Genomic DNA, 53,028 nt, shown 5'->3' on the forward strand with positions numbered 1-53,028 from the left:
TCATAATTATTTACCGTTGGGTTCATAGAAGACATATAATCGTAAGATGCGGCATCATAAGATGAGTTTACCCATTCTGCAACGTTACCGGCCATATTGTACAATCCGTAACCATTAGGATCAAAAGATTTAGCTTCTACAGTATAAAGAGCCTGGTCTGCGGCATAGTCCCCTCTTAATGGCTTAAAGTTAGCCATAAAACAGCCACGATCATTTTTTGTATAAGGACCTCCCCAAGGATAAGTTCCACCTTCTAAACCTCCACGAGCAGCATATTCCCATTCTGCTTCAGTAGGTAATCGATAATGGGGTACATTGCTATCCCCTCTGGATTTACGAAAATCATTATTGTATTTTGTTCTCCACTGCGCGAAGGCCCTGGCTTGTTTCCAGGTCACTCCTACTACCGGGTAATCATCAAAAGCACTATGCCAAAAATAATCATTGTGCATAGGCTCATTGTAAGAGTAATTAAAATCTTTAATCCAAACAGCTGTATCTGGATATACTTCAACTACCTCGGTTTTCATATAATTACGACGTTCACCTTTTCCCTTTACCGCTGCTTCAACATCCATCCAACTGTACTTAAACTTTAGGTTTTTAACATCAATAGTTCTCGTACCGTTGTAAGCATCCTCCTGCGGAATATATAACTGATCCATCACTCTGGCATATGCCACATCCGGATAGTCTTCAGTATCCCAAATAATGTCTACGTCTTTATTAAGTTTACGGTTTTCATAAGCATCCATTTCACTGCCTGTCCCATAAGTTTCAAGCATATACTCTTGATATGGCGTTAAATTGGATTCGTCTGCATCTGCAAAGGCATACTCACCAATTCCACTTGCTCCCGGAGTTGCGCCTTCAAGCTCAGCTTCCATCGCCAGCATTACGCGCACCACAGAATCCTTAACGTAATTTACAAATTGTCGATATTCTGCATTGGTAATTTCGGTTTCATCCATATAGAATGAGTTGACTGTAACCGTTTTTGGTGGGGCATTTAGTTGTCCTGCTATATCATCATCAGATTTCCCCATTATAAATGACCCTCCAGGCACTAAAACCATCCCAAAAGGCTCTTCAGGGTTCCATCTTTTTCCTTTCGCACCTACGAGCTGTCCCCTGTCATTACTTCCACAACTGTAGATTAAAGCAAGAACAGCAACTAGCGAAACAATTTTCTTCATAATACTTTTTAGGTTAAGACATCTCAATTTAAGGCAGTAAACCTATCTAATTATTTTCTAAAAAACAATAGTTTTAAGAAAATTACAATATAACCAGGCCTAGCCAAAATCTATTAAACTTCGTTTTTTCTTTTTGCTTTATACCATCTTTCTGGAATAACCTGATTACAGGCTTCCAAATAATCCTCCTCACTACAAGGTAATAACGTACTCCTTTTTAATTTAGTATTGCGATTAGCTACGTAGGGAATTTCAATCCACCAACGACCGCTAAGCGGACTTTTAAAAAATACAAGTACATCATCATCAACAGGCACCTGATACTTAACAAACTCTTGCTTAGCCGCTACCGTGTTTTCATTATTTCTATAATTTACACCTTCAGCAAAATACCAAATCATCTGTGCTAAAAGCATATTAGATAATTCCCCTAGTGCCGAATTATATTCAAACACACCAAAAGAACTTACCTTATCACTAAGTCCTGCATATCGTGAAATGGCACAAATCTCTTTTCCGTTAAACCCGTTTGGTGATTTAAAAACCGAACTTCCTAAAGAGCCTGCTTCGATACTATTTATATCTATACTCACCAGATTCGCGGCTCTCATTATAGGTTCTATTAAAGAAATATCATTGCTAATCTCACCCAACCGATAAGCATCAAAAAACAGCCTATCCATCAATTCTATTTCTTCCTGAGAATTAAAATAGGTTTGATAACCTATATTGGAATAATTAAAAAGGTTATAAGGCTCATTCACTATAATCTTAGACACATAAGATTTATTGGAGATTACCTGTTCTGCATCACCAAGGTCGAAACGGGCATCTACATTAACAAGGTTCACCATCTCATCTAGAGTATCATAAGCGCGATATTGCGCATAAATAAGATCCTGAGATCCTCCAAGAATCACCGGGATCACCTCCATTTTAACCAATGCAGCTACTGTTTTTTCTACCGCAAAATAGGTGTCTTTTACAGTATCGCCTTGCTGTATATCTCCTAAATCTGCAATATTTAAATGCCAATTCCCCGGAAACAAACCATAAAAGGCTTTTCTAATTCCATCAAAATTCAGCAAACTATCTTCATAAGATTCAGCTAAGCGATTTTCACGAATTCCAATAATAGCGATTTGCACATCACTAAGATCAGGAATCCCATTTAATACCGAATTAAATTTTGCTTTTGCACCTATGCTATGCTGACTTAAATTTTTAGCATAAGCAATCAACTCTTCACTTACAGGACTTAAAAAATCCAATTCCATTCAGTTACTTTTTGGATGTTTTTTTAGTTGTTTTCTTTGTTGTTTTTTTAGCCGCAGTTTTCTTTTTGGTCGTTTTTTTAGCAGCTTTTTTCTTTGGTGCTTTCTTGGCGATTATATCTTTGGCCTCTTCTAAGGTAATTTTTGTGGCATCAACAGTTTTAGGCAATTCTACTTTAGTCTTACCTTTTATCACATTAGATCTTCCCCATCTGGCTTTTTCAACTCTAATACCTTCGTCTTCCCAATGGTGAATTATTTTTTCACGTTCTTTACGTTTCTTATCTTCAATAAGTTCTACAATATCTTCATCAGAAAGATTGTCGAAATCGTATTTTTTATTCACATTAATGAAAATACCGTTCCATTTTAGGTAAGGACCAAAACGCCCCACTCCTTTTTGAACCGGCTTATCTTCATATTCGTAAATTGGAGCGTCGGCTTTCTCTTTTTCTTTAATAAGTTCCATGGCCCGGTCAAAATCCACACTCATGGGATCTTCTCCTTTTTCTAAAGAGACATATTTTTTACCAAATCTTACATAAGGACCATAGCGGCCATTATTTACTTCAACTTTTTCTCCTTTATACTCACCGAGTTCCTTTGGAAGTTGAAAAAGATCCATCGCTTCCTCGTAAGTAATCGTATCTAAGGTTTGATCTGGACTTAAACTTGCAAATTTTGGCTTTTCATCATCCTCTACAGATCCTATCTGAACCATTGGCCCAAATTTTCCTAAGCGCACACTTACCGGCTTACCAGTCTCCGGATCTTCTCCTAAAATTCGTTCCCCTACTTCACGATCTGCGTTCTTGGCAACATCCTGAACATGTGGATGAAAATCAGTATAAAAATCCTTCATCATTTTTGTCCATTCCTCATTTCCTTCAGCAATATCATCAAAGCTTTGCTCTACTTTTGCGGTAAAGTTATAATCAAGGATATTTGAAAAATGATTAACTAAAAAGTCGTTTACTACTTTCCCTACTGCGGTTGGCACTAATTTACCTTTATCACTTCCCACGGTTTCTGTTAATTTCTTTTCAGATACTTTTCCGTTTTCCAGGGTAAATTGTGTGTATTCACGTTCTGTTCCATCCACAGAACCTTTTTCAATATAATTTCTATTCTGAATAGTAGAAATTGTAGGCGCGTAAGTCGACGGTCTACCAATTCCCAGTTCTTCTAATTTTTTAACTAATGAAGCCTCGGTATACCTGTATGGCGGACGTGTAAAACGCTCTGTAGCATTAATAAAGATATTCTGGAGTTGTTCATTAACCTTCATATCAGGTAACATTCCGTTTTGTTCTTCAGAATCTTCGTCGTCACTGCCTTCTAAATAAACTTTTAAAAATCCTTCAAATTTCAGCACTTCTCCATTAGCGGTAAATACTTTATCGTGCTTATTAGCTTCAATCTTAACATTGGTACGTTCTAATTGCGCTTCAGACATTTGCGAGGCGATAGCACGTTTCCAGATCAATTCGTATAAACGTTGTTCATCGCGATCTGCCCTTACGCTGTGACTGGCAAAGTTTGTTGGACGTATTGCTTCGTGAGCTTCTTGCGCTCCCTTTGTTTTACCTTTAAATTGTCTTGATTTTGCATATTCTTCACCATAAGCCTTTAAGATTTCGCGATGAGCACCTTTACGGGCATCATCAGAAAGATTTACACTATCGGTTCTCATATAAGTAATATGACCAGCTTCATAAAGACGTTGTGCTAAGGTCATGGTTTTACTTACTGAAAAATATAATTTTCTGGATGCCTCCTGTTGTAAGGTAGAAGTAGTAAACGGTGGAGCCGGAGATTTCTTAGCCGGTTTTTTTGTTAGATCGGCCACCTTAAAATCGGCTCCTAAATTATCTTTTAAAAAGGCCTCTGCCTCTTCCTTGGTATCAAAGTTCTTAGGCAATTTAGCCCTAAACGTTTTACCCTCGGCGTTAGCAAATTCAGCATCAATCCTATAAGAAGCTTCTGGAGTAAAATCTTCAATCTCACGCTCACGCTCTACGATCAGTCTAACCGAAACACTTTGCACCCTTCCGGCAGAAAGACCTCCTTTTACCTTTCTCCACAATACCGGAGAAAGCTCATATCCCACAAGCCGATCTAAAACACGTCTTGCTTGTTGGGCATTTACAAGGTTATAATTAATCCCTCTTGGGTTTTCGATAGCATTTAAAATGGCAGATTTTGTGATCTCGTGAAAAACAATCCTTTTAGTACGGTCGTCTTTTAGTTTAAGTTCTTCTGCCAGGTGCCAGGCAATAGCTTCTCCTTCGCGATCCTCATCACTCGCTAGCCATACTGTTTCTGCATCCTTTGCTAAACCTTTAAGTTTTCTAACAACATCTTTTTTATCCTTAGATACAATATACTTAGGAGAAAAATCCCCTTCGGTATCTACACCTAATTCTTTTGTTGGAAGGTCTGCGATGTGCCCAAAGCTAGAAGCCACCTTATAATCTTTCCCCAAAAACTTTTCAATCGTTTTTGCTTTGGCAGGAGACTCCACGATCACTAAATTTTTTGCCATAGTTTACATTTTTGTAAGTGCAAAAGTATATCAATTTTTTTTGAACCTGGTAAATGAAATATTAAATAGGTTTAAAAACAGAAGTATAATAGGCTATTATCCCCTTAATTTGAAAGCATTTTGCACTAAAATCACATGCCCGCAACATTGCGGGCATGCAAAAATAAACCAAACATAAATAACAATCGTAATTAAGAAACTTAATAGATTGATTTTATTATCTTTACACCAGATTACAACTAGTGTTTACCCCGATCGACAATAGTCATGATTAGGCAGAGTTATTTCATAGGTGTTATATTCTTTTATTGACATTGTCAATAATGATCGGGGTTTTAAAGTTATTTTCGTTTTTCGAACTTTTAATTATCTTCCTTTTTTCCCAGAAAATCTATAATTTTTATTTCTAAAAAAAACCGAATATCAGTTTGTTTACCGTCTTTTAGATACCCGGATTTAAAAAAGGTTGCGTAATTATTCTAAAAAAAATTACTGCCAGTTTGTCACAAGAAGCGTAAAGCTTATCTTTGCCACCTAATTACCTAAGCTTAGTATAGCATTATGGAGAAGATTATTGATGAAAAGCAGCAGGGAAACTCCCTGATTATGGAGCCAAAGACAGAAAATAAGCGAAAGCTTTTTATAGAATCTTATGGTTGCCAGATGAATTTTAGTGATAGTGAAATTGTAGCTTCTATACTTTCTAAGGAAGGTTACAATACTACCCAACAACTGGAGGAAGCTGATTTGGTTTTGGTAAATACCTGCTCGATCAGGGAAAAGGCAGAACAAACTGTTAGAAAACGTCTTGAGAAGTATAACGCTGTAAAACGTATAAACCCGAATATGAAAGTTGGGGTTTTAGGTTGTATGGCTGAACGTTTAAAAAGTAAGTTCCTAGAAGAAGAAAAAATCGTTGATCTTGTTGTTGGTCCTGATGCTTATAAAGACCTTCCTAACCTGATTAACGAAGTTGAAGAAGGTAGAAATGCGGTAAACGTTATTCTATCTAAAGAAGAAACTTATGGAGATATTTCACCTGTGCGCCTACAAACAAATGGTGTTTCTGCTTTTGTTTCGATCACTCGAGGATGCGATAACATGTGTACCTTTTGTGTAGTCCCTTTTACACGTGGTAGAGAGCGTAGCCGTGATCCACAAAGTATTATCGAAGAAGTAAACGATCTGGCAAGCAGAGGATATAAAGAAATCACCTTACTTGGGCAAAATGTAGATAGTTATCTTTGGTATGGAGGTGGCCTTAAAAAAGATTTTAAAGATGCTACGCCAATGCAAAAGGCTACAGCAACAAGTTTTGCAAGCCTTTTAAAAATGGTTGCTGAAGCCCAGCCAAAAATGAGAATTCGATTTTCTACCTCTAACCCACAGGATATGACTTTGGATGTAATTGAAGTGATGGCCGCTCACCGCAATATCTGTAATTACATTCATTTACCAGTACAAAGCGGTAGCGATAAGATGCTTAAAAAGATGAACCGCCTACATACTCGTGAAGAATACTTTACACTAATTGATAATATCAAAAAACTAATCCCGGATTGTGGAATTTCGCATGATATTATAACCGGCTTTCCAACCGAGACAGAAGAAGATCATAAGGATACACTTTCTTTGATGCAATATGTAAAATATGATTTCGGATTTATGTTTGCGTATTCTGAAAGACCTGGAACCATGGCCGCCAGAAAATTTGAAGATGATGTCCCCGAAGAGACCAAAAAAAGAAGACTTACTGAGATTGTAAATCTTCAGCAGGAACATAGTAAATATAGAACCCAGCAATTTATTGGAAAAACAGTTGAAGTTCTTATCGAAAAGTCATCTAAAAAATCTGATGCTCATTGGAGCGGTAGAAATACGCAAAACACGGTTGTAGTTTTTCCTAAAGAAAACTATGAGGTTGGTGATTTTGTAAATGTAAAAATTAACGACTGTACCAGTGCAACTTTGATAGGAGAGCCGATAGGATACAGTGAGAATAATTAAAAAAGTTTTGTTTCAATTTTAAGAACTATTCAATAACATTTAATACCGCATAACTTTAAATGGAATCAGTACAGGCCACCAAGCAACGTTTTGGAATTATAGGAGACGATCCAAAACTAAACAGGGCAATAGAAAAAGCAATACAGGTTTCCCCTACAGACATTTCGGTATTAGTAACCGGGGAAAGCGGTGTTGGGAAAGAAAGTATTCCTAAAATCGTACATTCATTATCACATCGCAAACATGGCAAATATATCGCCGTAAACTGCGGAGCTATTCCCGAGGGAACTATAGATAGCGAACTTTTTGGCCATGAGAAAGGCGCCTTTACCGGCGCAACCCAAACCCGTAGTGGTTATTTTGAAGTAGCCGACGGCGGAACCATTTTTCTTGATGAAGTAGGTGAATTGCCTCTCCCTACCCAGGTTAGACTTTTACGAGTTCTGGAAAACGGAGAATTTATTAAAGTAGGTTCATCCAAAGTTCAAAAAACAAACGTTCGGATTGTGGCGGCAACCAACATCAACATGTTCGAATCGATCAAAAAAGAAAAATTCAGGGAAGATCTTTATTATCGTTTAAGCACGGTCGAAATTCACTTACCGCCTTTAAGAGAACGTAAAGGTGATATTCATTTATTATTTAGAAAATTTGCTTCAGATTTTGCTCTAAAATATAAGATGCCAACCATCCGACTAGAAGATGATGCCGTACTTCTAATGCAAAAATATCACTGGGGGGGAAATATTCGTCAACTTAGGAATATTGCCGAACAAATTTCGGTTTTAGAGAAAGAACGCTCTATAAACGCCAAAGAATTAAAGGAGTATCTGCCAGATATGGGCAGCAATTTACCCGCGGTAATTTCAGATAAGAAAAAGGAGGCCGATTTTAGTAATGAACGAGAAATACTTTACAAGGTTCTTTTTGATATGAAAAATGACCTTAACGACCTGAAAAAACTTACCTTAAAATTAATGCAGGAAGGTAATTCTAAAGAAGTTAGGGATGAAAACGAAGGCCTTATCCAAAAAATTTACGGAAATGGAGATGAAGATGCTGAAGATTTTAACGTAGAGGATTTGGATGGTGATAATCTTGAAGTCCTGCAAATCCCGCAGCAGAGCAGCAGAGCTGAAAATGAACCACCAGAAAACCTTTCTGAAAAAGACAAATATCACTTCGCCGAAGAAATCCAGGAAGAAGAAACGCTTTCGCTGCAGGACAAAGAATTAGAACTGATTAAAAAATCGCTGGAACGCCATAACGGCAAACGTAAAGCAGCGGCTGAAGAATTGGGAATTAGCGAAAGAACCCTGTATCGCAAAATCAAACAATACAATTTGTAATTATAGAATTTCGTTTAAAAAAACAGAAATTCACGATCTATAACTATGAAGAAATTAGGCCTTATTTTATCGATTCTTAGTGTTTTAACGCTGTCTTCCTGTGGGATTTACTCCTTTACAGGAGCCAGCACGGGAGATGCTAAAAGTTTTCAGGTAAATAATTTCCAAAACACGGCAGATTTAATTGAACCAGGAATTGAAAGAACCTTTAAACTAAACTTACAGGATTTAATTCAGAATCAAACCAACCTTACGTTAACAAATAATAATGCCGACCTCATTTTTGAAGGTGAAATTATCGATTATTACATCGCCCCTATGACGGCGACTGCACAAAACACTGCCGCTCAAAACCGATTAACTATTGCCGTACAGGTTAGGTATTACAATACATTAGAGCCGGAAAAAGATTTCGACAGACGTTTTTCGTTTTATTATGATTATCCGGCAGGACAACAATTGGTAGGCCCCACGCTAAACACGGCGATCGAAGAAATTTACGACAGGATTACCCAGGATATTTTCAATGCTGCTTTAACCGACTGGTAAAATAAGTGATGGATTTAAAAAATTTCACATATTTATTAGAACACCCCGAGGAAGTTTCTCCTCAGGAAACCCGTGAGTTAGAAGATATTCTAATGAATGCACCTTACTTTCAGGCAGCGCGTGCAATTCGGTTAAAAGGCTTAAAAGATGCCGATAGCCCTTCTTATAATTCGGCTTTACGAAAAACTGCAGCATATACTACCGACCGTGAAATTCTTTTTGAATATATAAGCTCTGCCAATTTTAACCAAAATCGCATAGCTCACCAGATAAAAAAACAAGACGAAAAACTGAATAATCTTGAGGTTTATGAACCTATAGAAGTTTTGGGGAGAAAGAGTATGGCCATGGGTGAGGCCATACAAATGAAACAGGACGAATCTGAAAAAGTGATGGATCCTGAACTTTTTGAACGTTTTAAAAACAAAAACAAAGAAGAGGAGAAAGAATTACCAGAGGACCAATTAAAGATAGGACAACCTTTACAATTCAATAATGCTGAATCACATAGTTTTTCAGAATGGCTTAGATTAACTTCAGCAAAACCTCTTAAACAACCTGAACAGCAAAAACCTGCTGAAAAAGAAAAGGAAGCTCCTGAAGATATTCAGAAGAAATTTGACATTATAGACCGTTTTATTTCGAAGAACCCCAAAATAAAACCGGCTAAATCTTCGCCTAGAGCCAGTACCCCAGATCTTTCTAACCCAGCTCCTGAAGCTTTGATGACAGAGACTTTAGCACGTGTTTACCTTGAACAAAAAAATTATAAAAAGGCAATTCAGGCCTATAAAATTTTAATTTTGAAAAATCCCGAAAAAAGTGGTTTCTTTGCAGACCAAATTCGGGCAATCGAAAAATTACAGGAAAATAATACAGATAAAGAATGAGCACATTCACAATTTTTTTAGTTTTAATAGTTATCGTAGCATTTTTGCTAGTGGTAGTGATCATGGTGCAAAACCCTAAAGGTGGAGGTTTATCCTCTTCTCTTGGTGGTGGCGGTCAACAAATTGGTGGCGTACAGAAAACAAACGACTTTTTAGACAAAAGTACCTGGACACTGGCAACCGCTTTATTAGTACTTATCCTAATTAGTAATGTTTCTATAATGGATGGTAATAATGGTTTTGGAGATTCTAAAATCTTTGATGAAGACGAAGTAGAAAATGCTTTACCTGAAGCCACTCCAGCTCCAGCACAGCAAAATGAACAAACTCAAACTGCTCCTGCTGCAGATAGCGCTCAGTAAAAAAATAAACCCATTTATAATAAAATGCCAGCTTGTCACAAAGCTGGCATTTTTTATTTATTAATGTCAGCTTTTTTTGAGTGGCATAATTTTCGAAATATTCAACAACGAATATTTAAAATTAATTAATCAAAATAAATTTAAAGAAAATGGGACTAAACATTAAACCGCTTTCAGACAGAGTTCTTATCGAGCCTGTAGCAGCTGAAACCAAGACAGCTTCAGGTATCTACATTCCAGAGACTGCTAAAGAAAAACCTCAAAGAGGAAAAGTTGTGGCAGTTGGCAAAGGAACTAAAGATCATGAGATGACTGTTAGTGTTGGTGACACGGTTCTTTATGGCAAATATGCCGGTACCGAACTTAAACTAGAAGGTACAGATTATCTTATCATGAGAGAAGACGATATTCTAGCAATCGTATAATTTCTTTCTCAAATTCAATTTAATTAAAATTAACCAATTTTTAGCTGAATTTTTCGGCTACTAAAATTTATAATACAATGGCAAAAGATATAAAATTTGACATCGAAGCACGTGACGGTATTAAGCGCGGTGTAGATGCTTTAGCAAATGCAGTAAAAGTAACTTTAGGACCAAAAGGTCGTAACGTAATTATCAGTAAATCTTTTGGTGCTCCAACCGTAACTAAAGATGGTGTTTCTGTAGCTAAGGAAATCGAATTAGAGGACGAGCTGGAGAACATGGGAGCTCAAATGGTAAAAGAAGTGGCTTCAAAAACTAATGATCTTGCCGGTGACGGTACTACTACCGCAACTGTTCTTGCGCAGGCAATCGTTAAGGAAGGCCTTAAAAACGTTGCTGCCGGTGCAAACCCAATGGATCTTAAAAGAGGAATCGATAAAGCAGTTGAAGCTTTAACGAAAAATCTTTCTGAACAAACTCAGGAAGTTGGTGATTCTTCAGAAAAAATTAAGCAGGTTGCTTCTATTTCAGCAAATAACGATGAACTTATTGGAGAATTGATTGCTGAAGCTTTTGGTAAAGTAGGTAAAGAAGGTGTTATTACTGTTGAAGAAGCTAAAGGTACCGATACTTACGTAGACGTAGTAGAAGGAATGCAGTTTGACAGAGGTTATCTTTCTCCTTACTTTGTAACTAACAGTGAGAAAATGACTGCGGATCTGGAAAATCCTTATATCCTTCTTTTCGACAAGAAAATATCTACCATGAAGGATTTAATGCCAATTCTAGAGCCGGTAGCACAATCTGGAAAACCGCTTTTAATCATTGCTGAGGATGTAGACGGGGAAGCATTGGCTACTTTAGTAGTAAACAAATTAAGAGGTTCTCTTAAAATCGCGGCTGTTAAAGCTCCAGGGTTTGGAGATCGTAGAAAAGCAATGTTAGAAGATATCGCTATCCTTACCGGTGGTACTGTAATTTCTGAAGAAAGAGGATTCTCTTTAGAAAATGCAACTATTGATATGCTTGGTACTGCAGAGAAAGTAGCTATCGATAAAGATAACACTACCGTAGTTAATGGTTCTGGTGACGATAACGCTATTAAAGAGCGTGTAAACCAAATCAAAGCACAAATTGAAACTACCACTTCAGATTACGACAAAGAAAAGCTACAAGAGCGTCTCGCTAAATTAGCCGGTGGTGTTGCAGTACTTTATGTTGGTGCAGCTTCAGAAGTCGAAATGAAAGAAAAGAAAGATCGTGTGGATGATGCACTTCATGCAACCCGTGCGGCGGTAGAAGAAGGTATCGTAGCCGGTGGTGGTGTAGCTTTAGTAAGAGCAAAAGCTGTTCTGGAAGCTATCAGCACAGAAAATGCAGATGAAGCAACAGGAATACAAATTGTAGCTCGTGCTATCGAATCTCCACTTAGAACAATAGTTGAAAATGCAGGTGGTGAAGGATCTGTGGTAATAAACAAGGTTCTTGAAGGTGATAAAGACTTTGGTTATGATGCCAAGACTGACACTTATGTAGATATGATGAAAGCTGGTATTATCGATCCTAAGAAAGTTACTCGTGTAGCTTTAGAGAACGCAGCTTCTGTATCAGGAATGATCTTAACTACAGAATGTGCGTTAATCGACATCAAAGAAGATAATGGTGGCGGAGGAATGCCACAAGGAATGGGTGGCGGTATGCCAGGAATGATGTAATCATCACTCATTAAAAAACAAAGCTGTCTTATTCGTTTAAGGCAGCTTTTTTTATGCATAAATTGCAAAATACATATAAGAGAGACAATGCTTGAGGATCAGAAATCTCAAGATATGCTGCACAGAATTAAAAATAGAAAGATTGCTATTCAGGGAAAACTAAAATTTACCTGATATCTAAAAATAGGGAAACTATGTTAAAGCTTTTCAATGGTGATCATTTACAGTTACAGTGAAAGCGACATAACACACCCACTGAAATTAACGAGTTTCGTAAGGAAGAAATATTAGTATTTTTTAAGACTTTTTATTTAATGCAAAAAAGCACCTAAAAAGCCAGCCTTAAAATCACTCCAATCCATAATTATCTGAAAAACAACGATTGCCAGAATAATTAAAACTGCCGTTCTTAATTTTGCCTCTGGTTTTCCTTTCTGTTCCATATCCATATAAAAAACGTTTGGACTAGCTAAATTATAAAAAAATATTAATACTCACCAACAATTTGGCGTCCATGATAAGCACATGCACCGATACTTTTATGTATTTCGTCTAAATTTCCAATAGTTATCCTTCCGGCAGGCATGATTTCCAGCTTATTACCTGCGACAACTATCATCTTTTTTAAAATTGAAATTCCTTCTTTTGCAGTTGCTTTCCCTCCAGAACTAAGAATAGTTGATATCCCATTAATATGGGTTAATCCTTCAGTAGCTTTTAAAATATCAGGGGTCTCATCGATCGCTTTATGGATTACTATTTTTAACGGACTTGAATGTGCTGCCAGTGCAGCAATTCTTCCTAAATCCAATGTATTGTTTTCCTTTAAAATCCCAAAAACTACTCCCTCTACCCCTATCACTTTACAAAATTTGATATCCTGCATCATCTGATTAACTTCGGAAGCAGTATACACAAAATCGCCTCCGCGCGGACGAATCATTACTCTAATAGGAATTCTAAGTTGTTCTTTAGCTTTTCGTATAACATCCCTTTCCGGGGTAATACCATCCTGCGATAAATCTGCACATAGTTCTATTCGATCTGCGCCCTGTTCTTCAGCTTTTAAAGCTTCATCTAGAGATTCTACACAGGCTTCTTTTATGAAACTGATCATTTTTAAAGGATATAATTTAGTGTAAACCTAAGAAAATTAATCATTGTGTAAGTTGATCGCTAAAGATTCAGCGTAAATTATAGTCATCACGAACTTGTTTTAGGGCATTATGGAATATTTATCTACCTTACCTTAAAGCCTGGAAGTAATTATCTGGATGTAACGCTGGTTTAATAGACACACGTATAAATGATTCTCTAAAAGGTAAATTTTAAAGTTGCTAAAACTTGTGATGGCCGTAATCGATAACTACTTTGTATGTAATAATATTGATTGTTACTGGCGTTGATAAATTGATCGGTATTCAGGATATTTCGCCAACTAATGTTTAAATCCATTTTTGGCTTCTCAAAAGTAAACTGATAGCTCAGGTTCACAAAATAATTATCTCCATTTTCAGATAAAGAATTGCCATAATATTCACTACTTACACTTAAATACTGATTACCCTTAGGATAAAAATAAAGATCTATGGTATGTTGCTGCGTTTCGATTTGCTGAAAATCACGCTCTCCAAAACCCGAAGTATAAGTCGAAAAATTTCCCGAGTAATTCGCAATTAACCAACTGGAAACTTCTGCATCGATGCTCCCTCTCAGATTAAAACTCTGTGTATTCACCTCAGCCAACGTATTGTTTAAAAGTTGCTGGCGTTTTGATAAGTTATAGGAGGCGTTCAATTTAAATGTTGTTTTTAATTTTCTAAAATATTTACTACCGCCAGCTTTAAAGCTATGATTATCGAAGCTATTATCTTGCACCACCGCTTCTAAAATCCTTGTTCCATTTTCACCAATATTAGAACTGTACAACAAGTTATTTTCAGAATAACTATAGGAATAAGACGTATTTAAAAACAGTTGCTTTAAGGGATTTCGATAAGCTATCCCGCCGCTATAATATTGTCGTGTTTCTTCAGAAATTGGCGCGTTGTACCGATTTAAATTTCGATAATTATTCAATAAGAATCCATAATATAACTGCTGAAGTTCTCCAAAATCATAACTTAATCCTGCTGAAGCATTAGCATCCCAAAAGGCTGAAAGCTTTTTATTCACAGAAAATCTAGGCTCAAAAACCAATCGATCTAAACTTCTTTTTTCTTCAAAATTTCGGTCTTTAAGCTGAAAACTTTTAAATTGAAACGGCGTACTTAAATTTAAATTCCAGGTCTCATCCTTACTTTTAAACCTGAAAGAATTTTTAAAATAGACCGAAGATTCTACAAATTCGGTTCTGTTCTTAAAATCAGCATCTAAAACCTCTTCCCCATCTTCCAAAAAAATATCGGTATCTAATTGCTGATCTTGGATCGAAAACCCAAATTTGGGTGATATGGTAAATTTGCCAAGGGCCTTGGTAAACCCAGCCGAATTATCAGCATACATCTTCCTTGAAGAAACCTGTTGCTGAATTTCACCATAAGGATCACCATTATTAAAGATAGCTTCAAATTGTCCTGGTTGCACCAGTAGATCCTGATTAGTCTCTGTAAAACCGATATTAGAATTAAAAGTGATCAATTGTTTTCCAATAGTTCTAAGCAGGCGCAAATCGTTTTTTATTCCGAAAAAAGGATTGTCCAGCCTTTGTTTGATTTTTGCATCGGGGCGATCTATCAAACCACGATTTGTATTCCAGGAACCGTTAAACTCTAATTGATCTTTCAGGTAATTTTTATCGGTATTATTCTCTAAGGTAAGTTGTCCTTCTAACTGGCTTACAAAAATATTATTACTGGTATTTTCGATTACATCAATGGTATCTGTAGGTGTAAAATAACGTGTTTGTGTACTTCCATCCTGCTGCTGATAATCATTCAGATAAGAAATATTTAGTTTTAAATCTATATCTTCTTTAACTCGTTGCAAAATGTTTGCCGAACCTAAATGTACGTTATTATCCAACCAGCGTTCTGCCGAAAATGGGGGTGGTGAGACATTTTGAATTGACAGCCAATCTGTTTTATCGATATTATATTCATCTCCAAAAAAATTGATCGAAAAATTACGAATCTCGCCAGATACATCGCTTCCGGTATTATTACTTTGGTAGGTGACGATCGCCTGTCGCTTTTTAGTAAAGATCATTGGCGTCACCTTTGTTTGCCACAGCAAAGGCGCAGCACCCATCCCGGCGGTGGCCGTTCCGCTAACAGTAATATCCTTTTTAAGCTTTATATTTATCGAAGCGCGCTCTGAAAACTCAAGACTATCCAAAACTTTTACAGGCTGATGATTTTCCAAGATCTCGACTTTAGAAACTGCATCAGCCGAAAGATTATTATTGGCCAAATTATAGCGCCCTTCTAATAAATCCAAACCTTCGATATAATACTTCTGGATTGGCTCATCTTTATAATAGATTTGACCATTTGGTCGAATATCGATTCCCGGTAACTTCTTTAAAATATCAGCAATCACCCGGTCGTTTTTATCTTTAAAAGCGTCTACCGAAAAACTGAGCGTATCGCCACGTTGCTGTAAAATTTCAGATTTCACAATGACTTCTTTCAAGGCTTCTGAAGAAGGCAAAAGTTGCACTTCTAATTGCTGCGCTTTATTCTGAATAGTTTTTTCGAACGTAGCAAAACCAATGTAAGAAACTTTTAAAGACAAGGATTCACTATCACTTTTCACAGCTATCTTAAATTTACCATCGGAGTCTGAAATTCCATAAGCCAGGATCGAAGAAACCGAATCTTTACTGATCATTACCGTTGCACCACTAAGTTTTTCATTATTATCATCGAAAACCTGTCCGGTAATTTCAGTCTGAGAATAACCTGCAAAAACAACGAATATTGATAGTATTGTAAAGAGTATTTTTTTCATACTATTCCAGCTCTATAGGGTTATTTTCTTTCTCCAGCATTTCAGCAAAAGATTCGATGTATTTTTGGTGAACTTCTGGCGAAATAGTAATGTTTGGATTATTTACATAAGTAAAAGGATCCTTACGGTAACGAAGATTAGTTGCTTTTAACTCTGCCGGACTTGTTTTTATAAGCTGATTAAATTTGAGTTTAAAATCCTGTTTTGGCGATAGTTTTTTTAAACCGACAAACTCAAAATTCCATTCATTTTCTACGTCAGAAATCTCTAGAATTAATCCCGGCAAGCCATTAAATTTATAAGGCCCGTCTGAAATTGGAACATCTGGAGTAAACCAGGCCACATAATCTCTCCCAGCAAAGTTTGTAATGGCTTTTTGGACTTTATACCCCTTTATTTCTTTGGTCTCAGTTTCTATTTGCCAATTGAAGATATTCTTATCCTTTCCAAAATAAAATCGATCTGAAGCAATTTGATGAATATAAAACAACCTATCGCTTTTTATTTCTTTTAAAATTTGATAATGAAAATTAGTCAAGGCATTTTTGGATGTACTACCAGAGTTTCCCTTTACTTTTATTTCATCTGCAAAGTTTTGAGCTCTACTTATATAATACGAATAGTCTTTCCCCATATAAAGCATCATATATTCACTTTCTGGTTTAACAAGAGTAGAATCTAATTTAAAAGACAGCTTATATATTACTTCATAATCGAATTTTTCCTTTATAGTTCCCTGCGCTGAGATCCTAAAAGAGAAAAATATTAATATGAATAATAGTTTTAGTTTCATGATGAGTTTTGATTGATGAAAATGGTATTACTGGAGCTCAATAGGATTATTTCGTCTTTTATACTTTTTGGTTAGCTCCTTTCTTTGTTTAGCTTCATCTTCTTCGCTCCAACCAAATCTAATTCCTGCCTTCTGCATTGCTCCAATAGGATCACGATTATAATCGTTACGAACCTGGTCGAGTTCTTTTTGAGAAACTACTTTATAATCATCCAAATTCAATATTCTACTTACTGGTTTATCTAATTCCTGAAAAATTGTTAAGCTAAAATGATATTGATTTTGTAAATCTGAAATTTCTAAAATAAGTCCTGGCAAACCACTAAACTTATAAGGGCCATCAGAGAATGGTAGCTCTGGCGCGAACCAGGCGATGTAATCTCTACCGGCAAAAGCACCTGTAGCTTTTTGAACCTTAAAGCCCAATATTTCTTTAGTTTCTGACTGAATTTCCCAATCAATCTGGTTTAAATCCTGCTTATACTTAAAACTGTATTGAAAAATCTTTTCAGCTAAAACAAGTTCTCTATTCTGGTAATCTTTAAAGATCGTGTATTTAAAATCGGTCATTTGATTATACTGGTCCATCCTTACAACTTCAGGATTGGGCTTATTTTCTAAAGAATCTTTCATCGCCTGGCCTAAGCTGGAATATCTTGATCGCCTATCACCTAAATAAAGGACACTGACTTCAGACTTTAAAGAATTTTCATCAGTAGAATCTTCCTGATACTCTAGTTGATAGGTCGCTTTATAATTGAACTTTGCCTGGGATTGTTGCTGTGCTAAAATCTTAAATGAAAAGAAAAGCAATATTAGACCTATTTTGAATTTCATAATGATTTTCGATTAAAAAATTTATTTTGATTGAAGTTCAATTGGATTGTTACGATTTTTATGCGCTTCACTCAACTCTCTCTTAGCTTTAGCTTCATCATTCCATTCTATAGTGATGCCAGCATTATTCATTGCAGTAAGTGGATCTCTTTTATAATCATTACGAACCTGATCGAGATCTTGCTGAGAAACTTCTTTATAATCGTCCAAATTCAATGTTTTAGATACTAATTTTTCTAATTCCTGAAATGCTGAGAAAGTAAAGTGATAGTGATCCTGAAGATCTGAAATCTCCAAAATAAGTCCAGGCAAACCAGCAAATTTGTATGGCCCATCTGAAAATGGAAGCTCTGGCGAGAACCAGGCTTCATATTCTCTGCCGGCAAAAGAGCCTGAAGCTTTTTGAACTTTATATCCTAAAACTTCTTTAGTTTCCTGCTCTATTTCCCAGTTCATGAGATTTAAAGTCTGTTTATATTTCAGTTTATCCTTAAAAACTTTTTCGGCTAAAATAAGTTCGTTATCATTATGATTTTTGAAGATCTTATAGTGAAAATCGGTTTCTGGAGTTATACTTCTAATTCGATAAAACTCAGCCATACTTTTATTTGAAGGATCTAAAGTTTCGGTTAAAGAATCTTTAACTGCCTTACCCAAACTGGAATATCGAGACACGCCTTCTCCTAAATAAAGTACAACAGTCTCTGATTTTATTGAATTTTGATCGGTAGAATCTTCCTGATATTCGAGATTATAAGTCGCTTTATAGGAATATTGAATATCGGTTTTCTGGGCATAGAATATCACAGAAAAACACAGGAAAAAAGGCATCAGGATAGATTTCATAAAAGAAATTTTATCTAAGATGCCTTAAAAAAACTTAAGAAACAATAAATCAACTAGTTTTTTAGTAATAAAACTAGAAAAATAAGTTAATTTACCGGAATTAGCATTCGATCTGTATTCCAGCCTTCTATGGAAATTTGAAGATCGTTCACTTCATTTCCTGCCGCTTCCAAAATGATCTCCCGGGTTGCTCCAGGAACTATGGAGAAATAGTTATCGTCGTAGAAAGTTGGTAAGATGCGTTCGCCCGTTTCCGAATTTTCTAAAGAGATTCGGTTAAAGAAAGAAACTGTATTATTTTCAGGATTAGTGATTTTCAGCATAAATTTATTCTCAGCGACTTTTTCAATTTCGGCTTCAACCTTGGTTTTGGCTAAATTCTGTAAACCAGAATACGTTCCCGAACTGTCCGGAATCCAATAGAAATTTTCATCTAAAACTTCCTGATCCTTGTTTCTGATATCTAATTTTAAAAACAAACCCTTTTCCGCAGCTAGCGTATCGATTTGCTTTTTTAGCGACAATATTTTTTTAGCACTAGAGCCTTCTATATAAGAAAAGACCTGGGTTACCGGCTTTTCATTTCCTTCCATATCGTACAGTTTAATGCCTAACATTAAATCATATTCGGCTTTAAAACCATTATTTACCATATAAACATCGCTACTAACAGGATTATACATGATATGCAATGGCTTGCTTCCTTCTCTAAGTCCAAATAAACAGGCATTAGGATCTAGGTAGTAATCATACATCTGTCCGCGAAGTGCCGTCCAGGGATTCTGAGTTTTCCAGATGATCGAACCTGTATACCAATCCCACATATGTGCACTAAAACCTTCTATTAATGCACGATACTGATTGTAATTTACCAGCTGCGCCTTTTCAGCAAAATCAGCCATATCTTCTGGCGTTCCATAAGGTTCTAAAGAGTTTCCATAATCGATATATTTATGATAGGTCCAAACCGGGTCTTTTACGGCTTCAGTCCCATCATATTCTACGGGAACAGTATAATTTTCCTTGGGCAGAAAACGCTTCAAACTAACTTCATCCCCAGTACCTACAGAACCAACTTCAGAATTAAAAGGCCAGGTACGCTCTTCCCAAAAAGTCGAAATATTCTGAATGCCATACGGACCATCACCGTTCCCTCCTTTGAAATTATAAGACATCTCATCTGAATTGGAGTAATCGATAAACCAGCGTGTTCCATCTAACTCTGGCAAGATCGAATCTTTAATGGCAAACAAAATATCCTGCGGTGGCGTAATCTCGTTACCACCACACCAAATTGCCAAGGATGCGTGATTTCGCATTAATTTTACCGCATCTGCTGCAGATTCGATAAACAACTCGTGATCATCTGGGTATTGCCTGCGCGTCCACTGATCGTCTTTTTTCTTGGGATCTAACCATCTACCATTACAATCACCAGACATCCAAAAATCCTGAATCACTAGCATCCCATATTTATCACAGGCTTCATAAAATTCTGGTCGCTCTGGTAATGCTCCTCCCCAAATCCTAATAAGGTTTAGATTCATATCCCTATGAAAACGAATCTCGGCATCATAACGCTCTTTAGTGAAACGAAGCATCGCATCTGAGATGATCCAGTTTCCTCCCTTTATAAAAATAGGCTGCCCGTTAACAAATATCTGTTTACTGCGTGTATGCGAATTCCACTCGGTTTGGATTTCGCGGATTCCCACTTTTAGCTTTTCTTTATCTGAAGTTTTATTTTTTATACTGAATTCAACTTCGGCATCATATAAGTTTTGTGCGCCATAACCTGAAGGCCACCAAAGTTTTGGATCTTCAATTTCGAATTCTGGAAGTGCTACCAGCATTTCTGTATTCGCCGCCAGGCTTACTTCCTTTTCGATAATTTGATCTGCAATTTTAAAAGACAGTGTTCCTTCAACCGTTTTTGAAGTGGGATTTTCAACTTCGGCAGTAAAAGCAATTTTAGCTGGCTTCTGCTTTTCTCCCGGAAGTCGTTTTTCAGGTACTTTGGTCACCACATGCGGATTTTTAAGATTTACCGCACCTGTTTTTTCGATAATTACTTTATCCCAAATTCCGGTATTACGATCACGAATTGGCTGAATCCAATCCCAACCGGCAACGTATTGATGAGCAACACCACGTGCGATAGTTCCATCACCACCCTGGCCACCATTTGGATTGCCAACATGCGGTGCTGGGTAAACGATCACTGCAAGGCGATTTTGGCTATTTTTAGCAAGAAATTTTGTGATATTAAAACGCTTCCGAAGAAACATTCCTTTGTATTCTTCCTTGTTGACTTTCTTTCCGTTTAGAAAAATATCGACGCTATAATTTATCCCACGGAAATTTAACCAGACCTGCTCGCCTTTCTTTGCTTTCTCTTCGAAATCCTTTACAAACCAATAGGTATAAAAATCGCGGCCTACATCATAGATATCCGGAATTTCTTCGTTGTTCATCCCAAAAAATGGATCGGGAATTTCACCATTATTAAGTTGCGTGGTTAGGATTGTACCGGGTACAGTAGCATCTTTCCAATTATCTACAGCAAAAGATGTATTGGAGATCTCTTCTCCCCTGGCTGCTACTTCTTCCATAGAAATTGTTTTCCAACCCGAATTAAGCTCATAATTTTGCTGAGAAAATCCTGTAAATTGAATAAAACCTAATAAAAAATAGACGAGAATGTACTTTTTGCGCATAAGATTGACAATATTAAACATTGAAAATCTGTAATAAATACCAGCGTACAAATTTTTTTCGACAAACAACAGTCTCGAAGTGCTAAACGATTCTTAATAATTTAAGACAATAGTATTACATATTCTTAAAATAAAATCTAGTCTAGTTCTATGGGGTTATTCTTTTTTGCTAATCGCTCTCTATGTTTTTTGAGGTAATTCTTTTTATCATCACCTTCTAAACCTATCCGTATAACTTTACCACCTTCACCTACATAATTATTGATATAACTAATGGGGTCACTTTCATAGGTTGCGACTAAATCCATAAGTTCCTTCTTTTTAATTTCCTTATATTCCTCTGGAAAAATTTTATACGCTAAAGGAGTAGATAATTCTTCGAAACCGTTAAATTCAAAGACATATTCAGCATCGCTATCCTGTAACTCCAAAATTAATCCGGGTAATCCTGAAAATTTATAGGGTCCATCTGTAAGCGGAATTTCCGGAGTGAACCACGCCGTATAATCACGCCCTGCAAAACTTATAGTTGCTTTTTGTGCCTGATACCCTGAGATTTCCTTGGTCTCAGCTTGTATCTCCCAATTTAATTGATCCATAGGCTGCGAATAATATAGTTTATCACTTATCAGCTTAATTCCGTACCCCACTTTATTATCTGATTTATCTTTAAACACACGATAATTAAATTCGGTCTTCGCGGCCTCCGTTTTACTTTTCCATCGTTCAGATCCAATATCGGCAAGGTTTACGTTAACAGACATAGAGTCTTTTAAAGCTGCTCCTTTACTTAAAAACAGAGATGATTCATTATTAGCAAAAAGCCACATAGTTTCTGATTTACTGGACTCCAGATCGGTAGAATCCAGTTTAAAAGTAAGCGTGTAGGTCACCCGGTAATTTAGGTCATCTTGAGCCTGAACCTCAAAAAAATTGAAGACTAAAAAACTTAAAGCAACGATAATTTTATTATTCATAAGCATAGTTGATTGATTTCTATCACAATATCTAATATTAAATCTAACCATGCAATTTTTAAACTATTTTTTTAGTAATGAAACTAATTTAATAGTAATAAATAGGATTATCGTCTTGTTCAGAAAATATTTATCTTCCCACCGATAATAAATCAAAAATGAACAGTAGTCTTAAACGCATAATTTTAATTGCCGGTCCATTAATTTTTGCAATATTTCAATTTTTGCAGCCACCCGAAGGAATGACGCCTGAAGCTTTTCATGTATTAGCCATAACGATTTGGATGGCCATTTGGTGGGTTACTGAAATTATCCCTATTGCTGCAACTGCATTACTACCTATAGTGCTTTTTCCCTTAAGCGGAGCTTTAGAAATTGGACTCACTACTGCTTCTTACGGCCATAAATATGTATTTTTATACATGGGTGGTTTTTTTATCGCTGTAGCTATTGAAAAATGGAATTTACACCGCCGAATTGCCCTAAACATCATCAATTTAATTGGTACTAACATCAAGTTTATCATTCTTGGATTTATGGTGGCTACCGCATTTTTATCGATGTGGATCTCGAATACCGCAACCTCTGTAATGATGTTACCAATTGGCACCGCGATAATTTCTCAGCTAAAAGACAATCCCCAAACCAGTGAAAACGAAAATAAGACCTTTGGGAAAGCACTCATGTTAGCTATCGCTTACAGTGCTTCTATTGGAGGAATTGGAACCTTAATCGGCACACCTCCAAACCTTGTTTTCGCTGGGATCGTAGAAGAATTATATGGAATTGAAATTAGCTTTGTTAAATGGGCGCTTTTGGGAATGCCCATCTCCATTCTGCTTTTATTTTTTTGCTGGAAATATATTACCAGCATCGCCTTTACGTTTAAACAAAAGGAATTTCCCGGTGGAAAAACCGAAATTAAAAGATTACTTACCGAATTAGGTAAAATAAGCACACAGGAAAAACGTATTCTTGTCGTTTTTGTATTTACTGCAGTGTGTTGGATTACCCGTTCATTTTTTCTCGAAAAATTTTTACCGAATATAGATGATACAATTATTGCCATGACGGCAGGCATATTATTATTCTTAATTCCGTCTGGAAAAAACAAAGAGAAACAAAAACAGCTGTTAACTTGGGAAGAAGCTGTAAAAATTCCATGGGGAATTATATTGCTTTTTGGCGGCGGGATGGCACTAGCAAAGGCTTTTAGCGATACGGGATTAGCAAACTGGATTGGCGAGCAACTGGTAAATCTTGAAAATTTACCGTTATTTTTACTCATCCTGATCTTAGTAGCATCTGTAAACTTTTTGACTGAAGTGACTTCTAACCTCGCGACAACCGCCATGCTATTACCCATTCTGGCACCCATGGCGCTAGCACTACACCTGCATCCTTATTTTTTAATGGTTGCCGCTACTTTAGCTGCCAGCTGCGCTTTTATGCTCCCTGTTGCCACACCGCCTAATGCGGTGGTATTTGGATCTGGCTACTTAAAAATTGTCGATATGATGAAAACAGGCTTTTGGTTAAATATCTTATCTATTTTAATCATCAGCCTGATCATTTATTTTGCTTTACCATTCATCTGGGACTTTGATCCTTATACCATCCCGAAAATCTTTAAATAGTTAACTAGCACGCTTCAATCTAAAATATTTGATCTTTTCCCTGTCATAGGTATAGGTGATATAAATTTCACCATTTTCCGTCTGAATTATGGCAGGGTAGCTGTATTCTCCTTTTTCTTGATTTTCTAATTTTAATATATCCTGCCAATTTTCACCGTCTTTTGAATAGGCAAGATAAAGCTTACTTCTACCTTCCCACCAATTATCACCACTTGCCATAGGATTATAAACCATCAGGAATCCGCCGTTTATAAGACTTACAGCATCGATACCCGAATTGGGGTTTGCCAATTCAGATTTACTGAAATCACTCCAGGTTTCTCCATTATCTATACTGGTGCTTTCTAAAACTGCATCCTGATCGCTTCTGAAAAAAGCTTTTAAATTTCCGTTTTGAAGCTGAACGATACTAGGCTGAATAACTTTATATGCTGAATTCTCGTTGACCGGAACTTTTCTCCAGGTTTTACCGTAATCATCTGAAATTTCCATATGTGCCTTCCAAATTTCACCATCCTGAAGTTCTTCGCTGGACGGACTTACAATTCGGCCATTTTTAAGCTGAATTGGCTTATTTTTTATAGATCCAAGAATATCTTCAGGAAGCATTTTTTTCTCACTCCAGGTTTTCCCGTGATCTGTTGAAATTTTATAAGCACCCCACCAGGTTGAAGGAGAAGGGCCTATTTTATAGAATAAAAATAGTTTATTATTTGTTTTAAACAACACGGGATTCCAGGTAGGATAACTTAGTGTATCGCTTTGATAGCCAGTCGCTACTTTTTTAGGAGAGGACCAGCCGGATACTGTTTTTATACTGGTATAAATGCTAACATCGGGATGTCTTTCGTGCGTTCCGCCAAACCAGGCAGCGATTATATCACCGTTTTCCAACTCTTCAATAGTTGATGCATGAGCAGAAGGAAAACTAGCTTTCGTATAAATAAAACCAGAATCCAAAACTTTAAATTTCACGTTTTGCTGCGCACTTATCTTTAGACTAAAAAATACGACTAAAACAACAAATCTCGCTTTCATAATTCAGAAAAAGTAAACTTCCCCAGAACAATGGGGTATTATTATAACATTATTTTTTATTTCGAGGCATCCCGATAGCAGGACAGGAACGCAGTATTTCATCTCGATCATCGAGTAAAAAAAAGGAAGAGGTAAACTACTCCTCTTCCCTAACAATTGAAACAAACTTACACTTACTTAAAATTCAATTTTTATCTAAGCTTTTTTTTAAAAAAAAGCAGGCATATCTTAAACTCCATTTTAAAAAAAAGGAAGGAGGATGGCGGTCCTCCTTCCACTGTCAAACAAACTATTCACTTTAAGTGAACTTACATGAAGACTTATTGAGACAAGCTGTCCAAAATCGGTTTCTCTAAACCTGAAATTGTCGATTTTGGGTCTTCATTTAGCTGCTCTAAAATTGTAATCGTATTTCCTTTCTCTTTTAACCAGCATCCCGGCAAATAAAGTGTTTGCTGCGGACCAACTTTCCAATAACGACCAAGATGATGACCATTTACGAAAACTATTCCTTTACCCCACTTTTGCATATCCAAAAATGTATCTCCTATTTCTTCTAGATCAAAATTGCCTGAATACAATACCGGTAACCCATTTTTGATTTCCTGCTCATTGCTTAACGCTGGCGCACTATCAAATGGAGCTTTGTACATCTCCCAACCACCAGAAATCTCGTAATCGTTAATACTTACCGCTTTAATAATTCCCTTTTTATTTTTGGTCATTTTTGCTCCATAATTAATACGCCCCATGTTCTCAACCAGGATTTCTAAAGTTCCGTTAAAAGGAATTTTAATATCCATTTCGTATTCATTATACATACGGTTTAGTTTCCCTACATATTTACCGTTCACATAGATTGTGGCATAATCCCGCAACCCGGGAATTTGCAACTTCCCGGTAATGGGCTGTGTAAATTTTTTACGATACAACACATAACCATAGCCCTGATCAAGTGCTTCAAAACTCATCGGCGCATCAGCTATAACAGGTTTCGATGCTTTGATAACATCGAGTGCACTTTGCTTTTTATTTAGTTTAATTTCTGGAATGGATATCACCGGAATTTGTTTTGGAATTTCAGGAATATCATATGCCACATATTCCTTCATCAATTTTCTAATTGCCCTATATTTTGGCGTTGCCCATCCGGCTTCAGAAATTGGTGCATCATAATCATAACTGGTGATATCAGGTTGTATATCATGATCGTCGTTATAATTGGCGCCACTGGTAAACCCAAAATTGGTTCCGCCATGCACCATATAAAAGTTAAAATCTACATCGTTCTTAAGATATACTTCCGTTTGCTTGGCAATTGCTTCGGCACTAATCTTATTAAACGGTTCTGCCCAGTGATCCAGCCATCCAGGATAGAACTCAGCAACCATATAAGGACCTTCTCCGTTGTGATATTCATTTACCGCTTTTTTAAGGTTGGCAACATTATTCTCTCCGTTTGCGGTGGGTAATACCCCGTCTATCGCTCCTCCCTTAAACAACCATGTTCCATCTGAGGTGAAAAACGGACCGTCCAAACCAGAATCTTTGAGCATGTCAAAGATTTTTTGTTTGTAGGCTTTATGGTCTTCAGTAGAAATATCTTCTCGTTGTGCCACAAAAGACCCAAATTCATTTTCAGCCTGTACCATAATTACATTTCCTCCATTACTAGCCTGAAATGGTTTGACCTGAGTAGCAAACTCGTTAATATATGTACGACAGGAATCCAAAAAAGCCGGGTTATTTTGACGAATTTTAAGATCCGGGTTCTTTTGAAGCCACCACGGATAACCTCCAAATTCCCATTCGGCACACGCATAAGGTCCGGGGCGAAGAATTACGAACAGGCCTTCTTCTTTAGCCATTTTTATAAACTCCGGCAGATTTTTATTTCCTGAGGTCCAATCCCATTTTCCCGGTGCTGTATTATGGTAATTCCAAAAAACATAAGTATTCACAGCATTTAAACCTAAAGCTTTTATCATTTGCAGGCGATGCCGCCAATAAGCCTTTGGAATTCTAGCATAATGCATTTCTCCTGCATAAATGTGTATGGGCTCTCCTTTATACTTAAAATTACCATCTTCAATTTTAAAAACCTCATCTTGCGCCTGCGTCGTATTAACGGCAAGGCAAAAAAGAAGAATGAGTTTTGCTAAAAATCGCATCGACCTTAATAAATTTCAAGATTACTAATTACAGGGGTAGCTTTTGCTGCCTCAAACTCAATTTTAATCGCTGTCGTTTCTACGGAAGGAATTTCAAGTATTCTTTTGTAACCAATCGTAGTGCCTTCAGCAACTTGCTCCCATTCACCATCGATCATTGCTGCAATATGAAACTTTTCTACGCGTTGTCCTAATGCTATATTTTCCTGTAATAGTACAAAATTAACCGTTTTAGCAGAATCAAACATAATCTCTACGGAAGAGTCGATTATTCCCTCATCGGTCACCCAATAGGTATCGGCATTGTCATCAATTAAATTGGACGGAGCGTAAGCTTCTGACTTCCCTCTATAATTACTTGCCGAAATTTTTGCATTTTTGGTTAAATTTTCAGCAAAAACACTATCAATAATTTTTCGCATCCCTAACAAAGAAGCCACATCATTTTCATGAAACTGCCCTCTCTGATCTGGCGGAATATTAAGCAACAAAGTAGAACCTCTTCCTACGGATTGCAGATACGTCGTAAATAACTCTTCTGGCGACTTAACTAAAGAATCTTCTTCCTTATGATAAAACCAACCCGGGCGGATGGAAGTATTCACCTCAGCTGGAATCCAATCTGTACCATCTTCAGAGCCTGTTTGCAAAATATCCCCAATCCCTGGTTTCCCGGCATAAAGGGTATCTGGAGTTATGGTATTCCAGTTTGTTGTTCCTCCTACCCCATCTTCGTTACCTACCCAACGCAAATCTGGACCGGCATCACTAAAAAATAATACTGTAGGCTGCATTTCTTCCACCATTGCCAAAGTTGTTGGCCAGTCGTAATAATTTTGTTTATCGATCCTACGTTCCTCATTAGCGCCGCCATAATATCCATCACCACCATTGGCGCCGTCAAACCACATCTCGAAGATATCACCGTAGTTTGTAAACACTTCTTTTAATTGATTGCGGTAATATTCTACATAGGATGGCTCACCATAATCCTCACGATTACGATCCCATGGAGAGAGATAAATACCGAATTTTAGACCATGCGCTCTAGCCGATTCTGCAACCTCCTTTACTAAATCTCCCTTACCATCTTTATACGGTGAATTTGCGATATCATGTTCGGTATAATCTGAAGGGAAAAGCGCGAAACCATCATGATGCTTTGCCGTTAAGATCACTCCTTTAAAACCTGCTTTTTGCAATGTCTCCATCCATTGATCTACATCAAGGTCTGTTGGATTGAAAATTTCAGGAGATTCGTCTCCATATCCCCATTCCTTACCGGTAAACGTATTGGTTGTAAAATGAATAAATGCATTCATTTCCATATCATGCCAAGCCAGTTGTTCTTTACTTGGCGTTGGACCAATAGCCTGTGGTTCTTTTACTTCCTGTTTTTCCTGGCAGGCAAATAAAAGACTGGCCACACCAATAGTTGCAATAGTTTTATTTAGATTTTTAATCATATCTTTATTAATTTTCTATTGAAAATGCAATTCCTGAACTATTTTTTCTCGAACGAATTTCCTTCGGAAGGCTAATTTCTACTTTCCCATCTTTAAGTTTAAAATCAACTTTCTTTCCGGTTTCCAGTAACTTGATTTTAGCGTTTTCTGAAGGTAAATTTTTACTAAAACTTATAGTTTTTGGTAGAGATTCTCCATCTTCAAACATTGCTATAGCAAAAGTTTTCTTAGCATTTTGAGTAAAATAAATGTTCCCGTCCTGGTAATCATCAATGGCATACGTATCATAGATTGCTTCTCCATTTTTATTCAGCCACACACCTATTTCTTCTAATTTTGCTACTACTTCCAGTGGTAAAGTACCGTCTGGTTGGGGGCCTACCCCCAGAAGCATATTTCCGCCCTTAGCTACCACTTCTACAAGATTTTGGATAACTTTGGTAGATGATTTAAAAGGATCGTTAGGTACATAGCCCCAGTTGTTACCTAATGGCAAACAACTTTCCCATGGATTATCTAATTTGGTTTCAGGAATCTTACGCTCTGGTGTTTGGTAATTCTCATAAGGCCCATGAACTGTACGGTCTGCAAAAATAATCCCTGGTTGCTTCTCTCTTGCCATTGCGGCTATTTTAGGCATATCGATCTCCTGACTAAAATCCGGAATTGGTGCTCCCCAGGCTCTAACTTCATCGTTTACGGTTTCTTTTGGTCGCACCCAACCGCCGTCCAACCAAAGAATATCTACACTACCATAATCCGTCATTAACTCTTCTATCTGGTTATAAGTAAATTCTTTAAACTTGTTCCAACGCCAATCGTATTTCTCGATATCATAATTTGCGTTTCTATTAGGAGTAGCGTATTTATCCCACCAGAAATATTGCGAATGCCAATCGGGTTTAGAATAGTAAGCTCCAATCATAAAATCTTTTTTTCTAAAGGCTTCAAAAACATATTTTGCCACATTTGCCTTTGGATGATTTTGGAAAGGACCATTAGTGATCTTATAATCAGTTTGCTGGGTATCAAACATATTAAATCCATCGTGATGCTTGGTCGTAAAAACTACATACTTCATTCCGGCTGCTTCTGCAGCATCAGCCCAACTATCAGGATCAAAATTTACCGGATTAAAGATTTTATCTAAATTCCAGTACCATTTCTTATAATCATTATAGGCAATGGTGCTATCACGCTCTATCCAATCTTCAGAGCATAAGTTCCAGCTCTCCATAATTCCTGGCACAGCGTAAACGCCCCAGTGGATTAGCATTCCGAATTTTTGATCGCCCCATTTATCCAATTTCCCCAGAACCTTCGGATCTGAGGGAGCAATATATTCTTCAGAGCGACCATGTACACCGTGCTCGTCCTCTTCCTGTTTTTGCCCTTGCAGCGTCTGTACACTAACAAGAACTACCAGTACTAAAAATGATTTTAAGGTATTGAATTTCGACATTCGTGAGTTTATTTTTTATTTAGAAAGTATAATTGTTTCCGGAATTTTAAAAGTAGTTTCCAGTCGAATATCTTCAGACGAAGCACCGATCATCAACTTAAATTCTCCTGCCTCCACTTTTTGCTTCATTTCAGTATCAAATAGTGATAATTCCTTCGGAAGTAATTCGAATTGAACAGTTTTTGTTTCTCCTGCTTTTATAGAAACACGTTCAAATGCACGTAGCTGTTTTACCGGGCTAAGTACAGTACTCACCATATCAAGAATGTAAAGCTGAATGACTTCATCACCATCGACTTTACTTGTATTAGATACTTTTAAACTGATTTCTATTTTAGTATTTCTCCCTTTCCCGGAAGTTGCCACTTTTAAATCTGAATACTTAAATTCTGAATAGCTTAAACCATACCCAAATGGATATAATGGTTTAGCATCGGTCTCTACATAATCTCTTCTATTTGGAAACCAGTAATTATAATACACCGGAATTTGTCCTAAAGACTTTGGTACTGAAACGGGTAATCTGCCTGCCGGGTTAAAATCACCGAAAATTACATCGGCAATAGCACTACCTCCTTCCTGACCTGGATACCAGGCGTCCAAAATTACAGGAACATTTTCTGCTGGCCAGTTAAGTAATAATGGGCGACCTTTTATCAAAACTAAAACGGTTGGCGTACCAGTTGCTACAACTGCCTGAAGCAACTCTAACTGTTTCCCCATTAAGTTAAGGGTAGAACGATCATATCCTTCGCCGCTTTCCATATCACTTAACACCTGATCTTCTTTGGAGGAAATGGTAGCCGCTCCTGTTTCTAAATATTCGGTTTTAAAATCTCTTGCGCTCGAACCTCCTAAAACCACAATAGCCACCTCTGCATTTTTTGCAGCTTCTACTGCAGCCGGAATATTAGTTTGAGTAGTGTCGCGAACGGCAGTTCCTTTTACGTATTCGATATTGGCATTCGTCATTTTATGCTGAATACCTTCTAGCACGGTGATTATATTTTCTTCGGACTGCGGAGCGGTGTAATCTCCTAACTGATTATATTGCATATCTGCATTAGACCCAATTACCGCAATGTTATGTAATTCTTTATTTAATGGAAGTATATTGTCTTCATTCTTAAGCATTGTAATTGATTGGCGAGCAACTTCTCTAGCCAGCTCTATATGTTCTGAATTTCTAACAATTTTTTCAGCCTGTTTTTCATTGGCATAAGGATTTTCAAAAAGCCCTAATTTGAATTTCACAGTAAGAATTCGTCTTACGGCTTCATCGATTCGTTCTTCAGCAACTTTTCCGGCATTCACGGCAGCAATCAAGGCATCATCATAACCATTTCCTCCCAAATCCACATCTACACCGGCATTCATCGCCATAGCTGCGGCATCTTCTTCAGTATCTACAATATGATGATCTCCTAAAAGACCTTCAATACTTGCCAAATCTGAAATCACAAAACCTTTAAATCCCCATTTCTCCTTAAGAATATTTGTCAATAAATTTTTATGAGCCGTACTGGGAACACCATCAATCGAGCTATAAGCTGTCATTACCGACATCACTCCATTATCCACGGCTTCTTTTACCGGATACATATAATTTTGAAATAGATCACGTTGCCCTATGTGTACTGCAGCCCCATTATGTCCGCCTTCTGAAACTCCATAAGCCGCAAAATGTTTTAAAGTAGCAGCAACATGCTCATTAGACTTTAAATGACTCTCGTGGCTCCCCTGGAATCCTGTTACCATAGACTTTCCCATTTCAGCAATCAGGTAAGGATCTTCTCCAAAAGTTTCTTCTACTCGCGACCATCTGGGTTCTCTGGCAATATCGATAATTGGCCCATAAGCCGTATTACTTCCCTGTGCCCTAATTTCCCTGGCTATAACGTGAGCCATTTTTTTGATCAAATCGGGATTCCAGGTACTCGCCTGACCTATCGCAGTTGGAAATACCGTAGTCCCTACTGCCATATGCCCATGCATCGCCTCTTCTTCTAATAATAATGGAATTCCTAAACGACTATTTTCAATAGCGTATTTTTGTATTGCATTGGTAATCTTTGCTGCTTCTTTTGGATGTAAACCGGTTTCTAAAGTTTTTTGTGTCCAGGGATCGGCTCTTAACAATCCCCATAAACCACCAATATGCCTGTTTTTGATTTCTTCTTTATAAAGTTCACTTAAGCTCGCCTTACTTCCTGCTTCTTTATTATACATTTTCCAACCAAGTGGCGTGGTTAGCTGACCAATTTTTTCTTCAAGCGTCATTAAAGAAATCAAGTTTTCTACTCTCTCCTTTATGCTAAGTTCACTGTTTTTGTAAGGCGCATCTTTAAGATCCTGAGCACTCAGGAAATTTGAAATCAGTAAAAAACCAAGGCAAAACTTTTTCATCAATTTTAAATTTTAAAAGGAAAACTGGTTGGCTATTCACCAACCAGTTTTCACCTAACTAAACAGAAACAATCCAAAAGCTTGTTTTATTTTAAAAGTTAGCAGCACCAGTATCCCACCAAACTCTGGTTCCCCCATTGTCTGGACCTCCAAGAAGTTCAACACCGGTTTGTACGCCTTCATTATGTGTATTATACTCTACTGTAGGAAATGGTGTTCTTCTTACAAATTCCTCTGTACTAATTAACCCTCCACTGTAATTCACTACCACTGGAATCAATTTCGGGTATCCCGTTCTTCTAAATTCAGACCAGGCTTCCTGACCATTAGGAAATAAAGAAATCCATTTTTGAGTGATTATTTTTTCCAACTTAAGCTCGTTCGAAGCAGCTTCGTCCCAGGCTACAGTCACATCACTAGATCCAGAAAAGCTGTTTTCAGGATTTTTAGGATCTGTATAGTCTGCGAAAGTACTGGTAGCATCAGCTAAATATTCACTAGCTCCTGCAGCATCAAATTCATCAAAACTAAGTTGTACACCCTGAGCATAAAAATCCTCTGCCGAACCTCCCATGTTCCAACCTCTTAAAGCACCTTCTGCTCTTAAGAAAGCAACTTCTGAAGCGGTCATGATCTTAACATCTGTAGCGGAACCAAACATTGTTCCTATTGCTGAGAAATTTACGTAGGTATTTTTAGATGAGATCGCGATACCCTGTCTAATTCCTTTAAATTCTCCAGCTACTTCTTCATCTGTTGCTGGCTGAAAATAAATTGGTAAACGTGGATCATCGTACCCACCAAGAATAGATTCCATGGTAGCAGACATTCTTGTATCCTGCCAGCTATTACTAAACATCCAAAGTGGATGCATATTTCCTTGTAAAGACATCATTAGATTATCTTCATTACTTTCCATTACTCCGTATTGATTAGAGATAGCTTTTTCTGCCTCCCGTTGAGCAAGAGTAGGATTAGCTTTTACTATTCTCATGGCTAAACGCAATCTTAAAGAATTTGCAGCTCTAATCCATTGCGATACATCTCCATTTAGCGTTGATGTATCGAACTGAATAAACTCTGTATTATCAACATAAGCTTCTAAAGTAGCTACTGCCTGATCTAACTCTGCAAAAAACTGTGTATAAACCTGCTCCTGACTATCATAAGGCACAAAACTAGGAGAAGTATTATATTGGCTGTACATAATTGGCCCATAGTTATCGGTAACTTTATGCATTGCAAAAACCTTATGGATAAGTCCCCAAGCGAAAAAATGCGGATAATTTTCCTGTACGTTATTTGTCTCAAATCTTCCCACGTAAGACATAATATTGTTGTACTTAAGGTTCATCTGTCTATCGTACCATGAAAAGGCATAGGTCACATTATTTCTGTTAGAAACAAATGGAGTTGGAGGTACCAAAAATTGTGAGAAGGCATCCCCTGTAAGATTTTCTTCTACCTGTAAGCCTCCATCAATGGTCCTAACATATGCCTGCATAGCTCTTACAAAACCTCCAATGTTATTACCGTCTTGTTCTGCAGACTCGTCTGTGATACCGTAAGGATCGGTATTAATTTCCTCAAAATCATCGGTACAGTTTGTTACAGCAAAAAGTGCCGTAGCTGCTAATATTGTGTTAAATATTCTTTTCATCATCATCTTAAATTAGAAGTTAGCTGATAGGTTTAAACCAAAGTTTCTGGTAATCGGAGGACCAAAATTTGTCACCGCTTGAGTTCCATTTCCTGTACTAATTGCAAAATCAGGATCGGTTGGCGCATCATTGTAGAAGAAGAATAGATTATTTCCTACTAAAGAAACATTCAGGTTTTTCATAAAACTATCTTCATCAAAACTAAAGTTGTACCCTAGAGTAAATTGTCTTAACCTAATATTGGTAGCATCATAAACATATCGCTCTTTAATTCCGTTTCTACCTCCTACACCAGTATAATAATCTCTTGCATCAACAACGCCACTATATGGTGTGCCGTCATTTAAAACACCATCAACCTGAACACCTCCTGCATCTCTAGCGTTTGCAGTTGCTTCTGTAACACCTAAGGCATCAAGATAAGCTTCAGTTTGCGACACAAATTTTCCGCCAAATCTAGAATCAATCAAAAAGCTTAAACTAAAGTTATTAAAATTCATAGAGTTATTCCATCCCAACATAAAATCTGGGTTAGCATTGCCTACCAATTTCATGCCTTCTGTAGTATTTGCATTGACGGGAATTCCATCATCAGAAACTACGATATTTCCATTTTCGTCTCTGGTATATGCATTTACATAAATATCTCCTAAAGATCCTCCTTTTACGATATAAGTATCATATCCTTCTCCTCCGCCACCAACAATACTATTTCTCTGTCCGTTAAGCTCATCTGTTAATTCAAGTATCTCATTGTCATTATGTGTGAAGTTAAAAGTGGAATTCCAAGTAAAATCATCATTCTTAAAAATATCAGCTCCTAATGTTAGTTCTACACCGTAATTTCTTACATGACCTGCATTAACATAATATGTTTGCCAAACCGTTCCAAGAATCGCCTGTAGTGGTAAAAATTGATCTCTACTATCGATTTGATAATATGTCGCACTCAAATTAACCCTACTATTAAAAAACCTAAAATCGGCACCAAATTCCCAGTTATCCTGAATTTCTGGTTTTAATTCGGTAAATGGTTGTGTATTATTAAAGCTGATTTGATTAAATGCAGGTGAATTAATAGGATTGGTTCTGAATGCAGGAACCTCGTTGGCTACCTGAGCAAAAGAGGCTCTCACTTTGGTATAAGATATAAATTCAGGTAACTCGAATGCAGCACTAGGTAGGAATGTAATACCTGCTGAAGGATATAAATATGAAGAATTATCTGTGAAAGATAATGTTGATGCCCAATCATTTCTAGCAGAAACATCTAAGAATACCATATCCTTAAAACCTATAGAGGCATTAGCAAAAACTGATTGTTTAACTAATCTTGAGTTGAGCGACTGCGCATTAGTGAAAGCCTGTAGTTGTGTAATGTTTTGAATAGTAAATTCGTTTGGAGCATATAATCCAAAAGTATTACTATCTACAGATATTCCATCTCCAATAATTCTTTTTTGGTAAGCTGCTCCCACCAATCCATGGAAATCCCAATTTTCACCAAATTGCTGATCGTAGGTTAAGATCATATCGGTATACGCTTGCCAGCTCTCAACATTCTCATAAACGTAACGACCATTGTCACTTGATACTACAGGACTACTTCCCGCCATAACTTTTTGCTCATATATTTGACGAGTAAAATCATAACTTCCACGACCTGTTAGAGTAAGTGCATCAGAAATTTTATATTCTATAGATGCATTTCCTATAAAACGCTTTGTTCTTTCTGTATTTGGAGTATTATTTAAAATCCAGTAAGGGTTCATGTTCGCTTCACTATTACCTAAGATTGGCCAGTTTTGCGTCATAATATTTCTTTGTGGATCTAAAACCTGATAGTTAGTCGCATATTCATCAAAGTCTAATCCTCTTGGGAAAGTATATAAACCTAATAATGGATTGAAATAATATCCATTCAACATTTTGTTATCTACTCTTTGATCTGTTAACAAAACATTAGAAGATACCTTGACCTTATCATCAAAAAACTTAGATGTTTGTTTAAAAGTTAAGTTATTTTTATTAAACTCATTGGTTGGCATAGTTCCATTAGAATGAGTATTAGCATAAGAAAAATAAGTAGTTGTTTTATCGTTACCTCCACTTAAGGAAATAGCATTTTGCAAAGTAATACCTGTATCAAAAAAGTCGTCTACATAATTTTTATAATTACCTGGCTCTCCCCAGCTTGAATCTGCTCCTGGCTCACCTGTTGCTCCGTATCTAAATTGAAGATCAGGATAATCGTAAACTCTTTCCACCTGAGTTGTGGAACTAATATTTATTCTTGTTTTGCCTTCTTCGCCTTGTTTTGTAGTAATAAGAATTACACCATTTGCACCCTGGCTACCATAAAGTGCAGCAGCGTTAGCCCCTCTGAGCACTGTCACACTAGCAATATCCTCTGGATTAATATTAGATAAACCATCCCCACTATCTCTACCTCCATAAAAACCATTAGCATCTGATGTTTGATAGTTCGCCATAGGAATACCGTCAATTACAAATAAAGGCTGATTTGAAGAAGTAATATTTTTCGCACCTCTTAATTGAATTTTAGTGGAACTACCAGCTCCTGCTGTTCCCTGTCTAATCTGTACACCAGCAACTTTACCATTAAGCCCCTGAGCAAAGTTTACATTTTTGCCTTTTGTAACCTCTTCAGATCCTAAAGTTTGAGAAGCATAACTTAATGCTTTCGATTCTCTTTTGATCCCTAAAGCTGTTACCACAACTTCGTCGAGAGCTTCAGTATCTGTAGCCATTTCCACATTAACATCATCACTTGTGACAGGAATTTCCTGAGTAACATAACCAATCATTGAGAAAACCAATGTTGCATCTTCACCTACCTCTAAAGAAAAATTTCCATCAAAATCGGTTGATGTTCCATTAGAAGTACCTTTTTCCATAACAGTAACCCCTGGCAGAGGCATTTTTGTTTCTGCTTCTGTAATGGTTCCTTTCACTGTTTGCGATTGAGCAATAACCATTTGAGTTAGTCCCAAAACAAGCAAAAACGAAAAAATAATTTTTTTAATCATACTTGTGTTTAATTTTAGTTAGTACAGAAATCAATAGTTCATAACTACCAATTTTATCTTAAATGTTATAAATAAGTTAAGTTTCTTAAAATAAAATCGACGGACAACTGCTTTGAATAGACAAACAACTTCATAATAAATTTAATCATTAAGTACAATTTACTTATAATTTTAATTAAAGTTTAAATACTAATTCAATTTTTTTAATTTTAACTTATATATTATTCAATACTAAATCGATTTATCAAAATTTTAAATCCTGCCTAAATTTTAATGAAAACGTTTGAGGCTCTTCAAATACAAAATGTTAACTTTTTAAGTTTCACTTTTAATATTGAAAACTATAAAAACAGAAAACCAGAATGCCGAAACATTCTGGTTAAATCCACAAAACGAAATAATATTGAAGCTATTTAACCCAATCCATTATTTATTGATTCCAGATAAATTTTCCATTTTCTATAGACCAGTCATTACCAAAAAACCCGGTAAATTTCACTCCAGACAAACCTTGCTTTGGCATTTTTTCATCAAATATGATAACATCAGGATAAAAGGTTCCGTTTTCCAGATAATCATTAGCATAAGCTGCATGCATTCCCTTAATACCAGTTGCGGTAACGACTCCTATACTGTTAAAATCACTATTTGGTTTCGGATAGATAAAATAAGCTCCGTATTGGTTCCCTCTTAAGACTTTATCTCTAATTTGTATTTCATTATTGCTAACCTGTATAGGTGAGTTCTTAAGCAGCATTTTCCATGCTGCATTATTAGATTTATTACCGTAAATGATCACGTTTCGATCTTTAAAATCTGAAATTCTAAAATCTGTATCCTTTACAATTTGAATGCTTCCATTGGCACGATACCAAAATTTTTCAGCATCAAATTTTGCTCGGTTATAATACCAGTCGTTTTCTTGTTTATTTCCCCGGCTAGCATAAACGAATACCATGTTATGTCTAAACGCATCCTTAAATCCGCCATTACGTAAAGGACTTTTTTCTGATGCTGACGGTTTTTCCGAAATCTCCCATTTTTCCGATGATTTTTTCAAATATAGCATACCTGTAATCGGAATATCAAGCTCCTGACCGTCTATATTTATCACGCTAAAGGCTGAAGGCTCCATAGCTGTAACATTTATCGATAAAACCGAAATATTCAAAGTATTTAAATTGAAACCATTTTCTGTACGTTCGAAATCGAAATTACTGATCTCGAATGGTTCTTCTTGTTGAACTATTTTGATGAAGTGTGAACCTGCCGAAACGCCTGGGGAGCCAGTCGAAAAATTTATTTTATCAATTTCACTGTCATTTTTTATTTCCCTTCTATTAAAGAAATAAAAGATAGGAGGCCAGTCTACACTCTCATCACCAAACCAATGTTCCCCTCCAGGGTATTCATAATAGGCAAAGTCATTATGATACTTCCCTAACCTCTCCCGCATATCGCGTGCTAAAAAAGTAGGCACTACATTATCAGAATCGCCATGAAGAATATAAACTCCATAATGCAGGTAATTTCTCATCAATTTTAAGGTACGGCTAGGATTTCCCGCCCTACGGATCATGGAATCCACATCTTTTTCGGTTGCATCACTAATATTTCCAGAAATTTTTATTTTAAATTCCTCTTCGCTCATTCCAAACCTTTTCTGAAAATCCTCACTAGCCATGCGATTGATAAAACTCTGCCGGTAGCCTAAAAGATCAGGATAACCAGCGGCAGGTGCAATGGCCGCAAAACGGTCGGGATAGGTAGCTCCCAGATACCAAGTACCATGCCCGCCCATAGAGTGCCCGGTAAGGTAGGTATGTTTAGGATCGGTATGAAGCAATTCCTCCGCTCGATTTAAAACTTCCAGTGCATCCAGCCTGCCCCAGTCTTCCCAGGCAAAACCAAAGGGTCTTCGATTGGTAGGCGCAACAACATGCCCCCAATCTTTTTGCTTATAAGCATTGGCTTGATTTACAGCTTCTACAGATGCTCCATGAACAGACAAGAACATGGCTTGATTTTCTTTATCTTTCGTTAAAGATGGCGCCACGCTATAGTATTGAACGCTGTTATCAATATCGCTTAAAAAGGTGTTTTTATGATGATTGTATTTTGATTTTACCGCCAGCTCTATAGTAACAGTATCGATGATATTGTTTTGATGATCCTGCAGATAAAGTTTCGCCTGTACCATATCAGCATCTCCAAGATTGGAAGGTACCGGAATCTGGAAGGGTACTTTCCTTACATTTAATGGAGCAATATTTCCAAGAAAAGTTTCTTTTGAGGCATCGTTAATTTCTACCCTAATTTTGGCTCCTTTCAACCAGCCATCTTTAGCATTTATTATCCGGATTGCTCCCCATAATGGCGTACTTCCTTCTTTTAGCATATCTGGCAAAGTAAGATCCCTCATGGTAAACTCTACCGGTTTAAAACTTTCTAAAAGTCGTGCTCGTATACGTGGAAAACGTCCCCCGGAAAGCAAAAACTTATTTTCACCTTTTTTAAGCTTAATCGGTATAAGGCTCCATCCAAAATCATAATGCTCTCCCTCATGAGGCAATCCGTTTATAATGGCATTGGTATGCCCAGAAGCCTCGAAAAGCAATATTTTTTCTGAACTAGAATTATACTCTAAGTAAAGATAGCCATTGCGCTGTAGTCTACTATCATGAAATTCACTACTCCCATCAACCTTTACAAATTCCCATTTAATCTGTTCTCCATTAAAATGGTTAATTACCTGTTTTCCTTCAAAAATGTCCATACCGTTAGTAAGAGCATCCATAAAGACCGCATCATTTTTAACAGAGGCACTATTGAATGGAACACCAGAAAACGGCAAAATTAGGCCCTCTTCAAAAATGTAAACCACATCTCCTTCACTAACATCATTCACTTTCTCTTTTCCAAAATACTCTACAATATTGCCTTGTTTTTGTTGAGAAAAGAAAGTAAAAGAACTTAGTAATAGAAATATGCTGATAATTTTTTTTATCATCAAGCTTAAAATTTTTTAGACAAAAAAGGGGAGTGAACTCCCCTTTTTCTATAATGATACTGAATTAATTTATTGGCCCTTGTCCATAATCTGGATTATTTTCATCCCACCAGATTCGCTCCTGATTAAGGATAGAAGGATCATTGGTTCCCGTAGTAAACCCTTGTTCTTCATAAGCGCTTCTTAAATTTTGATAGTTTTGATTATCTGCGCTAGGAGCGTTAATCATAAACCTTCGTGGAATAATGAGTTCGCTACCACTTGCCAACAATTGATCCCATGGTAAATAGTCACTATTACGCTTTGGAATTCCAGAACGGCGTACGGTAGTCCAAACATCCCCAGGAGTACCTAAAAAGTTGATGTATTGCTGAATATAAACCTTTTCCAAAGCATTTGTAGAAAGATCATAAGCAGGTTTCATTAGTAAATTATCGATCTCACCCGGTTTCAGCATACTTGCGGCCTCTTGCGCCATATCAGCATCTGTGTATACAGGATCACTCTCATAATAAGGAAATCCATTATTATTAGCTAACTGATCTAATCTTCGTACGGATAATTCGACCCCCGAATTCAAATAATCCTGCGCTGATCCGGTAATATTCGCTCCCAATAATTTAAATTCCGCAAGATAAAAATAAGTCTCAGCAGATGAGCCTAAAATAACTTCAAGAGGAGGATAATTATTTCTAATTTCTAATACTCGACCTCCAGGTCTTGTGGGATAGGTAAAAGGATACCCTGTTCTTACTACCCTCTCATTAAAACTTGAAGTAGAGGAATACGCTCTTTCTACACCATCAAGGCTAATCCTATTGGTTACACCCTGATTAAAATAATATTGATTAGCACTATTAATTGTAGCTTCTGGAGCCAGGGGTACTCCAAAATATCTTACCCAGGGCTCGCCGGGACCAGACCATCCGGAAAAGTCTCCAGAATTATCAAATTCTACGTACTGCTCTACATAAGGCGGAAGTTGTTGACCAGCATCTATAAAGGCCTGTACTACTTCACCGTTAAAAGAATTTTTTTCAAAAACCACCCGAAGCCTAGGATCACGGTTATCTACCATAAAATCAATAAGGTTTATACCTCCAATTCCGGGTTGCGTGGTTTCTCCCGTTCCAAAATAATTTATCCCCCGTCTATAAATGAAATCATCATCTAAGGAGGCCATATAACCCGCTGGGGAATTTACGACCTCTTCTACTATTGAAATAGCCTTCGTACGATTTGCATTTACGAGTCTGGCAGCAATTTTAAGCTTTAACAGGTTACAGAATTTTGCCCATTTATGATAATCCCCTCCGTATATAATATCCTGATTTCCTATATCGAATTGATTAGCTGCAAGTAATCCTTGTATTGCCATATCCAGTTCTTCTAGCCATATATCGAAAAGTTGCTCTTGAGTGTCAAAAGCAGGCGTTATTAATGGTGGACTGGTATAGGGTGCAAGACCCGCCTCAGAATAAATTACTGAACCGTAAAAGTCTGAATATTGCATTACCGGAAGAATTTGTATGGGATAGGTCATTGCGCGCATAGCCTGCATTTCTTCCTGTTCTTCCTGCGGCATCGCATCTATCCTTGCACGAACGTCTCTCATGTTGGGAATAATAAAGTTATAAATATGCTGAAACCCTCCGGCACTTCCCATTTCTACAAGTCCTTCAGTATTTCCCCCACCCGAGGAGCCAGTAATTACCTGAGACCATGGGTAAGCATAATCAAATGCATCATAAAACCATGAAGTATAGTCATTCCCATACATTTGTTCGATTCCTTTGGTAATCGAAAATCTTAACTCAGCATCCTGGCTAATAGAAGGATCACTATTTAGATCTGCAAAGTCTTCCCTATCACAACTACTTGCTAAAATTGCAAATAAGAAAAAAATAGATATTTTAAATTTATTTTTCATCTTAATATTATTAAAAGTCTATAGAAACTGTTAAAGTATAGCTTGCCTGATAAGGGGCAAAAGCTCTTTCTCTAAAAGAGTCTGAACTTGTTGTACCCCTGAAACTTTCAGGATTAATGTCATTGGGCATAGAATTATACAAGTATCCCAAATTTCGACCATTTAAACCAACATATAAATTCTTGGCATTTAATCGCTCACTTAAACTTTTAGGTAAATTATATCCTATACTTATATTTCTGAAGGCCACATATTTTAACTCTTTAAACCAGTCACTGTTCACTACACCATTGCCCCAAGAATTACGAAAGTAATGATAAAAACCGGCATGTGTTGGTTCTACTAATCCTTGATCATATGCTTCCTGAAAGGTCATTCCGCCTACATTTACCGAGTTTCCGTTAGGAGCAGTAACCATTTGACCTGGTTGAAAAACACCTTCTGGAATAACACCATCAGTATATTGTTGTCCCTGTGTATCTGCATACTGTGATGTCCATGAAACTCCACCAAAATCAGTATCTCTACCTCTTAAAGAAGCATCTAGATATCCATAGGCTGTCCCATAACGACTTGAGTAAGATCCCATATGCCCCCCTATTCTCGCATCTAATAAAAACGAAAGTGATAATCCTTTGTAAGTAAACTCATTACTCCATGATCCTTCAAAATCTGGTTGAATTTTACCGACTCTTTCTGGCTCACCACTTCTTATAAACAAAGCTCCACGTCTGGAATCGCTATAATTTAAAAGCGGCATTCCGTTTCTTGGATCATCTATTGGATCTCCATTTTCATTGGTAGATTGCCAGGTTTTCGCTTTACTATCAGACATTAACACACCATATTCTCCTCCTTCAAAAGCTACTGATCCTATTCTAAAATTACCGTAAGCTATATCTCCGCCAAGGACTTTAAATTCACCATAGTCTTCATGTAGGTCTCTTACTTTTGTTGTATTTCTCCAATAGTTAAAAGTTGATAACCATTTGAAATTATTTGTTTTAACCGGCACTACATTCAAGGTTACTTCTAAACCATAATTGCTTAAGCTACCTATATTGGTTAATAAATTACCATATCCACTTTCTCTTGGAATAGGAATAGAACCAATCTGATTGTTGATGGTTTCATCATAATAAGCAACATCCAGACCTATTCTATTATTAAAAAATCTTATATCGGCACCAACCTCGAAAGAATTTTTACGTTCTGGTTCAATACTACGGTCTACTGAAGTTGTATTTACAGTATTAGTATTTACAAAACCACCACCAGGCATTTCATAAGAATCTATACTGTAACCTCGGTTAATAGAGAACGGATCGGTATCACTACCCACCTGTGCCCAGGACGCCCTTAACTTACCGAAAGTCACCCAATTAGGTAAGTCAAATGTCTGATCAAAAATCCAGGATGAGGAAACAGAAGGATAAAAATAAGAATAATTACCGGTTCCATCTGAATAAACGAGTGCTGATGACCAGTCATTTCTACCTGTAATGTCCAAAAATAACTGATCCTTATAATCAAAACTGGATAAGAAATAAAGTGAATTAATTTGCTTTGTAGCGGAAACTGCCGCTGTTCCTATTGGATTTCTTCTGGAATTTTGAATAAAGTATCTTCCAGGTACAATTAATCCTCCATCAGTTCTCACATTACTATAGGAACGTTCCTGATCCCATAATTCTCCACCTAATAGTACATTCACACCAATATCCTCTGTAATATTCCGATCCATATTCAATGTTATTTTACCATTACGCGTTAGGTCGCGGGAATGATTTAATGTATACCCACCACCTTCATTTGCATATCCAGACCCAAGACTCTTGCTTTCATAACGAGTACCATAATAGTTCATATTCCCTTCTACAGAGAGGGTCATCCAATCAGTAATATCTGCCGAAAGGCTCACTATAGGGCGTACTACTGTTTCTTTCTGCACGTCATCACCGGTAAAAAAACCAAACCATAATCCACTACCAGGTGCAAAAGCAAATTCATCGCCATAATTTGTACTTGGCAATCCTCCATGTGGAGCCTGCCAGTACTTACGCTCCTGATATTTTTCAGTATTATAAATTCTTTCAAAAGTGCCTTCAAAATAAGACTGAGAAAAATCGTTCCTGGCATTTTTCGCTTTGGATTGTGTAAAGGAAACAGATCCGTTTGCTCTTAACCACGGAGCCAGATTATAAGCTGCGCGAAAAGATAAGGTATTTCTATCGAAACTATTATTTGGAAGAATACCGGTTCTCTCGGAATATGAATCAGATAAATAAAAATTACCTTTTTCGTTACCTCCCTGCAATGCGACGTATGTATTATGGTTCCATCCTGTTTCATAGGCATCCTTCATGTTATCGTTTTGAGCGCGATAGGGTATCATTGTACCGTCATAATCTTCGATAGGTCGTCCGTCAAATCTTGGACCAAAACTTAAACCGCCTCCAGGATGGTTGATCAAGGTAGGATTCCCCTCGCTATTATAATAAAACTGAGGAGAAAACCGATAATAACTACCATCTTCTTTTTGCTCGCCGTAGCTTACATATCCCGGAAGAGTACCAGGACCAAATTCGTTTTGAAGACCTGGTTGTTTAAATACATAATCTACACCTACACTCTGCCTAACGCTTACACCTAAACCTTTTGTTCCTTCTCCACTCTTTGTTTCAATAAGAATCACTCCATTAATCCCTCTTGAACCATATAGTGCGGTTGCAGCAGCCCCTTTTAGCACCGAGATACTTTTATAGTCGTCTGGATTAAGGTTTTTTAGAATATTACCGTAATCGTTCGAGCTGGCAGACCAATCTGCACTTTCATTAGAGGTATTGTTGTCCAGAATAACACCGTCAATTACAAAAATTGGTTGGTTATTACTGGAGCTTAATGAGGAAACACCTCTAATTTGAATCTTGGAATTACCAAATAAGCCCCCATCAGAGGTACCTATGCTCACACCGGCAACTTTCCCCTGAAGCCCCCTAACGGGATTGATTGTATTGGTTTGTACCAATTCCTCCCCAGCCACTTCACTCATAGCATACCCTAGCTGTTTGGTTTCTCTTTTGATACCAAGTGCTGTTACCATAACTTCCTGTAAGGCTTCACTGCTTACGCTTAACTGAATGTTTAAATTACCTGAGGCAGGAACTTCTTGCGACTCATAGCCAATCATCGAGAATACCAGGATAGCATCCCCAGTAACACGTATAGCAAACTCGCCCTCAAAATCAGTTGAAGTACCATTTGTAGTACCTTTTTCCAAAACCGTAACGCCCGGTAACGGCATTCCTGTTTCTGCTTCGGTTACAGTACCTTCAAGAACCTGTTGTTGCGAATAAGCGCAAAGTGCACCTACCATTAACAGAAATAATAGAGTAATTTTTTTTACCATATTCCATATTTATTGAGTTAATTAATGTTAATAGATTGTTGTAACTATTAAACTTATCTTAAAAGTCTATATAATGTTAAAGAAAATAAAAAAAAATCGACGGACAACACTCCTCGATAGCTAAACAACCACAACAAGAAACCGTTTTCGTACACTAATAAAACATGAAACTCCCTTAAATAAAAATGATTAGTTAAGAAAATAAGCTATGTATTAAAGAAACTTTATTTTTTTAGGAAAGTTAATTTTACTTAAATCAAATAATGGTTTTGTGAACTTTGCACCATCTACTTCAATCTTAAGTTTTCCTTTAGAAATTGAATCCTTTACGATAATCAGTTCTGGATTCTCATAATAGTCCTGATTAAGGTGTAATATAATTTTATTGAATGTAGGAACCACAAATGTATATACTGGTTCTGCCGGAGTAATTGGATAAATCCCCATCATCGAATAAATCACCCAGGCACTCATGGTACCAGTATCATCATTACCGGGAATTCCATCAGGTGCATTTTTATAATAGGTAGCGATTAACTCATGTATTTTTTCTGAAGCCTTATATTCTTTACCCGGAATAAAATTATAAAGATAACCGTAAGCAAAGTCAGGTTCATTAGCCATATCAAACTGATCCTTTTCGAAAAGCTCATCTAAACGAGCTTCGAATTTCTTATTTCCACCCATCAATTTTTTAAGTCCTTGGATATCGTGTGGAACCATAAATAAATATTGCCAGGCATTTCCTTCAATATAGCCAGGATTGTGAGCAAAATTAGCTCCGGCTAAGGGATCAAATTCAGCAAACCAGCTACCATCACTGTTTTTTGGCTGAATAAATTTTGTCTCCGGATTATACAATTTCTTATAGGACATCGAGCGCTTTAAAAATTGCTTATAATCTTCCTTTTTCCCTAATTTTTTAGCCAATTGAGCGATAGCATAATCTGCAATATTATACTCCTGAGTGGTAGACACAGGTCCTGGTACATCGCCATCAACTCCTAAATAACCATTATCAATATACTCCTTCAAGCCTGGGCGCAGCGGATTATTAGTAGTATCCAATGCACTTTTTAGCATGGCGCCGTAGGCTTTTTCCACATCAAAATCGGTTAAACCACGTAAATACGTATCTGCTAAAACCACTGCAGCCGGATCACCGACCATGGTAAAGGTTTCAGTTGAGTTTAATTCCCATTTTGGTAACCATCCATTTTCATCATACATTTCTAACATCGACCTTACCATATCTAATTGTTCTTCAGGATACAGCAAGCTCATTAGCTGGTGATAATTACGATAGGTATCCCATAAAGAAAAAGTGGTATAGCGTGTCCCATCGGTTTTCCCGATTCTCCCGGTTGCAATTTCAGGATATTCACCGTTGACATCATTTAAAGTGTTAGGATGAATTTGTGTATGATATAAAGCGGTATAAAAAATCGTTTTCTCATCCTCTGTACCACCTTCAACTTCTACAACCTGTAACTTTTTTTTCCAGGCTTGCTGAGTTTCTGCTAAAACTTCTTCGAAAGTTGCATCGCCAACTTCTTGTTCTAAATTTTCACGAGCATTTTCAATACTTACATAAGACTTTCCAATTTTCACTTCAACTTCCTGCGGTGTTGCAAAATCATAAGTCATATATGCTCCAATACTATCCCCAACCACTTCTCTTGTAAAGCCTTTTTTGATTCGGGTTTTACCATTGTAACCCATCCATTGTGATTCTAGACCCTCGTATTTATAAGGCGTCTTCCAAACTCCAAAATCATCGGCCGGTTTAGAGAATTTTGCTACAAAATATACAGGGTATGCAGCTTCAGCATTGTTATAACAGAAACTTCCCACCATTCGCATACCTTCTATTTCATTAGGAGAAACCACACGAACCATAGCACCCTGTTCATTGGTTAAACCTAACCCCAAATTCAGTAACACATTCGATTTTCCAGCCGGAAATGAGTACCGGCTCACGCCGGCTCGGGTACTTGCGGTAGCTTCAGCTTTTACTTTATATTTATCTAGTTGTACAGCATAATATCCGGCCTCCGCAGTTTCTTCAGAATATGTAGTTCCGTATTTTATATGATCTGTTTCTAAGTCTCCGGTGGTAGGCATGGTAATAATTACACCGAGTTCAGGACAACCTACGCCGCTCATATTTACATGACTAAAACCAGTTAAAAACTGATTCTCATGCACGTATGGGTTTGATAACCATTGACTATCTTTTTCCAGTGGGTTTAAATCTATTTTCCCGGCAACATTAAATGGCGATACACTTGCCATCCCTCTTGGGGCAATCGCCCCAGGATTAGTTGCGCCGTAATTTGAAGTTCCTATAAAAGGATTTACATAAGGAAGTGGATCAAAACTGGTTTGTGCCGAAGCCACCTGAACACTAATAATTACAACTACTGCTGAAAAAATATTTCTTACTAAAAACATCGAATATTATTTTATCTGAATTTCATCTAAAAACAACCATGCACCTCCTCCATTGGGAGTTTTTGCTAATGGTTCTACACTTACTCTAACAAACCGGATATTTTCCTGAAGCTCAAATCCCATCTTAAAATTGTCGATTTTTGCTCCCGGATTGGTTTGATAATCTCTTTTTAAGGAAGCTACCTCCTTAAAGTTTTTTCCATCTTTGGACACTTCCACTTTTAATTGCTGCGGAAAATAAATCCCTGTGCCCTGCTCTTCCAAACTTCCCACAATCACTTCACTAACGCTGGTCTCTTTTTCCAGATCAATCGTAATAATTGCAGGATTATTGATCCAACCCTGCCAACGGCCGTCTTTAAAATATTTACTTCCTTTTAAAACGTTTACAAGGGCTGTTTCTCCTGAAGAGGCATAATTTTGATTATAAGGATATTTATAAATAACCGGTTTTGCCACCGCCTTATGAAACTTAAAAGTTTTATCTAAAACCGCCCCCATCACTTTACCATTTTTAAAAACTGCAGCTTTAAGCTGAGTATCGGTATCAACTTTTATTTCATTTTCATATAAGTTCGATTCGGCATTTAATTCTTCTCCGTTTAAAGCATAACGAATTTCGGTATTTGGAAATTCAGATTGCAGACTAATAGTAATTTCTCCTGTTTCAAGATCAATCTCAGATTCTGACTGAACCGCATAAGCACTTTTTGCATAATTGATGCCCATCACTTCAAAACGCTCCATCATTTTACGTATTCTTACCGAGAAATCTTTCCAGTCTAACTTGTCCTCAGGACTCCAAACCACCTCGGCTAAAGCTGCTAATCTGGGAAACAACATATATTCTGAATGAGCCTCAGTCGGCACATATTCTGACCAAAGATTCGCCTGGCCTCCTAATACATGTTTCTTTTGTTCCACACTCATCGAATCTAAAACCGGACGAAATTCATACACTCGCTTTAAGGGCGTAAATGCATTAAAAGCAACAGGCTCATTATCCGGGCTTCCCTGATAATAATCAAAGTATAAATGGCTGGTTGGTGTCATAATCACATCGTGACCTGCAGCAGAAGCTTCCCATCCACCTTCAAAACCACGCCAACTCATTACGGTCGCTTCTTCAGGCAGACCTCCTTCTAAAATTTCGTCCCACCCAATAAGTGTTCTATCATTTTTATTTAAAAATTTCTCGATACGTTTCATAAAATAGCTTTGCAACTCATCTTCATCAGCAAGCCTTTCTTCCTCAATTCTTCGTTGGCAATCAGGACAGTTTTCCCAGTTGGTTTTAGTGGCCTCGTCACCACCAACATGAATATATTCTCCCGGAAATAATTGCATCACCTCACTCAGCACGTCTTCCAAAAATTCGAAAGTCGATTCTTTTCCTGCACAATAAATACTGGTAATTGGCCAAACACCACCCGAGGGAACTGCAATAGGTTCTCCTGTACACGATAACCAAGGATACGAAGCAATAGCGCTCATTACGTGCGCCGGCATCTCGATTTCTGGAATTACCCTGATGCCTCTTTCCTGTGCATAGGCTACAATTTCTTTAATATCCTCCTGCGTATAAAATCCACCAAACGTAGCTTTGGCATCTGGTTCGTTTTTGGTTCTCGCATTCCAGTGGCTATCTTCCTGATCAACTCTAAAGCCTCCGACTTCAGTTAATTTTGGATATTTTTTGATCTCAATTCTCCAACCCTGATCGTCTACTAAATGAAAATGAAACGTATTCAGTTTTAGAAATGCGAGTCGGTCGATATGTTTTTTAATGTATTCTTTTCCGAAGAAATGGCGGGAAACATCTAACATATTCCCACGATATGAATATTGTGGTGCATCGGTAATTTCAACATTAGGAATATACCACTCAATATCCGATACTTTTGAGCCACTTTCTATTTCCTTAGGAAGTAATTGTCTGATGGTTTCCATTCCATACACAAATCCTAGTTTGGAATTTGCTTCTAAAATCACATTTTCTGAAGTTACCTTAAGCTCATAAGCCTCTTTAGCAATTTCTGAATTTATTTTTAGCTGAATATTGTTTTCTGCATGAGCATCTACAGATGTTTCCAATTCAAATCCGGCAGCTCTTTTAAAAAGATCATTCAAAATTGACGAAACTGAAACTAAACTATCCTGCGGAATTACAATTTTGGTATTTCCATTAACTTCAAAGCTTCCTTTATTGAGTTTTAGTGATTCTGGCTGCGGAATAAGCACCAAATCATCTTTTGTAAATGAAGGATTTTCCTTTTCTACACAACTAAGAGTGCTAAGTACACTAAAAAGAAGCAAAATTTTAACCAATTTCATATCATCATGATTTTGAGAATAAAAGGTATTTAGATTTACCGAATATTAATAGATTGTATTCGGTTTTGGGGTTTTTAAAACTTTATCTACCGGTTTTTTACTCATCTCGAACAACAACTCGCCTCCATCTACAATTTCATCATGCGTAATATAAGCACGATCCAGATCTTCTCCATTTAACTTCACATTGGCCACAAACAGATTTTCGTCAGTGAAATTGGAGGTTTTGATATTGAATTTTTTACCGCCCGGCAGATTAATTTCAGCCGATTCAAATAACGGTGCACCCAACATATAAGTTCCCTGTGCTGCGTTTACAGGGTAAAAGCCCATCGAACTAAAGATATACCAGGAAGACATTTGCCCACAATCTTCATTCCCGCAGTGCCCGTTTGGTTCATTTTTATATTGTTCATTAAGGATTTGCCTAACCAGTTTCTGCGTTTCAGAAGGTTTACCGATATAATCATATAAATAGGCTACATGATGACTTGGTTCATTTCCATGTGCATACTGTCCAATCATTCCTGTACTAAAAATAGGCAACTTATCGTCTTCCGTAGGATGAAGAGAAAACATCGAATCTAACTTTTGCGTGAAGCGTTCTTCTCCACCGGTAGTTTTGATTAACCCCGGAATATCCTGTGGCACAAACCAGTAATATTGCCAGGCATTACTTTCACTAAAATAATCGGAGTAATCCTTGCTATTAAATCCTGCTATAAACTGACCATTTTTATCTTTTGCTCTAAAGAAGCTTGTCTTACTATCATAAGTGTTCTTCCAGTACCCAGAACGTTTTAAGAAATATTGATAATCGTCTTCTTTCCCCAAATCTTTGGCAAACATTGCAATACACCAATCGTCGTAAGCATATTCCAAAGTTTTAGAAACACTCCAATCGCCTTCCTTTTCTTCAGCGGGCACGTAGCCTTTTTCTGCAAAAACATCGATTTTTCTCGCGCTCGTCATTGCGCTGGCTTTGCAAGCTTCATAAGCCAGATTTGCATCAAAATCAAAACCTTTAAAATAAGCATCTACAATTACCGGAACCGAGTGATATCCTAACATCATATTGGTTTCGTTTCCCTGCATCGACCAAACAGGCAATAATCCGGTTTCCTGGTAATGCGCCAACATCGATTTTATAAAATCTGGAACTCTTTCCTGCTGAATAATAGTATAAAGTGGATGTGCCGCCCTAAACGTATCCCAAAGCGAAAAGGTATCATAACGATTAAATCCGTTTGCATGCTCGATACTATCATTCGCACCTTTGTAATTCCCATTAGGGTCACTTAGTAAAGTTGGTGCCAACATCGATTGGTACATCATGGTGTAAAACACTGATTTTTGATTGCTATCTGGTGTTTCTATTCTTATCTTCTGAAGTTCTTTTTCCCAAATCTCATCCGCATTTTCACGATAGTTGTCAAAATTAAAATCAGGTGCTTCGGTTTCTAAACTGGCGTAAGCACCTTCTATATTTGCTGAAGACACTCCGGTTTTCACAACAATTTGTTCTTCTGAAGTTGTCTCGTAATTCAGGATGATTTTGGTGTTTTTAGCAGTGATTTCATTTGCTGGTACTTCTTCTCCATCTTCTAAAATCTCAAAATCCTTAAAAGCTTTAGAAAACTTCATTACAAAATACACACGCTGGTCTTTTGCCCATCCCGTAGACTTTCGATAGCCCTCAATAACCGAATCATTGACGACTTTTATATGCGTATTGGTTGCTTTATCCCAGTTTAAAGCGTAACCAAGATCTACATGAATTTGAGACAGTGAATCTTTAGGAAATGTGAACCGCTGAATTCCGGTTCTTGGTGTTGCAGTGAGTTCTGCCTTAATATCATAATCTAAAAGCCGTACCGAATAGTATCCCGGGGAAGCTACTTCCTTATCATGACTAAATGCAGAAAATGGTTTATGATTATTCTCTGGAATACGCTCAGAAAACTTACTGTTAGTTGGCATCACCAAAATATCATAAAGATCCCCGGCGCCAGTGCCTGTTAAGTGCATATGCGAAAATCCGGTAATAATAGAATCTTGATAAAAATATCCGGCAATACGATCCCAACCACCAATACCAATATCAGGACTTAGCTGTACCATTCCGTAAGGTGTAGTGGCTCCCGGATAGGTATTCCCCGGCCCGTCTGTCCCTATAAACGGATTTACAAATGCTGTTAGTTTTTCATCTGATGTTGCACTAACTTTAGTTTCTTCTTTCTTACAGGAAAAAATCATCAGTAATGCAGCTATTCCTAAGAATTTTAATTTCATTTTTTTAGCGGTTAGCTTTTAGCCTTCAGTTTTATTCTAAGTGATTAACTTTCTATACTTATATCTTAGAACTTAATCGAACTCCTTTCTTTTTTTTCGTAGGCATTCCTCTCCCTGCGGTCGTCGGATGCAATAAAAAGAAACAAAAAAGTCTAGGCTTACAAACCTTGAACTAAATTTATCCCTCAATCCTTAAATTTCAGAAACTCGACTACGTCTCAAACAGCCTGAAATTTTACGGAATTTTCGCTTCAAATTTCACGTTCAATTTTTGA

The 53,028-nt window shown here is 37.1% G+C and carries 32 protein-coding genes (1 of these 32 only partly in view); 8 read left to right on the top strand and 24 right to left on the bottom strand.

The genetic code is table 11. The features are described 5' to 3' along the window. The 3 genes from porK to topA all read right to left on the bottom strand — a co-directional run. Positions 1 to 1,196 carry the 5' portion of a T9SS ring complex lipoprotein PorK/GldK gene (gene porK / locus AC13DP_RS08805; protein ID WP_013073531.1) on the bottom strand. It extends 175 nt beyond the left edge of the window, so only the first 1,196 of its 1,371 coding nucleotides appear in the window; it begins with the start codon at positions 1,194 to 1,196; its stop codon lies off the left edge, out of view. 113 nt (positions 1,197 to 1,309) lie between these two features. After that, positions 1,310 to 2,473, bottom strand: coding sequence for a formimidoylglutamase (locus AC13DP_RS08810; protein ID WP_013073532.1), 1,164 nt, complete (start codon positions 2,471 to 2,473; stop codon positions 1,310 to 1,312). A gap of 4 nt (positions 2,474 to 2,477) precedes the next feature. Beyond that, complete coding sequence (topA, locus tag AC13DP_RS08815; RefSeq protein WP_272957875.1) at positions 2,478 to 5,015, bottom strand: type I DNA topoisomerase; 2,538 nt, start codon at positions 5,013 to 5,015, stop codon at positions 2,478 to 2,480. Positions 5,016 to 5,576: 561 nt separating this feature from the next. On the opposite strand from topA, the gene miaB reads away from it, so the two are divergent. The 7 genes from miaB to groL all read left to right on the top strand — a co-directional run bounded on the left by miaB (position 5,577) and on the right by groL (position 12,312). Further along, the gene (gene miaB, locus AC13DP_RS08820; protein WP_013073534.1) at positions 5,577 to 7,022 is read left to right on the top strand and encodes a tRNA (N6-isopentenyl adenosine(37)-C2)-methylthiotransferase MiaB; all 1,446 of its coding nucleotides are present in this window, start codon (positions 5,577 to 5,579) and stop codon (positions 7,020 to 7,022) included. Positions 7,023 to 7,081: 59 nt separating this feature from the next. Beyond that, positions 7,082 to 8,371 (top strand): sigma-54-dependent Fis family transcriptional regulator, encoded by a 1,290-nt coding sequence (locus AC13DP_RS08825; protein WP_013073535.1) that lies wholly within the window; start codon positions 7,082 to 7,084, stop codon positions 8,369 to 8,371. A 45-nt stretch (positions 8,372 to 8,416) separates the two neighbouring features. Further along, positions 8,417 to 8,920 (top strand): LptE family protein, encoded by a 504-nt coding sequence (locus AC13DP_RS08830; protein WP_483067611.1) that lies wholly within the window; start codon positions 8,417 to 8,419, stop codon positions 8,918 to 8,920. 8 nt (positions 8,921 to 8,928) lie between these two features. Further along, positions 8,929 to 9,810 carry a hypothetical protein gene (locus tag AC13DP_RS08835; protein ID WP_483067612.1) on the top strand — a complete coding sequence of 294 codons (882 nt, stop codon included), beginning with the start codon at positions 8,929 to 8,931 and terminating at the stop codon, positions 9,808 to 9,810. Continuing rightward, positions 9,807 to 10,172 (top strand): preprotein translocase subunit SecG, encoded by a 366-nt coding sequence (gene secG, locus AC13DP_RS08840; RefSeq protein ID WP_041579205.1) that lies wholly within the window; start codon positions 9,807 to 9,809, stop codon positions 10,170 to 10,172. Before AC13DP_RS08835 ends, secG begins: the two co-directional genes overlap by 4 nt. A 149-nt stretch (positions 10,173 to 10,321) precedes the next feature. Continuing rightward, positions 10,322 to 10,597 (top strand): co-chaperone GroES, encoded by a 276-nt coding sequence (locus tag AC13DP_RS08845; RefSeq protein ID WP_013073539.1) that lies wholly within the window; start codon positions 10,322 to 10,324, stop codon positions 10,595 to 10,597. A 77-nt stretch (positions 10,598 to 10,674) separates the two neighbouring features. Next, positions 10,675 to 12,312, top strand: a complete 1,638-nt coding sequence (gene groL, locus AC13DP_RS08850; RefSeq protein WP_013073540.1) for a chaperonin GroEL — start codon at positions 10,675 to 10,677, stop codon at positions 12,310 to 12,312. Positions 12,313 to 12,623: 311 nt separating this feature from the next. Here the strand turns inward: groL and AC13DP_RS08855 are convergent, their stop codons facing one another. The 8 genes from AC13DP_RS08855 to AC13DP_RS08890 all read right to left on the bottom strand — a co-directional run bounded on the left by AC13DP_RS08855 (position 12,624) and on the right by AC13DP_RS08890 (position 22,433). Beyond that, on the bottom strand, positions 12,624 to 12,761 hold the full coding sequence (locus AC13DP_RS08855) for a hypothetical protein (RefSeq protein ID WP_013073541.1): 138 nt from the start codon (positions 12,759 to 12,761) through the stop codon (positions 12,624 to 12,626). Between the two features lie 38 nt (positions 12,762 to 12,799). Next, positions 12,800 to 13,429, bottom strand: coding sequence for a copper homeostasis protein CutC (locus AC13DP_RS08860; protein ID WP_483067613.1), 630 nt, complete (start codon positions 13,427 to 13,429; stop codon positions 12,800 to 12,802). 197 nt (positions 13,430 to 13,626) lie between these two features. Next, positions 13,627 to 16,263 (bottom strand): carboxypeptidase-like regulatory domain-containing protein, encoded by a 2,637-nt coding sequence (locus tag AC13DP_RS08865; RefSeq protein ID WP_483067614.1) that lies wholly within the window; start codon positions 16,261 to 16,263, stop codon positions 13,627 to 13,629. 1 nt (position 16,264) lies between these two features. Further along, positions 16,265 to 17,056 (bottom strand): GLPGLI family protein, encoded by a 792-nt coding sequence (locus AC13DP_RS08870; protein WP_483067615.1) that lies wholly within the window; start codon positions 17,054 to 17,056, stop codon positions 16,265 to 16,267. Between the two features lie 27 nt (positions 17,057 to 17,083). Next, positions 17,084 to 17,893, bottom strand: a complete 810-nt coding sequence (locus AC13DP_RS08875) for a GLPGLI family protein (protein WP_483067616.1) — start codon at positions 17,891 to 17,893, stop codon at positions 17,084 to 17,086. A 21-nt stretch (positions 17,894 to 17,914) separates the two neighbouring features. Further along, a complete protein-coding gene (locus AC13DP_RS08880) occupies positions 17,915 to 18,739 on the bottom strand; it encodes a GLPGLI family protein (protein WP_483067617.1) in 825 nt (274 codons plus the stop codon). An 86-nt stretch (positions 18,740 to 18,825) separates the two neighbouring features. Next, positions 18,826 to 21,456 (bottom strand): glycoside hydrolase family 2 protein, encoded by a 2,631-nt coding sequence (locus tag AC13DP_RS08885; RefSeq protein ID WP_483067618.1) that lies wholly within the window; start codon positions 21,454 to 21,456, stop codon positions 18,826 to 18,828. Between the two features lie 137 nt (positions 21,457 to 21,593). After that, positions 21,594 to 22,433, bottom strand: coding sequence for a GLPGLI family protein (locus AC13DP_RS08890; RefSeq protein ID WP_483067619.1), 840 nt, complete (start codon positions 22,431 to 22,433; stop codon positions 21,594 to 21,596). 158 nt (positions 22,434 to 22,591) lie between these two features. Between AC13DP_RS08890 and AC13DP_RS08895 the strand changes: the two genes are divergently transcribed. Next, positions 22,592 to 24,070 carry an SLC13 family permease gene (locus AC13DP_RS08895; RefSeq protein WP_483067620.1) on the top strand — a complete coding sequence of 493 codons (1,479 nt, stop codon included), beginning with the start codon at positions 22,592 to 22,594 and terminating at the stop codon, positions 24,068 to 24,070. On the opposite strand, the gene AC13DP_RS08900 is transcribed toward AC13DP_RS08895, so the two are convergent. The 13 genes from AC13DP_RS08900 to AC13DP_RS08960 form a co-directional block, all read right to left on the bottom strand. Continuing rightward, entirely contained in the window at positions 24,071 to 25,108 is a 1,038-nt protein-coding gene (locus tag AC13DP_RS08900) for a sialidase family protein (RefSeq protein ID WP_483067621.1), read from the bottom strand. It abuts the gene before it with no gap. Between the two features lie 320 nt (positions 25,109 to 25,428). Continuing rightward, positions 25,429 to 27,279: a beta-galactosidase gene (locus AC13DP_RS08905; RefSeq protein WP_483067622.1), complete on the bottom strand. Its 1,851-nt coding sequence runs from the start codon at positions 27,277 to 27,279 to the stop codon at positions 25,429 to 25,431. Positions 27,280 to 27,284: 5 nt separating this feature from the next. Then, positions 27,285 to 28,745, bottom strand: a complete 1,461-nt coding sequence (locus AC13DP_RS08910) for an alpha-L-fucosidase (RefSeq protein ID WP_483067623.1) — start codon at positions 28,743 to 28,745, stop codon at positions 27,285 to 27,287. 7 nt (positions 28,746 to 28,752) lie between these two features. Further along, a complete protein-coding gene (locus AC13DP_RS08915) occupies positions 28,753 to 30,207 on the bottom strand; it encodes an alpha-L-fucosidase (RefSeq protein WP_483067624.1) in 1,455 nt (484 codons plus the stop codon). Between the two features lie 15 nt (positions 30,208 to 30,222). After that, positions 30,223 to 32,613 carry a glycoside hydrolase family 3 N-terminal domain-containing protein gene (locus tag AC13DP_RS08920; protein ID WP_483067625.1) on the bottom strand — a complete coding sequence of 797 codons (2,391 nt, stop codon included), beginning with the start codon at positions 32,611 to 32,613 and terminating at the stop codon, positions 30,223 to 30,225. 91 nt (positions 32,614 to 32,704) lie between these two features. Beyond that, complete coding sequence (locus tag AC13DP_RS08925; protein WP_483067626.1) at positions 32,705 to 34,279, bottom strand: RagB/SusD family nutrient uptake outer membrane protein; 1,575 nt, start codon at positions 34,277 to 34,279, stop codon at positions 32,705 to 32,707. Positions 34,280 to 34,285: 6 nt separating this feature from the next. Then, positions 34,286 to 37,324 (bottom strand): SusC/RagA family TonB-linked outer membrane protein, encoded by a 3,039-nt coding sequence (locus AC13DP_RS08930; RefSeq protein ID WP_272959589.1) that lies wholly within the window; start codon positions 37,322 to 37,324, stop codon positions 34,286 to 34,288. Between the two features lie 430 nt (positions 37,325 to 37,754). Continuing rightward, positions 37,755 to 40,334 (bottom strand): alpha/beta hydrolase, encoded by a 2,580-nt coding sequence (locus AC13DP_RS08935; protein WP_272959590.1) that lies wholly within the window; start codon positions 40,332 to 40,334, stop codon positions 37,755 to 37,757. A 64-nt stretch (positions 40,335 to 40,398) separates the two neighbouring features. Beyond that, positions 40,399 to 42,264: a SusD/RagB family nutrient-binding outer membrane lipoprotein gene (locus tag AC13DP_RS08940; protein ID WP_228249425.1), complete on the bottom strand. Its 1,866-nt coding sequence runs from the start codon at positions 42,262 to 42,264 to the stop codon at positions 40,399 to 40,401. A 10-nt stretch (positions 42,265 to 42,274) separates the two neighbouring features. Beyond that, entirely contained in the window at positions 42,275 to 45,673 is a 3,399-nt protein-coding gene (locus AC13DP_RS08945) for a SusC/RagA family TonB-linked outer membrane protein (protein ID WP_272959075.1), read from the bottom strand. Between the two features lie 213 nt (positions 45,674 to 45,886). Continuing rightward, positions 45,887 to 48,127: a GH92 family glycosyl hydrolase gene (locus tag AC13DP_RS08950; protein ID WP_483067627.1), complete on the bottom strand. Its 2,241-nt coding sequence runs from the start codon at positions 48,125 to 48,127 to the stop codon at positions 45,887 to 45,889. A gap of 6 nt (positions 48,128 to 48,133) precedes the next feature. After that, on the bottom strand, positions 48,134 to 50,461 hold the full coding sequence (locus AC13DP_RS08955) for a glycoside hydrolase family 20 protein (RefSeq protein ID WP_483067628.1): 2,328 nt from the start codon (positions 50,459 to 50,461) through the stop codon (positions 48,134 to 48,136). A gap of 45 nt (positions 50,462 to 50,506) precedes the next feature. Beyond that, the gene (locus AC13DP_RS08960) at positions 50,507 to 52,753 is read right to left on the bottom strand and encodes a GH92 family glycosyl hydrolase (protein ID WP_483067629.1); all 2,247 of its coding nucleotides are present in this window, start codon (positions 52,751 to 52,753) and stop codon (positions 50,507 to 50,509) included. Positions 52,754 to 53,028: the final 275 nt, after the last annotated feature.

The organism is Zunongwangia sp. L-65, assembly GCF_056859415.1.

Coding starts and splice junctions, on each gene's coding strand:
- AC13DP_RS08810 (WP_013073532.1), bottom strand. CDS start 2,473: ATGGAATTGGATTTTTTAAGTCCTGTAAGTGAAGAGTTGATTGCTTAT.
- topA (WP_272957875.1), bottom strand. CDS start 5,015: ATGGCAAAAAATTTAGTGATCGTGGAGTCTCCTGCCAAAGCAAAAACG.
- miaB (WP_013073534.1), top strand. CDS start 5,577: ATGGAGAAGATTATTGATGAAAAGCAGCAGGGAAACTCCCTGATTATG.
- AC13DP_RS08825 (WP_013073535.1), top strand. CDS start 7,082: ATGGAATCAGTACAGGCCACCAAGCAACGTTTTGGAATTATAGGAGAC.
- AC13DP_RS08830 (WP_483067611.1), top strand. CDS start 8,417: ATGAAGAAATTAGGCCTTATTTTATCGATTCTTAGTGTTTTAACGCTG.
- AC13DP_RS08835 (WP_483067612.1), top strand. CDS start 8,929: ATGGATTTAAAAAATTTCACATATTTATTAGAACACCCCGAGGAAGTT.
- secG (WP_041579205.1), top strand. CDS start 9,807: ATGAGCACATTCACAATTTTTTTAGTTTTAATAGTTATCGTAGCATTT.
- AC13DP_RS08845 (WP_013073539.1), top strand. CDS start 10,322: ATGGGACTAAACATTAAACCGCTTTCAGACAGAGTTCTTATCGAGCCT.
- groL (WP_013073540.1), top strand. CDS start 10,675: ATGGCAAAAGATATAAAATTTGACATCGAAGCACGTGACGGTATTAAG.
- AC13DP_RS08855 (WP_013073541.1), bottom strand. CDS start 12,761: ATGGATATGGAACAGAAAGGAAAACCAGAGGCAAAATTAAGAACGGCA.
- AC13DP_RS08860 (WP_483067613.1), bottom strand. CDS start 13,429: ATGATCAGTTTCATAAAAGAAGCCTGTGTAGAATCTCTAGATGAAGCT.
- AC13DP_RS08865 (WP_483067614.1), bottom strand. CDS start 16,263: ATGAAAAAAATACTCTTTACAATACTATCAATATTCGTTGTTTTTGCA.
- AC13DP_RS08870 (WP_483067615.1), bottom strand. CDS start 17,056: ATGAAACTAAAACTATTATTCATATTAATATTTTTCTCTTTTAGGATC.
- AC13DP_RS08875 (WP_483067616.1), bottom strand. CDS start 17,893: ATGAAATTCAAAATAGGTCTAATATTGCTTTTCTTTTCATTTAAGATT.
- AC13DP_RS08880 (WP_483067617.1), bottom strand. CDS start 18,739: ATGAAATCTATCCTGATGCCTTTTTTCCTGTGTTTTTCTGTGATATTC.
- AC13DP_RS08885 (WP_483067618.1), bottom strand. CDS start 21,456: ATGCGCAAAAAGTACATTCTCGTCTATTTTTTATTAGGTTTTATTCAA.
- AC13DP_RS08890 (WP_483067619.1), bottom strand. CDS start 22,433: ATGAATAATAAAATTATCGTTGCTTTAAGTTTTTTAGTCTTCAATTTT.
- AC13DP_RS08895 (WP_483067620.1), top strand. CDS start 22,592: ATGAACAGTAGTCTTAAACGCATAATTTTAATTGCCGGTCCATTAATT.
- AC13DP_RS08900 (WP_483067621.1), bottom strand. CDS start 25,108: ATGAAAGCGAGATTTGTTGTTTTAGTCGTATTTTTTAGTCTAAAGATA.
- AC13DP_RS08905 (WP_483067622.1), bottom strand. CDS start 27,279: ATGCGATTTTTAGCAAAACTCATTCTTCTTTTTTGCCTTGCCGTTAAT.
- AC13DP_RS08910 (WP_483067623.1), bottom strand. CDS start 28,745: ATGATTAAAAATCTAAATAAAACTATTGCAACTATTGGTGTGGCCAGT.
- AC13DP_RS08915 (WP_483067624.1), bottom strand. CDS start 30,207: ATGTCGAAATTCAATACCTTAAAATCATTTTTAGTACTGGTAGTTCTT.
- AC13DP_RS08920 (WP_483067625.1), bottom strand. CDS start 32,613: ATGAAAAAGTTTTGCCTTGGTTTTTTACTGATTTCAAATTTCCTGAGT.
- AC13DP_RS08925 (WP_483067626.1), bottom strand. CDS start 34,279: ATGATGATGAAAAGAATATTTAACACAATATTAGCAGCTACGGCACTT.
- AC13DP_RS08930 (WP_272959589.1), bottom strand. CDS start 37,324: ATGATTAAAAAAATTATTTTTTCGTTTTTGCTTGTTTTGGGACTAACT.
- AC13DP_RS08935 (WP_272959590.1), bottom strand. CDS start 40,334: ATGATAAAAAAAATTATCAGCATATTTCTATTACTAAGTTCTTTTACT.
- AC13DP_RS08940 (WP_228249425.1), bottom strand. CDS start 42,264: ATGAAAAATAAATTTAAAATATCTATTTTTTTCTTATTTGCAATTTTA.
- AC13DP_RS08945 (WP_272959075.1), bottom strand. CDS start 45,673: ATGGTAAAAAAAATTACTCTATTATTTCTGTTAATGGTAGGTGCACTT.
- AC13DP_RS08950 (WP_483067627.1), bottom strand. CDS start 48,127: ATGTTTTTAGTAAGAAATATTTTTTCAGCAGTAGTTGTAATTATTAGT.
- AC13DP_RS08955 (WP_483067628.1), bottom strand. CDS start 50,461: ATGAAATTGGTTAAAATTTTGCTTCTTTTTAGTGTACTTAGCACTCTT.
- AC13DP_RS08960 (WP_483067629.1), bottom strand. CDS start 52,753: ATGAAATTAAAATTCTTAGGAATAGCTGCATTACTGATGATTTTTTCC.